This is a genomic window from Paenibacillus sp. IHBB 10380, assembly GCF_000949425.1.
GTDB lineage: Bacteria > Bacillota > Bacilli > Paenibacillales > Paenibacillaceae > Paenibacillus_AQ.
Window position 1 is genome coordinate 519,044 of sequence record NZ_CP010976.1, and the last position, 57,671, is coordinate 576,714.

The 57,671-nt window shown below is 42.7% G+C and carries 49 protein-coding genes, 11 tRNA genes, 3 rRNA genes, 1 pseudogene and 2 other annotated features (2 of these 66 running past the window's edge); of the genes and pseudogenes, 62 read left to right on the plus strand and 2 right to left on the minus strand.

What is annotated here, in order from left to right; translation table 11 throughout:
- Positions 1–362 carry the final stretch of a flavodoxin-dependent (E)-4-hydroxy-3-methylbut-2-enyl-diphosphate synthase gene (gene ispG / locus UB51_RS02145; RefSeq protein ID WP_044879842.1) on the plus strand. Its footprint begins 742 nt before the window's first position, so 362 of the gene's 1,104 nt are visible here — the last part of the coding sequence; its start codon lies off the left edge, out of view; the stop codon is at positions 360–362.
- 104 nt (positions 363–466) lie between these two features.
- On the opposite strand, the pseudogene UB51_RS28655 reads toward ispG, so the two are convergent.
- Positions 467–619, minus strand: a pseudogene (locus tag UB51_RS28655) (transposase); the annotation flags it as partial.
- 512 nt (positions 620–1,131) lie between these two features.
- Between UB51_RS28655 and lonB the strand changes: the two are divergent.
- The 57 genes from lonB (at position 1,132) to UB51_RS02435 (ending at position 52,671) form a co-directional block, all read left to right on the plus strand.
- A complete protein-coding gene (gene lonB / locus UB51_RS02155; RefSeq protein ID WP_044875872.1) occupies positions 1,132–2,862 on the plus strand; it encodes an ATP-dependent protease LonB in 1,731 nt (576 codons plus the stop codon).
- Positions 2,863–2,948: 86 nt separating this feature from the next.
- On the plus strand, positions 2,949–5,285 hold the full coding sequence (gene lon / locus UB51_RS02160) for an endopeptidase La (RefSeq protein ID WP_044875873.1): 2,337 nt from the start codon (positions 2,949–2,951) through the stop codon (positions 5,283–5,285).
- Positions 5,286–5,300: 15 nt separating this feature from the next.
- Positions 5,301–5,924, plus strand: a complete 624-nt coding sequence (gene yihA / locus UB51_RS02165) for a ribosome biogenesis GTP-binding protein YihA/YsxC (RefSeq protein ID WP_044875874.1) — start codon at positions 5,301–5,303, stop codon at positions 5,922–5,924.
- A 217-nt stretch (positions 5,925–6,141) separates the two neighbouring features.
- Complete coding sequence (locus UB51_RS02170) at positions 6,142–6,729, plus strand: hypothetical protein (RefSeq protein ID WP_044875875.1); 588 nt, start codon at positions 6,142–6,144, stop codon at positions 6,727–6,729.
- Between the two features lie 341 nt (positions 6,730–7,070).
- Complete coding sequence (speD, locus tag UB51_RS02175) at positions 7,071–7,472, plus strand: adenosylmethionine decarboxylase (protein ID WP_044875876.1); 402 nt, start codon at positions 7,071–7,073, stop codon at positions 7,470–7,472.
- A gap of 169 nt (positions 7,473–7,641) precedes the next feature.
- Positions 7,642–8,166, plus strand: a complete 525-nt coding sequence (locus UB51_RS02180) for a hypothetical protein (protein ID WP_044875877.1) — start codon at positions 7,642–7,644, stop codon at positions 8,164–8,166.
- A 271-nt stretch (positions 8,167–8,437) separates the two neighbouring features.
- Positions 8,438–9,841: a glutamyl-tRNA reductase gene (gene hemA / locus UB51_RS02185; RefSeq protein ID WP_044875878.1), complete on the plus strand. Its 1,404-nt coding sequence runs from the start codon at positions 8,438–8,440 to the stop codon at positions 9,839–9,841.
- A gap of 14 nt (positions 9,842–9,855) precedes the next feature.
- Positions 9,856–10,665 (plus strand): cytochrome c biogenesis protein CcsA, encoded by an 810-nt coding sequence (ccsA, locus tag UB51_RS02190; RefSeq protein ID WP_044875879.1) that lies wholly within the window; start codon positions 9,856–9,858, stop codon positions 10,663–10,665.
- Positions 10,666–10,777: 112 nt separating this feature from the next.
- Positions 10,778–11,425: a precorrin-2 dehydrogenase/sirohydrochlorin ferrochelatase family protein gene (locus UB51_RS02195; protein ID WP_044875880.1), complete on the plus strand. Its 648-nt coding sequence runs from the start codon at positions 10,778–10,780 to the stop codon at positions 11,423–11,425.
- Positions 11,426–11,429: 4 nt separating this feature from the next.
- Entirely contained in the window at positions 11,430–12,386 is a 957-nt protein-coding gene (hemC, locus tag UB51_RS02200) for a hydroxymethylbilane synthase (RefSeq protein ID WP_044875881.1), read from the plus strand.
- A 5-nt stretch (positions 12,387–12,391) separates the two neighbouring features.
- Entirely contained in the window at positions 12,392–13,948 is a 1,557-nt protein-coding gene (gene cobA, locus UB51_RS02205) for a uroporphyrinogen-III C-methyltransferase (protein ID WP_044875882.1), read from the plus strand.
- 101 nt (positions 13,949–14,049) lie between these two features.
- Positions 14,050–15,051: a porphobilinogen synthase gene (gene hemB, locus UB51_RS02210; RefSeq protein WP_044875883.1), complete on the plus strand. Its 1,002-nt coding sequence runs from the start codon at positions 14,050–14,052 to the stop codon at positions 15,049–15,051.
- A gap of 30 nt (positions 15,052–15,081) precedes the next feature.
- A complete protein-coding gene (gene hemL / locus UB51_RS02215; RefSeq protein ID WP_044875884.1) occupies positions 15,082–16,383 on the plus strand; it encodes a glutamate-1-semialdehyde 2,1-aminomutase in 1,302 nt (433 codons plus the stop codon).
- Positions 16,380–17,279: an RluA family pseudouridine synthase gene (locus UB51_RS02220; RefSeq protein WP_044875885.1), complete on the plus strand. Its 900-nt coding sequence runs from the start codon at positions 16,380–16,382 to the stop codon at positions 17,277–17,279. Before hemL ends, UB51_RS02220 begins: the two co-directional genes overlap by 4 nt.
- A 128-nt stretch (positions 17,280–17,407) precedes the next feature.
- Entirely contained in the window at positions 17,408–18,616 is a 1,209-nt protein-coding gene (locus UB51_RS02225; RefSeq protein ID WP_052675733.1) for a LysM peptidoglycan-binding domain-containing protein, read from the plus strand.
- Positions 18,617–18,737: 121 nt separating this feature from the next.
- Positions 18,738–19,002: a binding site (T-box leader), on the plus strand.
- Between the two features lie 60 nt (positions 19,003–19,062).
- Entirely contained in the window at positions 19,063–21,729 is a 2,667-nt protein-coding gene (locus UB51_RS02230; RefSeq protein WP_044875887.1) for a valine--tRNA ligase, read from the plus strand.
- Between the two features lie 36 nt (positions 21,730–21,765).
- Positions 21,766–23,142 (plus strand): bifunctional folylpolyglutamate synthase/dihydrofolate synthase, encoded by a 1,377-nt coding sequence (locus UB51_RS02235; RefSeq protein WP_044875888.1) that lies wholly within the window; start codon positions 21,766–21,768, stop codon positions 23,140–23,142.
- 7 nt (positions 23,143–23,149) lie between these two features.
- Positions 23,150–24,514 carry a UDP-N-acetylmuramate--L-alanine ligase gene (gene murC / locus UB51_RS02240; protein ID WP_044875889.1) on the plus strand — a complete coding sequence of 455 codons (1,365 nt, stop codon included), beginning with the start codon at positions 23,150–23,152 and terminating at the stop codon, positions 24,512–24,514.
- Positions 24,515–24,650: 136 nt separating this feature from the next.
- Positions 24,651–25,841 carry an SPOR domain-containing protein gene (locus UB51_RS02245; RefSeq protein ID WP_052675734.1) on the plus strand — a complete coding sequence of 397 codons (1,191 nt, stop codon included), beginning with the start codon at positions 24,651–24,653 and terminating at the stop codon, positions 25,839–25,841.
- Between the two features lie 165 nt (positions 25,842–26,006).
- Complete coding sequence (locus tag UB51_RS02250; RefSeq protein WP_044875890.1) at positions 26,007–26,249, plus strand: DUF4321 domain-containing protein; 243 nt, start codon at positions 26,007–26,009, stop codon at positions 26,247–26,249.
- A gap of 23 nt (positions 26,250–26,272) precedes the next feature.
- Positions 26,273–26,875, plus strand: coding sequence for a Maf family protein (locus UB51_RS02255; protein WP_044875891.1), 603 nt, complete (start codon positions 26,273–26,275; stop codon positions 26,873–26,875).
- Positions 26,876–26,935: 60 nt separating this feature from the next.
- On the plus strand, positions 26,936–27,610 hold the full coding sequence (radC, locus tag UB51_RS02260) for a RadC family protein (protein WP_199924978.1): 675 nt from the start codon (positions 26,936–26,938) through the stop codon (positions 27,608–27,610).
- A 37-nt stretch (positions 27,611–27,647) separates the two neighbouring features.
- On the plus strand, positions 27,648–28,670 hold the full coding sequence (locus tag UB51_RS02265; RefSeq protein WP_044875893.1) for a rod shape-determining protein: 1,023 nt from the start codon (positions 27,648–27,650) through the stop codon (positions 28,668–28,670).
- A gap of 77 nt (positions 28,671–28,747) precedes the next feature.
- Positions 28,748–29,605 (plus strand): rod shape-determining protein MreC, encoded by an 858-nt coding sequence (gene mreC, locus UB51_RS02270; protein WP_044879845.1) that lies wholly within the window; start codon positions 28,748–28,750, stop codon positions 29,603–29,605.
- Positions 29,605–30,135, plus strand: coding sequence for a rod shape-determining protein MreD (gene mreD / locus UB51_RS02275; protein WP_044875894.1), 531 nt, complete (start codon positions 29,605–29,607; stop codon positions 30,133–30,135). Before mreC ends, mreD begins: the two co-directional genes overlap by 1 nt.
- A gap of 82 nt (positions 30,136–30,217) precedes the next feature.
- Positions 30,218–30,880: a septum site-determining protein MinC gene (locus tag UB51_RS02280; RefSeq protein ID WP_044875895.1), complete on the plus strand. Its 663-nt coding sequence runs from the start codon at positions 30,218–30,220 to the stop codon at positions 30,878–30,880.
- 3 nt (positions 30,881–30,883) lie between these two features.
- Positions 30,884–31,675 (plus strand): septum site-determining protein MinD, encoded by a 792-nt coding sequence (minD, locus tag UB51_RS02285; protein ID WP_044875896.1) that lies wholly within the window; start codon positions 30,884–30,886, stop codon positions 31,673–31,675.
- A 148-nt stretch (positions 31,676–31,823) separates the two neighbouring features.
- Positions 31,824–32,339 carry a DUF2179 domain-containing protein gene (locus tag UB51_RS02290; RefSeq protein WP_044875897.1) on the plus strand — a complete coding sequence of 172 codons (516 nt, stop codon included), beginning with the start codon at positions 31,824–31,826 and terminating at the stop codon, positions 32,337–32,339.
- Between the two features lie 164 nt (positions 32,340–32,503).
- Positions 32,504–33,361 (plus strand): M23 family metallopeptidase, encoded by an 858-nt coding sequence (locus UB51_RS02295; protein WP_044875898.1) that lies wholly within the window; start codon positions 32,504–32,506, stop codon positions 33,359–33,361.
- Complete coding sequence (locus UB51_RS02300; RefSeq protein ID WP_044875899.1) at positions 33,354–34,214, plus strand: M50 family metallopeptidase; 861 nt, start codon at positions 33,354–33,356, stop codon at positions 34,212–34,214. Before UB51_RS02295 ends, UB51_RS02300 begins: the two co-directional genes overlap by 8 nt.
- A gap of 84 nt (positions 34,215–34,298) precedes the next feature.
- Positions 34,299–35,549 (plus strand): Rne/Rng family ribonuclease, encoded by a 1,251-nt coding sequence (locus UB51_RS02305; protein WP_044875900.1) that lies wholly within the window; start codon positions 34,299–34,301, stop codon positions 35,547–35,549.
- 58 nt (positions 35,550–35,607) lie between these two features.
- Positions 35,608–35,694: a sequence feature (ribosomal protein L21 leader region), on the plus strand.
- A gap of 14 nt (positions 35,695–35,708) precedes the next feature.
- On the plus strand, positions 35,709–36,020 hold the full coding sequence (rplU, locus tag UB51_RS02310) for a 50S ribosomal protein L21 (RefSeq protein WP_044875901.1): 312 nt from the start codon (positions 35,709–35,711) through the stop codon (positions 36,018–36,020).
- 14 nt (positions 36,021–36,034) lie between these two features.
- On the plus strand, positions 36,035–36,367 hold the full coding sequence (locus tag UB51_RS02315; protein ID WP_044875902.1) for a ribosomal-processing cysteine protease Prp: 333 nt from the start codon (positions 36,035–36,037) through the stop codon (positions 36,365–36,367).
- A 17-nt stretch (positions 36,368–36,384) separates the two neighbouring features.
- Entirely contained in the window at positions 36,385–36,696 is a 312-nt protein-coding gene (gene rpmA / locus UB51_RS02320; protein WP_044875903.1) for a 50S ribosomal protein L27, read from the plus strand.
- A gap of 157 nt (positions 36,697–36,853) precedes the next feature.
- Positions 36,854–37,594: a Spo0B domain-containing protein gene (locus UB51_RS26775; protein WP_044875904.1), complete on the plus strand. Its 741-nt coding sequence runs from the start codon at positions 36,854–36,856 to the stop codon at positions 37,592–37,594.
- Between the two features lie 13 nt (positions 37,595–37,607).
- Positions 37,608–38,918 carry a GTPase ObgE gene (gene obgE, locus UB51_RS02330; protein WP_044875905.1) on the plus strand — a complete coding sequence of 437 codons (1,311 nt, stop codon included), beginning with the start codon at positions 37,608–37,610 and terminating at the stop codon, positions 38,916–38,918.
- Positions 38,919–39,062: 144 nt separating this feature from the next.
- Positions 39,063–39,500, plus strand: a complete 438-nt coding sequence (locus UB51_RS02335; protein ID WP_044875906.1) for an ACT domain-containing protein — start codon at positions 39,063–39,065, stop codon at positions 39,498–39,500.
- A gap of 60 nt (positions 39,501–39,560) precedes the next feature.
- Positions 39,561–40,847 (plus strand): homoserine dehydrogenase, encoded by a 1,287-nt coding sequence (locus tag UB51_RS02340; protein ID WP_044875907.1) that lies wholly within the window; start codon positions 39,561–39,563, stop codon positions 40,845–40,847.
- A 35-nt stretch (positions 40,848–40,882) separates the two neighbouring features.
- On the plus strand, positions 40,883–41,851 hold the full coding sequence (gene thrB / locus UB51_RS02345; RefSeq protein ID WP_044875908.1) for a homoserine kinase: 969 nt from the start codon (positions 40,883–40,885) through the stop codon (positions 41,849–41,851).
- Positions 41,848–42,717: a prephenate dehydratase gene (pheA, locus tag UB51_RS02350; protein ID WP_044875909.1), complete on the plus strand. Its 870-nt coding sequence runs from the start codon at positions 41,848–41,850 to the stop codon at positions 42,715–42,717. Before thrB ends, pheA begins: the two co-directional genes overlap by 4 nt.
- A gap of 21 nt (positions 42,718–42,738) precedes the next feature.
- Complete coding sequence (gene ilvE, locus UB51_RS02355) at positions 42,739–43,623, plus strand: branched-chain-amino-acid transaminase (protein ID WP_044875910.1); 885 nt, start codon at positions 42,739–42,741, stop codon at positions 43,621–43,623.
- Between the two features lie 170 nt (positions 43,624–43,793).
- Complete coding sequence (locus UB51_RS26165; RefSeq protein WP_052675735.1) at positions 43,794–45,248, plus strand: LysM peptidoglycan-binding domain-containing protein; 1,455 nt, start codon at positions 43,794–43,796, stop codon at positions 45,246–45,248.
- A gap of 457 nt (positions 45,249–45,705) precedes the next feature.
- Positions 45,706–47,261, plus strand: a 16S ribosomal RNA gene (locus tag UB51_RS02365).
- 368 nt (positions 47,262–47,629) lie between these two features.
- A 23S ribosomal RNA gene (locus UB51_RS02370) occupies positions 47,630–50,560 on the plus strand.
- A gap of 176 nt (positions 50,561–50,736) precedes the next feature.
- Positions 50,737–50,853, plus strand: a 5S ribosomal RNA gene (rrf, locus tag UB51_RS02375).
- Together the 16S, 23S and 5S rRNA genes with 11 tRNA genes alongside form the textbook arrangement of a ribosomal RNA operon.
- Positions 50,854–50,859: 6 nt before the next feature.
- Positions 50,860–50,935, plus strand: a tRNA-Asn gene (locus UB51_RS02380).
- A 7-nt stretch (positions 50,936–50,942) separates the two neighbouring features.
- Positions 50,943–51,014: transfer RNA gene (locus tag UB51_RS02385), tRNA-Glu, on the plus strand.
- 7 nt (positions 51,015–51,021) lie between these two features.
- Positions 51,022–51,097: transfer RNA gene (locus tag UB51_RS02390), tRNA-Val, on the plus strand.
- Positions 51,098–51,147: 50 nt separating this feature from the next.
- A tRNA-Met gene (locus UB51_RS02395) sits at positions 51,148–51,224 on the plus strand.
- 30 nt (positions 51,225–51,254) lie between these two features.
- A tRNA-Asp gene (locus UB51_RS02400) sits at positions 51,255–51,332 on the plus strand.
- Between the two features lie 12 nt (positions 51,333–51,344).
- Positions 51,345–51,420 (plus strand) — tRNA-Lys (locus UB51_RS02405).
- Between the two features lie 16 nt (positions 51,421–51,436).
- Positions 51,437–51,520, plus strand: a tRNA-Leu gene (locus UB51_RS02410).
- 6 nt (positions 51,521–51,526) lie between these two features.
- Positions 51,527–51,601 (plus strand) — tRNA-Gly (locus tag UB51_RS02415).
- 12 nt (positions 51,602–51,613) lie between these two features.
- Positions 51,614–51,690 (plus strand) — tRNA-Arg (locus tag UB51_RS02420).
- A gap of 25 nt (positions 51,691–51,715) precedes the next feature.
- Positions 51,716–51,795, plus strand: a tRNA-Leu gene (locus UB51_RS02425).
- Positions 51,796–51,801: 6 nt separating this feature from the next.
- Positions 51,802–51,875 (plus strand) — tRNA-Pro (locus UB51_RS02430).
- A 148-nt stretch (positions 51,876–52,023) separates the two neighbouring features.
- Positions 52,024–52,671, plus strand: coding sequence for a BofC C-terminal domain-containing protein (locus tag UB51_RS02435; protein WP_144406937.1), 648 nt, complete (start codon positions 52,024–52,026; stop codon positions 52,669–52,671).
- 82 nt (positions 52,672–52,753) lie between these two features.
- Here the strand turns inward: UB51_RS02435 and UB51_RS02440 are convergent, their stop codons facing one another.
- Complete coding sequence (locus tag UB51_RS02440) at positions 52,754–53,818, minus strand: branched-chain amino acid aminotransferase (RefSeq protein ID WP_044875912.1); 1,065 nt, start codon at positions 53,816–53,818, stop codon at positions 52,754–52,756.
- Between the two features lie 191 nt (positions 53,819–54,009).
- On the opposite strand from UB51_RS02440, the gene ruvC reads away from it, so the two are divergent.
- The 4 genes in view from ruvC to UB51_RS02460 are tightly spaced (at most 52 nt apart) and all read left to right on the plus strand, a layout consistent with a single transcriptional unit that may run on beyond the window.
- Positions 54,010–54,513 carry a crossover junction endodeoxyribonuclease RuvC gene (gene ruvC / locus UB51_RS02445; protein ID WP_044875913.1) on the plus strand — a complete coding sequence of 168 codons (504 nt, stop codon included), beginning with the start codon at positions 54,010–54,012 and terminating at the stop codon, positions 54,511–54,513.
- Positions 54,510–55,124 carry a Holliday junction branch migration protein RuvA gene (gene ruvA, locus UB51_RS02450; RefSeq protein WP_044875914.1) on the plus strand — a complete coding sequence of 205 codons (615 nt, stop codon included), beginning with the start codon at positions 54,510–54,512 and terminating at the stop codon, positions 55,122–55,124. Before ruvC ends, ruvA begins: the two co-directional genes overlap by 4 nt.
- A gap of 20 nt (positions 55,125–55,144) precedes the next feature.
- The gene (ruvB, locus tag UB51_RS02455; protein ID WP_044875915.1) at positions 55,145–56,152 is read left to right on the plus strand and encodes a Holliday junction branch migration DNA helicase RuvB; all 1,008 of its coding nucleotides are present in this window, start codon (positions 55,145–55,147) and stop codon (positions 56,150–56,152) included.
- 52 nt (positions 56,153–56,204) lie between these two features.
- Positions 56,205–57,671 carry the 5' portion of a SpoIID/LytB domain-containing protein gene (locus UB51_RS02460; RefSeq protein WP_044875916.1) on the plus strand. The gene runs 633 nt beyond the window's last position, so only the first 1,467 of its 2,100 coding nucleotides appear in the window; the start codon lies at positions 56,205–56,207; its stop codon lies off the right edge, out of view.

A 57,671-nucleotide genomic window follows, 5' to 3' on the forward strand; every position in this document is an offset into this window, starting at 1 on the left:
AGATTTTGAAGACTTATGGACTTATTTCTAATGCTCCAACACTTATCTCTTGTCCGACATGTGGGCGACTTGATATTGATTTATTCTCCATTGCCAATGAAGTTGAAGAATATATTTCTAATTTGAAAGTTCCTATTAAGGTTTCTGTGCTTGGGTGTGCTGTGAATGGCCCCGGAGAAGCACGTGAAGCAGACATCGGAATTGCTGGGGCGCGCGGAGAAGGAATGCTTTTCCGTTACGGAGAAATGATACGTAAAGTTCCAGAAGCGGATCTGGTAAGTGAATTAAAGAAAGAAATTGATCATATTGTCGAAGTGTATGAAGCGACCGGAGAAATCCCAGGACGTAAAGAACATCATTAAACGATGCACAAAAAGGGGCTGTCCCATAAGTAGATTAATCTTCTGACGAGACACTCACTTTTCTAAAAAAAGAGACTTATGTCCAAAAAAGCAGGTCAAGGTGGTTATCCTTGGCCTGCTTTTTTGTATTTCTGTTCCATTGCGGCTTGCTTCAATAGATTATGGGCGAGCGAAAGCCACCCGACCTCAAGGCTAACTTTGTGCAAGTCTCGAAGCAGAAAACGCCGGAATCCCCGGTTGTTCTTTATTTGTCCAAATCCATTGGCAGATAAAGTTGGGCCATGGTAATTGAAGGTACAAAGAAATCGCTCCTTTTGAAACGGTTGGTGGTACTTCCATTTCAACAAAAAGAGCGATTTCTTTTTGTTGTTTTGGCGAAAAAAGGTTGACAATTTATGCTCAAAGTAGCGTAGAGGACGGAACGATTTCGGAAAAGCGGTAGCGGTCGCCTAAAAGCTTTCCGAAGGAAAGCTACTTCGTAAGCATATGCCTTGGTCTCTGAATTTCAACCGCTGGGCAGTTTTAAACTAGAAATTTGGAGACCACAGCGATTGGAGAAACGATCCGTTCGCGGAGCGTCTCTCAGAACATCTAACTTTCGCCTACAAAAAAAACAAATGGGGTGCCCTATAAAGGACCGAGCCATTTTTTCTTGTTTCTAGTGAACCTCTTACCGAAATTCGTGAGAACTGCGTTTATGGGATACGGAAAAGGCAATACTATGAAGTATTAGCCAAAAAGAGGCAATGAATAAAAGGGAGGGTTTACGATGAATTTAAGTATGATTTTTATGTTAATTCAATTGTTTTTTGGTGTCGTTATCGGCATTTATTTCTGGAATTTACTTCGTGGCCAGAAGACGAACCGTACCGCTGTTGATCGAGAGTCTCGTAAGGAGTTAGATAAGCTCCGTAAGCTCCGTTCTATATCATTAACCAAGCCACTGGCGGAGATGACTCGTCCACAAACATTACAAGATATTGTAGGACAAAAGGATGGTCTGAGGGCTTTAAAGGCAGCACTATGCAGTGCTAATCCTCAGCATGTGATTATATACGGCCCTCCAGGTGTAGGGAAAACAGCGGCCGCACGTGTTGTGTTGCAGGAAGCAAAGAAGAATGCCAACTCTCCTTTTAAGAGCGAGGCTAAATTTACAGAGATAGATGCTACGACAGCAAGGTTCGATGAACGAGGGATCGCGGATCCTTTAATTGGTTCAGTGCATGATCCTATATATCAAGGAGCAGGCTCGATGGGAGTTGCGGGTATCCCTCAGCCTAAACCCGGTGCAGTTACCAAAGCACATGGTGGAATTCTGTTCATTGATGAGATTGGTGAATTACATTCTATTCAAATGAATAAACTGTTAAAGGTTCTAGAAGATCGCAAAGTTTTATTGGAAAGTGCGTATTACAACTCGGAGGACAGTAACACACCTGCGTATATTCATGATATTTTTCAAAATGGACTACCTGCTGACTTTCGGCTTGTTGGAGCGACTACACGTTCTCCACAAGAAATATCACCCGCTCTCCGTTCGCGTTGTATGGAAATATTCTTTCGTCCGCTGCTCCCAGAGGAGATAGGCAGGATCACAGAGGATGCTATTCTGAAGATTGGATTAGAGCCTTGTCCTGGAGCGGTTGAGGTGGTAAAACAATATGCGACGAATGGAAGAGAAGCCGTTAACATTATTCAACTTGCTGCGGGTATGGCATTAACGGAGAATAGAAATACGCTGATGGCGGCTGATGTAGAGTGGGTGGCTAACAGCAGTCAGCTACAGCCTCGACCAGAGCGGACCATTCATCCACATCCACAGATTGGTGTCGTTAATGGATTAGCCGTGTATGGTCCTAATATGGGTACACTACTTGAGATTGAAGTATCAGCGATACCTGCTTCTGTCAAAGGACAAGGTAAATTTAATATAACAGGTGTGGTTGAAGAAGAAGAGATAGGTTCTGGAGCTAGAACGATTCGTCGTAAGAGCATGGCTAGAGGATCTATAGAAAATGTTCTAACGGTTCTGCGATTAATGGGTCTTGATACGGCAGACTACGAGCTTCATATTAATTTTCCAGGAGGCACCCCTATTGATGGACCTTCTGCAGGTATTGCTATGGCGACAGCTATCGTATCGGCAGTTAAGGGGATCCCTGTGGATAATAGGATTGCTATGACAGGTGAGATTAGTATTCACAGTAAAGTAAAGCCTATTGGTGGTGTCATTGCTAAAGTAGAGGCAGCGTTTCAGGCTGGAGCAACGACGGTCATCATCCCTAAGGAGAATTGGCAATCTATTTTTGCGGACTTAGAGGGTTTATGTGTCATTCCAGTGGAATCCGTACAAGAAGTATTTCATCACGTATTCGGCAAGGACCTCGCAAACAATTTGCAGGAAACACTTGTATCCGATGTCTATACGGATATGCCTTCTGCTTTCTTGCACGCTAAACCGGTTCGACCCGGTCAAGTTACGGATGCAGGGAATTACTGAGCGCCGTAGTGCATTGGTGTTTTATAGTTTCTTTTGTTAAAATAAAACAATGTCATAACCTGAGAGCAACTGGAGGTGCGAAAGCGATGGGGGCTAGTAAACCTAAAGGTCGTCGTTTTCCTTTACTGCCTTTGAGAGGACTTCTTGTTTACCCAAGTATGGTGTTACACCTGGATGTGGGTCGCGAGAAATCAGTCAAGGCTTTGGAAAAAGCAATGGTGGAAGATAGTTTGATTCTCCTTTGTTCTCAATCTGAAGTGAACATTGAAGAACCAACACAAGAAGATATATTTAGGATAGGTACAGTAGCAAATGTAAGACAGATGTTGAAACTGCCGAATGGGACGATTCGAGTACTTGTGGAAGGAATGGAACGGGCTGAAATTCTTCATTATACAGACAATGAGGAATATTACGAAGTAGTGGCCATGGAACTTCCTGAGCAGGAGACAGATGATCCTGAGGTAGACGCATTAATGCGCACAGTACTTACCCAATTCGAACATTATATTAATTTGTCTAAGAAAGTTACACCAGAGACATTGGCGGCGGTATCAGATATTGAGGAACCGGGTCGCTTATCTGATGTTATTACGAGCCATCTGGCTTTGAAGATTAAGGAAAAACAAGAGATTCTAGAGACAGTTGATGTCCGTAAACGACTGGAGAAGCTACTAGATATTCTTAATAATGAACGTGAAGTGCTGGAATTAGAACGTAAAATAAGCCAACGGGTTAAGAAGCAGATGGAGAAGACCCAGAAGGAATATTATCTACGGGAGCAAATGAAGGCTATTCAGAAAGAACTTGGTGAAAAGGAAGGCAGAGCTGGTGAAGTAGATGAACTTCGAGAGCAAATGGATAGTCAAGAGCTACCGGAGAAAGTCAAAGAAAAGCTCGAGAAGGAAATTGATCGTCTGGAAAAAATGCCAACAAGTTCAGCCGAAGGTGGCGTGATCCGCAATTATGTGGATTGGTTATTAAGTTTACCTTGGTCGAACAAGACAGAGGATGATCTTGATATTAAGAAGGCAGAAGACGTGTTGGACGAAGATCATTACGGCCTTGAGAAACCTAAGGAACGAGTGCTTGAATACTTAGCAGTACAGAAACTTGTTAAGAAAATGAAGGGCCCTATTCTATGCTTGGTCGGTCCTCCAGGAGTCGGAAAAACGTCACTGGCTAGATCTATAGCAAGATCATTAGATCGTAAGTTTGTGCGAATTTCGCTTGGTGGTGTACGTGATGAAGCGGAGATTCGTGGGCATCGTAGAACCTACGTAGGAGCAATGCCAGGGCGTATTATTCAAGGAATGAAATCGGCAGGGACACTAAATCCTGTGTTTTTACTGGATGAAATTGATAAAATGGCGTCTGATTTCCGAGGTGACCCTTCTTCAGCATTGCTTGAAGTGCTTGATCCAGAACAGAACAACACATTTAGTGATCATTTCATTGAAACGCCTTTTGACTTATCTCAAGTCATGTTTATTACCACTGCAAATGCCATCCATAATATTCCACGTCCTTTATTGGACCGGATGGAAATTCTTAATATTGCTGGTTATACGGAGCTCGAGAAGTTGCAAATTGCGAAGCGATATTTACTACCTAAGCAACTAAGCGGTCATGGACTTGAGCCTGAGCAATTACAAGTAAATGAAGAGGCTCTACTTGTAGTTATACGTGAATACACACGGGAGTCTGGAGTTCGGAATTTGGAACAACAGATTGCTGCACTGTGCCGTAAAGCGGCTAAGAAAATTGTTTCCAATGAACAATTGAACATTATGATCGAACCTGATATGATAAAGGATTATTTGGGGATCGCTAGATTCCGTCATGGTATTGCAGATTTGGAAGATCAGATTGGTACAGTGACTGGCCTTGCTTGGACAGAGGTGGGTGGAGAAACACTCATGATTGAAGTGACAGTTGTCCCAGGTACAGGCAAACTAATTTTGACAGGACAATTGGGTGATGTCATGAAGGAGTCTGCACAGGCAGCATTTAGTTACATACGTACTAAAGCTGATGATTTGGGTATTGCTACTGATTTCCATGAGAAGAATGATATTCATATCCATATTCCTGAAGGGGCCATACCTAAGGATGGTCCGTCCGCTGGAATTACGATTGCGACAGCGTTAGTTTCTGCTTTGACGAAGAGAGCTGTATCTAAAGACGTGGCCATGACAGGTGAAATAACATTGCGCGGACGTGTATTGCCTATTGGCGGACTGAAGGAAAAGTCTCTTGCTGCTCACCGAGCAGGTTACAAGAAGATACTCCTTCCTAAGGATAATGAACGGGATTTACGTGATATTCCTGATAGCATAAAGAATGAAGTGGAATTTGTTCCTGTAGCTCATATGGATCAAGTATTGCAACATGCGCTTGTGGAACAAACGAAAGTGCAATAGAGAGGAAATATAACTATGAAAGTAACTAAATCCGAGTTTGTGATTAGTGCGGTTAGCCCTGATCAATACCCGGAGGACGCCTTGCCAGAGATTGCTCTGGCAGGGCGTTCCAATGTGGGTAAGTCATCCTTAATCAACAAAATGATTAATCGTAAAAATCTAGCGCGTACAAGCTCTACACCAGGTAAAACGCAACAATTAAACTATTATCGTATTAATGATGAAGTATATTTCGTGGATTTCCCGGGTTATGGATTCGCTAAAGTATCCAAAGTGCAGAGACTAGCTTGGGGTGCAATGATTGAAAAGTATCTACTAGAGCGCGAACCGTTAAAGCTACTCTTATTAGTTGTGGATTTGCGTCACCCGCCCTCTAAGGATGACGTTATCATGTATGACTGGGTATCGCATTATGATCTTCCCATATGTGTCGTAGCTACCAAAGCGGATAAAATTCCACGAAGTCGTTGGGCGAAGCAAATTAAGCAGATGAAAGAATGTTTAAGTCTGCGTGTGGATCATCCTCTAGTATTGTTTTCATCTGACACAGGATTGGGTAAAGATGAATTGTGGAGCATTATTCTATCGCACACAAATAGCAAAGATGAAGATGAAGAGGAATTGGATGCTGAAGTGTGAGCCATCTCTATTTTTTCGATGCATGATGTAGCATTTCAACGTTTTACAGGCAGGAAAGTGAGCATCCTATAAGAATTTTGCTATACAATCCAGATTAATCCGGTATTTTATGAAATATGGTGGAAAATCATCGGTTTGTTAACGAGAAATGATTTTGATTTGTGCTGTATAATAATACTTAAGATTAGGATTGTTAAAAAGAATTGGGGAGATTTTTATGGCTCAGCGGTTAGCCACAGAATATGTAAAAGCCACTGTACAGTTAACAGAACTTCAAATGAAACAATTTCTGCATTCTGCGGAAAGCTACCATGTACATTCTTTGGTGAAAGTGATAGGTAGTGGAGAACAAGAAATTGTACTCGAAGACGTGAATGGGGAGGAAGTTCATTTACCTATTGTATGTAAGGATGGCGTATACGTCTGTGAGTTATCATGCCGCTTGGTGAACCCTCGATTGACGAATGCGGTGCGTAAACTTTTCGTTACTTTCAAAGGGGACGGAATGGTGAACCGTATTTATCAAGGATTCACAATGATGTATTATTATGAACAAGGCTCAGTCAGAAGAATTTCTGAAATTACACCTAAGGGTTCTCGCTTGGTATATGAATATAAGAACACGGTAAGTGATTTGGAACAGTTATATCAATGCACTAAAGTAGAGAACGAGATATCGCTATTATACAGAGATATTAACTTTTGGCTAGACCAACGCAACAAAGCTGTGAGCAATGAAGATATGACTAACATAGACGAAATGCTACGATTGCATAGTAATAAGTTGTTTATTTTAGAAGCATAAGCTGTTCTAAATCAAAGGAACTCTTTTCTGTCATAGAGAAGGGTTCCTTTTTTATAGGCTCAATTGTAATCAGTGGAAATCCTTTCTGAAAGTATAAGTTTTGCCCCTGAATTTTTAGTATAAGCAGTATAAATTAATTAAATTTTAGAAATTCCAAAAAAAGTATTGCATTTCATATCGATAGATGTTATTTTTAATCTCGTTGAAAAGAATAAATAGGAACCAGGATTCACTCAGGACATTATGTTACGAGAGATTTATCCCTCGAGAAGTGAATGACGTAGGTCCTAGCGGATGAAATTTTTCAAACATTTTATTCCTAGGAAGGGGGAAACCGAGAGATGGAAGAATACTCAACTTTCGGAAGACACGTTGCTGTAGATACTTGGGGAGTCGATTTCCGACTACTGAACAATGCTGAATTTTTACAATCTCAAATGGTGGAAGCCGCGGAAGCATGCGGAGCAACGGTGATGTCCGTACAATCCAAGCAATTTGAACCACAAGGCGCTACTGTGCTAGTGTTGTTGTCAGAAAGTCACTTATCGATTCATACTTACCCTGAAAGAGGTTTTGCAGCAATTGATTGTTACACCTGCGGCGAAACAGTAGATCCACAATTAGCTGTTGATTATCTAGTATCAGTGCTTAAACCTGACAAAACTTATGCTAAGAAACTTGTTCGTGGCTTAGGAGAAATTACTGTAGAAACTCCAGTAATGAAACAAGCAGAACTCGTATAACAACGTAATTTTTTATATACAATAACCATGGAGAAGTCCATGGTTATTTGTTTTTTTACACTCCCATACACTGTTATAGATAGAATGAACTAAAGACGAGGTGTAAACTTTAATTCATTCTATATAGATAGCTGTACTAATGCTATGAATGTAACAGGGGGCGTGGAAATTGAGTAGAAGAAAAGGTAAAGATAGGTTGTTTTTATGTGTACTTATCGTGTTAGTCGCGTTTGTAGTATATGAGGGTTACCGAATGGTCAGACCCACTGCGACGCAAGAAGATGCAGGTAAGATGCTCTTTGAAGTCACTTATTTCCAAATGGAAGTGCTGAACACTTCACTAATGGATGCACTTCAGGTCAGTTATACTGAGGATCTCAACGCTTTAAAGCTTGCAGCGTATTCGGCTCATTATAGTCATGAACGGATGGTTAGGACTTACGGTAAGGGTCACTTACAATCCTTATCTGCGCTGGAACAATTGCTCGATAGGATCACGAAATGGCAGATCGGTGGTAATCGTCCACTTACAGACAGTGAACGTGATCTGCTAACGCAATACAGCACAAACTTCGCAGAACTGCTCCCAGTATATAGTTTACTTCTAGATCACAACGATAGAATAGCATCCTCTCAAGCAGATCATATAAAGCAGATAGATGAAAATTTAGATAGTCTTCTCTCAGGGTCATAACGTGGTATACTAATTGTAGTTCCAACCAAGACTAAGGGTATGTCTATTTGGGTTCATAAACATGTCATAAAATCGACAGGTTACGTTTAGTGATTGTGATATAGTTAACATATAGATTTTATGAATGATGATTTATTTGAAATGTTTGAAAGTATAAACTTTCATATTTCATCGGTAAACGATGGTTGCCCTTATAGGACGTCGAAGTCGTTTATCCTTGTCCAAACATCATACTCGGATATTTATCATAATTAAGGCAGGTGACATCGTAATGCACATCGTTGTTGTAGGGTTGAATTATCGCACGGCACCTGTTGAAGTGAGGGAACGATTTAGTTTCGCTGATAAGGACTTGCCGGAAGCACTGCACCAATTGAAGCTGACCAAGAGCGTGTTGGAAGGAGTCATTGTTGCAACCTGCAACCGTACAGAAATTTATGTGGTCGTAGATCGGCTTCACATGTGTGGCTATTTTATACGTAGCTTCATGGAGCAATGGTTTGGCATTCCGCGCGAAGAGTTTACTCAACATCTATATATTTATGAAGATAAACAAGCGATTTCCCATCTTTTTCGGGTAACTTGTAGCTTGGACTCCATGGTTATTGGAGAGACACAAATTTTGGGTCAGGTTCGTAATGCTTTTATAGAAGCTCAAGTCAACAAGGCCACGGCTTCTTGGTTTAATATGCTGTTCAAACAAGCGGTTACTTTAGGAAAACGAGCGCATTCCGAAACTTCTATTGGAGAGAGTGCTGTGTCAGTTAGTTATGCAGCGGTAGAATTAGGTAAGCGTATTTTTGGTATGTTCACGGATAAGAAAGTGCTTATTCTGGGAGCAGGGAAGATGAGTGAGCTTACGGTGAAGCATTTGTATGCTAATGGAGCAGACGAAGTCATCGTCGCGAATCGAACACTTTCACGGGCTAACGAGCTCGCGCAGAAATTTAATGGTACTCCGTGTACGATTGAGAAGGCTATCGAACGTTTGCATGAGGTTGATATTATCATAAGTTCCACCGGGGCCGAGGAATATGTTCTTAAGGCATCACAGGTTAGAGAGAGCATGAAGAGTCGTCAAGCTCGTCCACTTTTCCTTATTGATATTGCAGTACCTCGAGATATAGATCCAGCGATTGGGGATCAACCTAATGTATTTTTATATGATATTGATGATTTGGAAGGCATTGTAGAGAGCAATCTTGAAATGCGGCGTACCGAATCTGCCAAAATAGAAGTCATGATCAAGGAAGAAATGGACGTGTTCTATCATTGGTTGAAGACATTAGGCGTTAGACCCGCCATTCGCGCCTTGCAGGAAAAGTCTTCCATGATTCATGAAGAAACAATGGAGAGTTTGTTCAATAAGCTACCAGAACTGGATGACCATCAGCGTAAAGTGATTCGACGCTTAACGAAGAGTGTCGTGAATCAGATGATGCATGATCCGATTAACCGAATCAAGGAATTGACAGGCGGTAATCAAGGAAATGAAGCACTGGATTTCTTTACTCAAATATTTGCTCTTGAAGATCAGATGGGTGATGGGTCAGAAGGTCAGAATGACAAGGAACTCAAAGAATCTAAACGCGAAGTGTCAAGTATAGGGAGTAAGTATTCAGAGGTGATCTCTCCCCTCACCTACAATAAGTCGTTGACGCCAGCAGGTCTGTAAGGACGGTGAGAGGCATGATACTACTTAGTGGAATTTATGATGCAGGTATTTATATTTATGCCCTGAGCCTTCTGTTTTTTTTCTTAGATTGCATACGACGCAATCTGAGTGCCAAGCGGATGGGCACAGGGCTTCTTATCGTTGTATGGCTAATCCAATCGGTTACGCTTGGTATGAGTAGTTGGCAGGAAGGTAGGCTGCCGTTGTTTACTGTTTATGATTTTTTGTTTATATTTTCTTTTAGTTTAGTCACTTCATCACTTTGTATGAGCTTTTTTAGACGGGCAGAGTTTGCCGTATTATTACTTAGTGTTATTGGGTTTTGTGTGATGGTACTCAGTCAATGGTACCCTGTAAGTGATAGTCTGCTACCGAGTTGGGAAGCGGTACACGGATTATTAATATTTCACATTGTTCTTGCTAATCTAAGTTTTGCAGCATTTACGGTAGCAGCTGTATTCGCTACAATGTATTTATTTCTACACAGGAAGCTCAAATACAAAAAGTGGAATGATACGGTAAGACGCTTGCCGAGTCTTGAGATGATGGATAAATACTCCTATTATGGCATGCTAGCAGGGACGCCGATCCTGAGTGTCTCGCTCCTTGTAGCTGTGGTGTCCATTATTGCTGAAGGTCGATTTATTTTATTTCTTGATTTAAAAGTATTATCGACATTTGTAGGTTTAAGTATATTTATATATTATTTTATTAAGAGAAGTTCTAAACAGAACTCTGGGACAACGATGGCAAAATGGGCATTAATTGGGTACGCTTTTATTATGTTTAATTTTTTGTTTAACTTGGGGTCTAATTTTCACTGATGGATAGATTGAACTAAAGTTTGCGCCCACAAGTTCAATTATTTCTAAAGAAAATAAGAATATGAGGGTTTGTTTTTAGTTCAATCTATATGGATGGGAGCGTGACCCAATAATGGCTACTTATTTGCCTATTATGCTGGATTGTGAAGATCGGCTTTGTCTCATTGTGGGGGGAGGAACAGTCGCTGAACGCAAGGCGATCCGTCTCCTTGATGCTAAGGCCAAAGTGACGATTATCAGCTCTGAGCTCACAAAGAAATTGTTAGAGCTTTACGAGAGCGGGAAGATCCATTGGATACGTAGAAACTTTGAGTCTGATGACACAGATGGATATTCGCTAGTTCATGCTACTACACACAACGAAAGAGTAAACGTAGAGATCGCAAAGGAAGCTAGCGATAAAGGAATTCCAGTGAATGTAGCAAGTGATTCTGCTGCAAGCACATTCATGAATCCAGCCGTAATAAAGCGCGGGCGGCTTACAATTGCTGTATCAACGGAAGGAGCAGGGCCGGCAGCAGCCGTTCATATCTGTTCCCTTCTAGAGGAACAATTCGGAGAAGAATATGAAACCTATCTTGATTTCCTATATAGCCTACGTACAGAAATTAAACGAGCAGTAGCATCTCCTGCACAAAGACATAAGCTCTTAAAGAAATTGATTCAATGTCATATTCTTGATGATATACAGCATGGGAGATATGTGGAATGGAGTCAGGCAGATATACAAACATGGATTGAGAATAATGAGGAGGAATAGTGTCATGCGGACCATTGTAGTGGGTAGTAGACAAAGTGCGCTAGCGTTAACGCAAACAGGACAAGTCATTCATGATTTAGAGAAGCTGTGTGCTACGCATGGGTTTCATTTTGATTTTGAGGTTAAAAGAATAGTGACCAAAGGTGATCTTATTCTGGATGTGACACTTTCAAAAATTGGTGGTAAAGGGTTGTTCGTTAAGGAAATCGAGCAGGCGATGCTTGATCGAGAGATTGATATAGCCGTACATAGTATGAAGGATATGCCTTCAGAGTTGCCGGAAGGTTTAATCAACGGTGCTGTTCCCCGCCGTGCGGATAGTCGTGATTGCTTCATATCTCGTGAAGGTCTGAGTCTAGAAGATCTTCCACAAGGTGCAAAGGTGGGAACAAGTAGTTTGCGCAGGTCTAGCCAGCTTAAAGCATACCGCCCAGATCTACAGTTAGAGCCTATACGTGGAAATATTGATTCACGGCTACGAAAGCTAGAGAGTGGCGAATTCGATGCGATTATACTGGCAGCAGCGGGACTCTATCGTATGGGATGGGAAGATCGGATGACGTCTTACATTTCAGTAGAGGATTGTCTTCCAGCAGTAGGTCAAGGCGCGTTAGGCATTGAGTGCAGAGAAGACGATGTGGAGCTACGTAAGCTTCTTGCCCTATATAACGATGAGTTGACTTCACTGACAGTAGCGGCAGAACGTAAATTTCTAAGTGTGCTAAATGGCGGATGTCAAGTCCCTATTGGAGCTCATGCAACATGGGTTCAAAGTGTATCAGATCACTCACAAGGTGCAGCAAACACGATACAATTGACAGGGATGGTGGGATCGCCAGATGGAGACCTCATTCTGAAAGAAACACTACTTGGAGATGATCCTGAGAAATTGGGTCAAGCTGTAGCAGACAAGCTAATATCTCAGGGAGCAGAGAAGATATTGGCACAGGTGAGGGGCTGATTTAGATGGTAGGGAAAGTATATTTGGTAGGTGCGGGGCCTGGAGATGCAAGATTGATCACGGTCAAAGGATTGCAATGTATCAAGAAGGCAGATGTAGTTGTCTACGATCGTCTTGCTAATCCTCAATTGTTGAAGTCAATGAAATTAGGCGCAGAAAAAGTATATGTGGGTAAGCTTTCAGATCGTCATACCATGAAGCAAGAAGAGATTAATCAGTTGTTGGTTGACTTAGCATTAGAGGGAAAGATTGTTACTAGACTTAAGGGTGGAGATCCTACGATCTTCGGGCGTGTAGGTGAGGAAGCGGATCTACTTCGAAAGAATGGTATTTTTTATGAGATCATTCCTGGGATCACCTCAGCTATCAGTGTTCCGGCCTACGCAGGGATTCCAGTCACTCATCGAGACATGGCTTCTTCAGTATCTATTATCACAGGACATGAAAGTCAAGATAAGCTAGATCAGTCTATTCATTGGGATAAACTTACGAATGCAACGGGAACACTAATTTTTATGATGGGTGTGGCTAAGATTGGGTACATTAGTCAGCAATTGATCGCTCATGGTAGACCAGCTACGACACCGGTGGCACTCGTACGATGGGGTACACGTGCAGAGCAGGAGACACTTATAGGTACTCTTTCGGACATTGAAGAGAAGGTGTTAGCTGCTGATTTCAAGCCACCAGCTGTTATTGTTGTTGGAGATGTTGTATTGCAACGTGAGCAGCTCATGTGGGCAGAATTCCTTCCTCTGTTTGGTAAAAGAATTCTTGTTACTCGGTCCCGTTCTCAGGCGAGTGAACTCGTGAGTATGATTGAAGAACTGGGTGGGGAGCCGTACGAATTCCCTGTTATTGAGATCGTTAAATCTACAGATCCTCAAGATATATTAGGCATAGAGAATGCTTTCTCGCAATTGGATCAATACGATTGGATCTTCTTCACGAGCACCAACGGTGTAGATTTCTTCTTTCAACACTTGATGGAACAGCAATGTGATGTTCGTGCGTTACATCGAGCGAGAGTGGTTGCCGTTGGTCCTGCAACTGCTGAATCTCTTAAATCGAGAGGAATCATTCCAGAATCACTTCCTGAACGCTTTCAGGCTGAGGGGATGGTGGAGATGTTAACCCATCGATTAGAGGCTGGGCAGAGGGTGCTCCTACCTAGAGGAAATAGAGGGCGTACGTGGCTACCAGAGAAGCTCACAGAAATGGGGCTCGAAGTAACGGAAGCAGTGACCTACCAGACGGTTATCAGTGGTGAAGATGATGATGAGTTGCTGAGGATGTTTGAGGAACGCAGAATACATGCGGTAACCTTTACAAGTTCTTCTACAGTGACGTATTTGTTGGAGATTATGAAGAGGATGGGAATTGAAGATCCATTACAGCAACTCGAAGGTATCGAAACGGCATGTATTGGAGAAATTACAGCTCGGACGGCTAAGGAAGCAGGTCTCTCTGTTGGAATGATTGCAGAGGAAGCGACGCTTAGCAGTTTAGTTCAAGCTTTGTGCCGCTGGAACAACAATACGCATGCTTACGCTAACTTTTAATCATAAGTTAGCATTTTTGAGCTAGTTTTGAATTCATACAACAAGGAAATGAAGCAACAATAGATGTCTTTACAGGCATGAATATTTAGGAGGCTATAAATATGAGTTTTCCCATTATGCGTCACCGTCGTTTACGTCAATCCGTTGGCATACGTAATATGGTTCGCGAAACGGTTCTGAATGTGCAAGATTTAGTACAACCTATCTTTGTGACTTATGGAACAAATGTTAGAAATGAAATTTCCTCGATGCCTGGGGTATATCATTTCTCGTTGGATACTTTAAAGACTGAAGTTGACGAAATTGCAGCTTTAGGGATTCCAGCAGTGCTGTTATTCGGTATACCGGAAACAAAAGATAGTATCGGTTCTTCTGCGTTTGCTGAAGATGGTATTGTGCAAGAAGCAACAAGATTAATTAAATCATGGTACCCAGAGCTATTAGTGATTGCAGATACTTGCCTATGTGAATTTACGGACCACGGACACTGTGGGATGGTTCATACATTTGAACATGAAGGTCACATTCATGGAGATGTGCTGAATGATGAGTCCCTTACTTTACTTGTGCAGACGGCTGTATCTCAAGCAAGAGCAGGGGCAGATATTATTGCACCTTCTAACATGATGGATGGATTCGTACAAGCCATACGTAGTGGGTTGGATGAAGCGGGATTTCTAAATGTTCCCATTATGTCTTATTCGGTTAAATATGCTTCTGCGTTCTATGGTCCGTTTCGTGAAGCCGCAGACTCAGCTCCTCAATTTGGAGATCGCAAAACCTATCAAATGGACCCTGCGAATGTCAGAGAAGCGCTTAGAGAAGCGGAATCAGACGTACTTGAAGGTGCCGATATGTTAATGGTTAAGCCTGCGCTCGCTTATTTAGATGTCATGCGTATGATCAAAGATCAATTCGATCTGCCATTAGTTGCTTATAATGTTAGTGGTGAGTACTCCATGGTTAAGGCTGCGGCGCTACAGGGGTGGATTAACGAGAAAGCGATTGTGCAAGAAATGTTGACAGGAATGAAGCGTGCAGGAGCAGATATCATCATCACATATTTTGCTAAAGATTCAGCTCGCTGGTTACTTGAACGATAAATTTACTTAGAGATGATAGGAGTGTTGAGAATGAGCAATGGTTCTGGTATTCGTAAGGAAGAGGCTTCGCGAACAGCTTTTGAAGAAGCTAAACAATATATTCCAGGTGGAGTGAATAGCCCCGTACGTGCGTTTAAAAGTGTTGGGTTAACGCCCATCTATGTTGAGCGCGGTGAAGGCTCAACCATTTATGATATAGACGGAAATAGTTTCATAGATTACGTCTGCTCTTGGGGGCCCTTAATTATGGGACATGCTCATCCTGAGGTTATCTCAGCGATTCGTGAGACAGCCTTGAATGGCACAAGTTTCGGTGCACCTACCTTAATTGAGACGGAAATGGCGAAGCTAGTCTGTGAACGTGTTCCGTCCATTGATATTGTTAGAATGGTCAGTTCAGGTACTGAAGCGACAATGAGCGCGATCCGTTTATCACGTGGTTATACGGGAAGAAGTAAAATTTTGAAATTTGAAGGTTCTTATCATGGACATGCAGATAGTCTTCTTATCAAAGCAGGATCCGGCGTTGCAACGCTTGGATTGCCAGACAGTCCTGGTGTACCTGAAGGTGTGGCAACGAACACGATCACTGTTCCTTATAACGATCTAGAATCTGTTAAGGTGGCATTTGAACGCTTTGGAGAAGAGCTAGCTTGCGTTATCGTTGAACCTATAGCCGGAAATATGGGGGTTGTACCTCCTTTACCTGGGTTTTTACAAGGGTTACGTGATATCACTAGTCAGTACGGTTCCTTATTAATCTTTGATGAAGTGATGACGGGATTCCGTGTCGATATGAACTGTGCACAGGGACTGTTCGGAATTACGCCAGATTTGACTTGCCTTGGTAAGGTTATTGGCGGAGGTCTACCTGTAGGGGCTTATGGTGGCAAAAGAGAGATCATGGAGCAAATATCGCCAACGGGACCTATTTATCAAGCCGGGACACTTAGTGGTAATCCTTTGGCTATGATTGCAGGATATACGACGCTTAAGTTGCTTACACCAGAAGTGTATGAGCAATTAGAAGTGCGTGCTGCGCGCTTGCAGGCCGGATTAGAGAGCAATGCTCAGAAGATAGGAGTCCCGATCACCATTAACCGTGTAGGTTCGATGGTATGTCCATTCTTTACAGATAGCGACGTTATTAACTTCGATATAGCTAAGAATTGCAATACGGATCACTTCCGTCGTTATTTTGCCGCTATGGTCCAAAATGGTGTTAGTGTAGCGCCTTCTCAGTTCGAAGGAATGTTTGTGTCAGCTGCTCATAGTGTTGAGGATATTGATATGACGATTGCGGCCAATTATAAGGCTCTCGAAAGCCTTTGAGTCATCTAGCGAATGCGAACCGGCGAGGGGAATGGCTGGAGTTGATTCCAGGTAAAGCCATCTCAAGTGCAGAGAACGCTGACACGGCTGTATTGGAGTGGTTACTTCATACAGCAGAGATGCCTGAGAAGCTGCTAAATCGTCTTAAACATGAGAAGAAGATTCAATGGAAAGGCGACAGGATACAAATACATCTTTTTTCACCTCAGCTTCTAGGAGTTGAACCTGTTTGGCAGGACCTTGGGGTTCTGTATGAGGATGATTTTTGCTTAGTTGTACACAAGCCGGCAGGGATGTCTATTCACCCCGATGGTCGTGTAGGGTTGGTCACGCTTGATCATGTTGTGGCCGCACATTATCAGGCTACGGGTCAAGAAGTGACAGTAAAGCATATTCATCGATTGGATCAGGATACAACAGGTCCTGTGCTTTATGCTAAGAATGAATGGGCTCAATTAAAGCTGGATGAGAATATGCGAGATAAGAGAATCGACCGTAAATATGTTGCTTTCGTACAAGGAAACGTTAAACAGAATTTATCTTTGATAGATCTTGCCATTGGTAAAGATAGACATCATGCACAGCGTCGTCGTATTTCGCCCACAGGGCAGTCAGCGATTACACATGTTCAGCTAGAGGAACTATTCAAGGAAGCAAGTCTTGTTCGTCTTAGACTGGAGACAGGAAGAACGCATCAAATTCGTGTCCACTTAAGTCATGTGGGGCATCCGCTCATTGGGGATGTATTGTATGGTGGCAATACTACTTTAATGACAAGACAGTCGCTACATGGTGAAAGGTTAGCTTTTACCCATCCATTAACCAAAGAATATATCGAGATTGAGGATCCGTGGCCTGAAGATATGCGCAAATTACACAATCTTTTAAGAGCGTAAAAGGATAACGTTAAAAGAGTCATGCTCTCCTTTTTATAGCATATAAATAAAATGAGTTAACAATATTGGGCTCATGCCGTGAGTAGACTCATGGTTATAAGAATATGCCAAAAAGGAGGACGTTAACTGTGTTTGACCAGTCCTACGGTTTGCGCTTTGATATTTATGAACGTATACAACTATCGGACAATGTTGCAGGAATTGCAGAACTAGAGGAGATTGAATTACTTCCGCATATTCAGGTGATCAGTCAAGAAGACCAAGCTACGCTAAGGGGTCATTTACTTCTGAACGGTTTGTATAGGGGAGAAGGTGAAGAGGACGTGACTCAACGTTTGGAACACTTTATTCCTGTTGAAATTACTGTTCCTTTGAGCCGCGTTACTTCGATTGATGAAATCGCTGTAGAGATTGAGAATTTTGACATCGATCTTCTATCTACGCGGAGTCTTAACATTACAGGTGTTCTTTCATTACGCGGGATTGAGGCTCCACCTAATGATCGAGCAGCATGGGATGCCGAGGAGTTTACGGTTGTGCACGCTCCAGATTGGTCTGTAGAACAGGATGCAACTGCTCAATCTGCCTCACAAAACAACACCCTCTTAGAGCAGTCAGAAGAACTGAAATATGCTGATGAGGTAAAAGAGAGCGCGGTCTCTGTTCCTGAGCACTGGGCAAATGAGGACGTACCTGACACATCCGTATTACATACGGAGAATCAATTCATTGATGCTGATAGGTCTAAGCAAGTATCTAATGTGTGGCATTTCGAACCCGAAGATGAGACGGAATTGATATATCCTGAAATCGACATGAATTTAGTGGATGCAGAAGTGAGTGGAGAGAACCTTTATGGTGGCATATCCGTACATTCACTAGAGAACGATAACTCAGAAGAAAGTGATCATTCTTTTGCAAGCACGCCAGGAATCGCATCTACTGAGTCAAATGATGAGAAATCGGAGGTGCGGATCGCTGTAGGGAGTAAGCAACAGCTCACAGCGGAAGCGAAAGAGAACTTTGGGTTGTCGTCTATTCTGTCATCTAGTCGTTCTATGAGAGACTTAGAGCAGCAAGCTCAGGAAGTGCAACAATTAGCAGAAGAGATTGAACTGGATAAAGCGGCGGTTGAGGATGTCCAATGGAAAAGCCTTTTCTTGGGAAGCTCAGCAGAGAAAAGCCCATTTAGTAAGGTTCGGTTATGTATCGTACAAAAGGAAGAGACGATTGATATGATTGCAGATCGATATCAGATGAGCTCACGTGAGCTACTTCTGTACAACCGCTTGTCAGAGCAGACGATTGAAGAGGGGCAAGTACTTTATATTCCATGATTGTTGGATTGGCCTCTTATTTGGCGAAGAACCCCGTACATTATTGATGTACGGGGTTCTTCGTAATATTGAGAAGTTGACTAAGAACATCTAGCAAGTTATTATGGAGTAGAGTATTTAATAAGAAACTGTGAACGGGAAGAGTAGTTAGAATGCCCATCAGAGAGCGGAATTGCAGCGCTGAGAGATTCCGTTGGATGCAGACTAGTGAAAGTCACCCTGGAGTTGCCTATTTGAGCCTACGTGCATTTATGTGCATATTGATAGGGTAGAATAAGCCGGTTGCAGCCGTTATCTGTATGAGTGTCGCGTTTGATTAGGGAGAGTTTGCCTGATATTCGCGAAACAAAGGTGGTACCGCGAAAGAGTAACCTTTCGTCCTTTGAGGACGAAAGGTTTTTTTGTGTTTTGGATATGATGATTATATGTAATGGAGGTAAATAATAATGACTGATAATGAATCGAAGATGACTGCTGAGATGCCGACTACGTACGATCCTAAGGCAGCCGAGCAGAAATGGTACAAATACTGGATAGATAATAACTTCTTCCAAGCTGGACAACGTCCAGATGCGGAGAGCTATACGATTGTTATTCCACCACCAAATGTGACGGGAATGCTTCATATTGGTCACGCCTTAGACTTTACATTGCAGGACATTCTTGTCCGCACCAAGAGAATGCAAGGATATGACACACTATGGTTACCAGGTACGGATCATGCGGGGATTGCTACTCAGACCAAAGTAGAGCAAAAACTGCGTGAGCAGGGTATATCTCGTTATGATTTAGGCCGTGAAAAGTTTCTGGAACAAGTATGGGAATGGAAAGATCAGTATGCAAATACGATCCATGAACAATGGGCTAAGATGGGATTATCTTTAGACTATTCTAAAGAACGTTTCACCCTAGATAAAGGGTCATCTAAAGCAGTACGTGAAGTATTCGTTAAACTGTATAATAAAGGGTTGATTTACCGTGGTAAATATATTATTAACTGGGACCCTGTTGCTAGAACAGCGCTATCTGACATTGAAGTAGAATACAAAGAAGTACAAGGGCATCTCTACCACTTAACCTATCCACTCAAAGATGGAAGTGGCCACATCACTGTAGCTACTACACGCCCAGAGACGATGTTAGGAGACACTGCTGTTGCTGTCCATCCTGAGGATGAGCGTTACAGTCATCTGATCGGTCAGATGCTTGTGTTGCCCATTGTAGGCCGTGAAATTCCTATTATTGCAGATGAATATGTTGAGAAAGATTTCGGTAGCGGTGCTGTGAAGATAACCCCTGCACATGATCCGAATGATTTCGAAGTAGGACTTCGCCACAATTTACCTCAAATTACCGTTATGGATGAGAGCGGTAAGATGAATCAACAGGCTGGTCCATATCAAGGTCTAGATCGTACAGAATGTAGGAAACAGATTGTTAAAGATTTGCAAGAATCAGGCGTTCTTAATGAAATTGAGGACCATGTTCACCAAGTAGGACACAGTGAGCGTTCAGGAGCTGTAGTAGAGCCTTATTTGTCTACGCAATGGTTCGTTAAGATGAAACCACTGGCTGAGAAGGCTATTGAAGCTCAGAAATCAGGGAACGGCGTTAATTTCGTTCCAGATCGATTTGATAAGGTATATTTGCAATGGATTGAGAACATACGCGATTGGTGTATTTCAAGACAACTATGGTGGGGTCATCGTATTCCAGCTTGGTATTGTGAGTCATGTGGCGAGCTACATGTTGCTCATGAGGATGTATCGGTCTGTTCCAAATGTGGAAGTACTGAACTACAACAAGACAATGATGTGCTTGATACGTGGTTCAGCTCGGGATTGTGGCCTTTCTCTACATTAGGCTGGCCGGATACAACAGAAGACTTGAAGCGGTACTATCCAATCGATGTACTCGTAACGGGTTATGATATCATTTACTTCTGGGTAGCTCGGATGATATTTACAGCTCTGGAGTTCACTGGAGAAATTCCGTTTAAAGATGTGCTTATGCATGGACTTGTAAGGGACGCTGATGGACGTAAGATGTCCAAGTCACTCGGAAACGGAGTAGATCCGCTAGATGTGATCGATCAATATGGCGCTGACGCTATGCGCTACATGATTTCAACCAGTAGTACACCAGGGCAAGATTTACGTTTCCGCTTGGAGAAGGTTGAACAAGCTCGGAATTTTGCTAACAAAATATGGAACGCTTCTCGCTTCGCTCTCATGAACTTAGAAGGATTCACATATGATGATATTGATATCACGGGTGACTTAAAGACGGCAGATCGCTTCATATTGCATCGTTTGAACGAAACTTCGCGCGATATTACGCGTCTAATAGATGCTTACGAGTTTGGTGAGACAGGTCGATTGCTCTATAATTTCATTTGGGATGATCTTTGCGACTGGTATATTGAATTCGCCAAGCTCTCTTTATATGGAGAAGACGAAGTATCCAAGAAGAAAACCCAATCTGTTCTTAGCTTTGTATTAGATCGGACACTACGTCTGATTCATCCATTCATGCCGTTTATCTCCGAGGAAATATGGCAGCACCTTCCGCATTCAGGTGATACGATCACTTTGGCTGAGTGGCCTAAGTACGATGCATCCTTTGAGAATGATTTAGCGATTACCGAAATGAATACGCTGATGGATATCATTCGGACAGTTCGTAATGTACGAGCAGAAGTAAATGTACCTATGAGTAAAAAGGTAGAGCTGATCATTAAAGCAGGAGATACCAACGTACTCAACATTATTAGCCGGAATGAAGAATATGTGCAGCGTTTCTGTAACACATCGAGCTTTCAAGTAGGTGTAGATATTCCAGCACCAGATAAAGCGATGTCTGCTGTCGTAACAGGAGTTGAGATATATTTACCACTAGCAGGCTTGATTAATATCGATGAAGAAATTGTACGACTTGAGAAAGAAGTACAATTGTTGGATAGTGAAGTTGATCGTGTGGAGAAAAAACTGAGTAATCAGGGATTCGTGTCCAAAGCACCTGCTAAGGTGATTGAGGAAGAACGTGCCAAACAAGCGGATTATTCGGATAAACGTAGTAAAGTGTTAGCAAGAATTGAAGAATTAAAAGGCTAATGAAACATTAATTTATGGATCTGAAGGTGAGAATGCATGGGGGATCATCTTGGAGCTGAACTTCAGACTCCTTTGACAACATATAAAGAAGCGGTCGATTGGATTAATGGCTTAATTCCTTTTGGAATCAAGCCAGGATTGTCACGAATGGAAATGATGATGGACCTATTAGGTCATCCTGAACGTAGACTCAAATTTATACATGTTGCTGGAACCAATGGGAAAGGCTCAACATGTGCTTTTTTGACCTCTGCACTTTTACAAGCAGGGTATTCCGTGGGGACATTCACATCCCCATACATCACGAAGTTTACCAATCGTTTTCAGTACAATGGTGAAGATATTCCTGAAGAAACCTTGTTAGAGCTTGCAAATCGACTTCATCCAATAGTAGACAGACTTTCAAATACACCTGAGGGTTCGCCCACGTTTTTTGAAATATCTACAGCACTCGCTGTGCTTTATTATGCAGAGATATGTGTGCCCGATGTGGTCGTATGGGAGACGGGTCTTGGGGGAAGGCTGGATGTTACGAACATAGTGAATCCGGTAGTTTCTGTCATTACGAATGTGGGAATGGATCATACAGATATTCTCGGAGACACACTAACGCAGATTGCTTCTGAAAAGGCAGGGATTATTAAACCAGGTGTGCCGGTTGTTAGTTGTGCTGAGCAACCTGAGGTGATAGAAGTGCTGAGAGAAACAGCTGCTAGAAATAAGTCGACGTTATATCTTGCGGGCGAGCAATTTAAGGTTGAGCGTACTGACTATGAGGGAGGATTACAATCCTTTCAGTTTGACGGACCCTTTCGCGAACTCAAGATCGAAATCTCCATGAAGGGTGAGCATCAGGTCGCTAATGCTGCGGGGGCTATGATGGTGCTTGAGTTGCTACGTCAATATAGTGCCTATGTCATGGATGATGAAGATATACTCAAAGGTTTCAGAGATACATTCTGGGCAGGGCGTCTAGAAGAGCTTGGAAGTTCCCCAAGAATTGTTGTAGATGGTGCACACAATCCTGAAGGGGCAATGACTCTGGCGAAGAGTCTTCCGCAACATTATAAATATCGATCATTAAATTTGATGATGGGGATGCTTTCTAATAAGCATCATGAATCATACATGAAGCATATACTACCTATAGTGGATACCTTGATTCTAACTGAACCTAATTTCCGTAAAAAAATGGATGTACATTTATTATTGGATATTGTGGAACGGCTTAAGCTTGATTACGCTAAACCGAACTTGCAAATTATAGTTGAACCAGATTGGAAACAGGCATTAGAAATATTGAAGTTACGGACGGAAGAGGAGGATCTTGGGGTGATATCCGGTACACTGTACTTAATTGCCGACGTGCGGGGATCTCTCTTAAATCAATCCGATTCTGAAAAAGGTTGGTGAATAACTGTTGAATACTTCAGAACATGTTCATTTTATCGGTATTGGTGGCTACGGGATGAGCGCCATTGCACGAGTCATGTTAGAGATGGGTTGTACAGTCACGGGTTCTGACGTGGCTTCACAAGAATTAACAGAGAAATTGGCTGCCAAAGGAGCCAAAGTATATATTGGGCATAAAGCAGAGCAAGTACATGGTGCTGATCTGGTTGTATATTCAACTGCATTGTCTAAAGATAATGTAGAAATAGTGGAGGCAGAGAACCTTAGCATTCCAGTCTTGCATCGTTCTCAAATGCTTGCCAGACTACTAAATGAACGTAAAGGTGTCGCCGTTGCAGGAGCGCATGGAAAAACAACAACCTCTTCTATGATAGCGCTCGTAATGGAGAAGTGTGGTGTTGACCCGACCTACATTATTGGCGGGGAAATTATGAACATGGGTACAAACGCCAAGGCGGGTCAAGGAGAACATGTGGTAGCTGAAGCAGATGAGAGCGATGGTTCTTTCCTTCAATATCACCCATGGCTTGGTGTTGTAACGAACATTGAAGCAGATCACTTGGAGAATTATAACAGTGACTTTGAGCAGCTCAAAGGGGCATACGTCCAATTTTTGAATCAAATTAGGAAGGAAGGAACAGCTGTTCTATGTGGTGATGATCACATTATTCAGTCGATTCTTCCAAGTCTGGATTGCAACATAACGACGTATGGTATCAAGTCAGAAGCTGACTATATGGCGAGCGACATTGTTCTTGGAGACCGTTGTGCTTCTTTTACTATGAGTTATTCAGAGAATGTGCTGGGTAGGGTAGAATTATCCGTACCGGGTCTTTATAATATTTACAATGCTATGGCTGCTGTAGTTGTCTGTTTAAAGGCAGGAATTCCTTTCGCTTCTATTGTGGAAGCTATTTCTGAATTTCATGGAGCGAAGCGGCGTTTTCAAGTATTAGGTGAACAGAACGGTATTCTCATTATTGATGATTATGCGCATCACCCAACAGAAATCGAGGCCACGATTAGTGCTGCTAAGGCTACAGGTAAGCGAATTATAGCTGTATTTCAGCCTCAACGATATAGTCGAACTTTTTTCTTGCTTGATGCTTTCAGCCGGGCTTTTAGTGAAGCGGATGAAGTCATTATTACAGATATCTACTCACCAGCTGGTGAATTGCAAATCGAAGGTATACATTCAGCTAAATTAGTTGAGCTCATTGTACAGAATAGTAACGCAGGCGCTAGATACCTTCCTACTAAGGAAGAAGTACTAGAAGATCTGAAGAAACGGGTAACATCTGGAGACTTGGTCCTAACGATGGGAGCAGGCGATATCTGGAAAGTTGGCGCTGAGCTGGCTAAAGATATGTAATAATAAGTACAAAAAGGCAAGTCAAGGTTAACACCCTTGACTTGCCTTTTTGAATTTATAACAGTGAGTGAACATATCTTCTTGTAATCTATCATATATCTAATACTAGAAGATGAGACAAGGTGAGGTGTTCACGGTGAATAAAGCAAAAATGACATTTCGGTTTGATGAAGGAAAACGACTACCAGATCTTTATGAGGATAGGGAGTTAGAGCTGATACAGGGAAAGGAACAATTCTCAAATGAAGCTCCTAAGAAGCATACATCTTCCCATATCACAGTATTACCTGAATCGATGGAAGGTTGGGGAGATCCATTTAGTAAAAGGGATAATTGGGAAGAGATGTTGACGCACGGTAACCTTGAGCAACTAAATGATTCTAAAGAGGAAAAGTCGGATACCTTATACGAATCAAATTCTTTATATGAATCTAATTTTCAGCCGAGCGAGGTAGAGAAAGAAAGTTCCAATAAGGAGTATTACGGAATACATCGACCTCGCCGTCCTACTTCTTTATGGAAGGTATTTGGTACAGTAACGGCTGCAGTTGTGACAGGAGGTTTATTTGGATTTGTGGTGCTCTCATTTTTTGATATGGGAAATATAATGGAACAGGATGCACGGCCGGTGTCAACACAACAATCTGAAATCATCAGTAGTCCTGATCAAGCTGGAGAAGCAGAACAGATGATGGTGGTTAAGGCGGATGTCGAACCTCAGACTTACTATATGCTTCAGTATGGTGTCTTTAGTAGTGTTGACAGGGTAGAGCAGGCTAAGAAAGAACTACTGGGAATAGGACTTGCGGCAGGGAATGATCCAGATCAAGAGAATCGTGTCTATGCAGGGGTATCTCTTGATCGGGAGCAGGCCAAATTGTTAAGTAATCAATTGAAAACACAAGGTGTGGAGCTATATGTAAGAGAGATTCAATTACCTTCAGCTACTGAGCTTGCCTTCAGTGGAGACTCAGAAAGTGTAAGTCGATATTACAGTGTCAGTAGTGCATTGATTTCCTCATTAAGTCATATTTCTGCTACACGTCTTGGAATTGAACGGCCCACTGCCTTAAGTAGTGACGAGACGAATGAATTAACGAAATTACATCAGCAATGGATAGAGTCTATGAAAACTTTGCAAAGTGGAATTACACCAGAGGGTAACGTCATAGGTAAACAGATGGAACAATCCATGAACAGCGCACTATCATCGGTGACAGAGTATAATAAAAATTCATCTAAAGGGCATTTGTGGGAAATTCAATCCAATATGATGCAATACATTATGGGTCAGAAGCAATTGATAGATATGATAAAAACAAGTTAGAAAGAGATATAGAAAGGATATTTATTGCATTTCACTTGAAAATATATAGTGTTCAATCCGTTAGGGAATATGGAAATACTTCCCCCTATCGGATTTTTGTTTGTATTGAAGTTGAATTAACCGTATAATAATGTGAGTGTCAAAAAATGGCGAGGGAAGAGAAGAATGAAGAAAAACATAGGTTTACTATTATTGTTTCTTCTGCTTGGCTGGCTAGTAGGGGCATGGATTGCCAAAGCGCTTGAACCTGTCCAAAGTCTTTCTTTTCTTACTGCATCTACCATGATTAAATGGTCACCTCAAGCAAATTTAGACATTATTAGCTATGATTTTACCATCCAAATGAAACTCAGCCTGCTTAGTTTGATCGGCATCATTGTCTCCGTGTGGCTGTATCGCAGACTGTAACTAGGACAAAAAGGAGAACTCCATTGATATCACAACAATCACGTCGAATTATTCTAGCTTCAACATCACCGCGTAGGCAGGAGATTATTGCTTCCCTACGCATCCCATATGAAATACAGCCTAGTTATGTGAATGAAGATACTCCTGTAGACTGGACTCCTCGGCAAATCGTTGAGGGATTAGCTTTACGCAAAGCGGAAACGGTGTATAATAAGTTCTCACCCTATAAGGAACCTTGCATTATAGTAGGGAGCGATACGATTGTGCTATTGGACAATCAGGTCATGGGTAAACCTAGTGATGATAACGAAGCATATGAGATGTTGTTATTACTTCAGGGTCGAACTCATGAGGTATACTCCGGTGTAGCATGTATTGATGCAATGACTGGAAGAACAGTGGTGAATCACCGAGTAACCTCAGTGACAATGAAATCTTTGTCTACAGAGACCATTCAATCCTATGTAAACAGCGGGGAACCATCGGACAAGGCCGGTGCTTATGCCATTCAAGGTCTTGGTGCAACGCTGATCGATAGAATAGATGGCTGTTATTTCAATGTAGTGGGATTGTCGGTATCTCTTCTCTCAGATATGTTATCGGAATTAGGGCTAGACGTATTATAATTCAGCTTTGTGTTGTATGAGATCAATGGAAAAGAGGGAAAAGAAGTGGAGTCGCAATCTATGTTACTACGCGACATCCCCCATGAAGAACGACCTAGAGAGCGCATGATGCATTATGGGGTAGATGCGTTAAGCCATGCTGAATTGCTGGCTATATTGCTTCGGACCGGATCTTATCAAGAATCTGCTATTCACTTGGCTCAGCGTATATTGAATCAGGTGGGCAGTATTAGGAATCTAGTAGACCTCAGCATCGAAGAATTAACACAGATCAAAGGAATTGGAAATGCAAAGGCTGTCCAGATAAAGGCAGCTATTGAATTGGGACAGAGACTGGTCAAAGCACGTATGACCGATCCAGTGACCATTCGTAGTCCTCGTGATGCAGCAGATGTACTGAGAGAGCAATTGAGGTATTTGCAAAAGGAACATTTTATTTGTTTGTTTCTAAATACAAAAAATCACATCATTGCCCAAGAAACGCTTTCTATTGGGAGTCTAAATGCCTCCATTGTGCATCCACGTGAGGTGTTTCGGGCTGCTATCAAATGTAGCAGTGCATCCATTGTATGTGCACACAACCATCCGAGTGGAGATCCTACACCAAGTCCTGAAGATATTGCTCTGACTTCCAGATTAGTGGAGGCAGGAAATATTGTGGGGATTGACGTTTTGGATCATATTATTATTGGTGATGGGGAATATGTGAGTTTGAAGGAAAAGGGCATGATGTAATATAAAGTTAGAACGATGAGGAAAGGGAGATTACAACATGTTTGGTAGCTTCACGAAAGATTTAGGAATTGACTTGGGGACAGCGAATACACTCGTTTACGTCCGTGGTAAAGGCATTGTTGTGAGAGAACCCTCTGTGGTGGCTATTAGAATAGATACGAAGAGTATTGAGGCTGTAGGTGAATCAGCTAAAAAAATGATTGGGCGTACACCTGGTAACATTCAGGCTATCAGACCGATGAAAGATGGCGTTATTGCTGATTTCGATATTACAGCAACGATGATTAAATATTTTATCAAACAAGCTCAGAAGCAACGTTCGTTATTTCAACGTCATCCTAATGTTATGGTATGTGTACCTTCAGGTATTACAGCTGTGGAACAACGTGCTGTAGAGGATGCTACGAAACAGGCAGGAGCACGTGAAGCCTATATTATCGAAGAGCCATTCGCAGCAGCTATTGGCGCAGATCTTCCGGTATGGGAACCCACAGGAAGTATGGTGGTTGATATCGGTGGAGGAACGACTGAAGTAGCCGTGATCTCACTTGGAGGTATCGTAACAAGTCGTTCTGTTCGAGTAGCAGGCGATGAGATGGACGTGTCTATCATCCAGTACATTAAACGTCAGTATAATTTGATGATCGGGGAACGTACTTCTGAGCAACTGAAAATGGAAGTAGGTTCTGCGCTACCGCTAGAGCAAGTAGAGACGATGGAAATTCGCGGTCGTGATCTTGTGTCAGGTTTACCTAAGACGATTACAATTACTTCGGATGAAATCAGTGAAGCACTTGGAGATACAGTAAATGCCATTATTGAGGCTGTTAAAGTAACGCTTGAGAAATGCCCTCCTGAACTTGCGGCAGATATTATGGACCGAGGTATTGTATTAACAGGTGGCGGTGCACTCTTACGTAATTTGGATAAATTGTTAGCTGAAGAAACAGGAATGCCAGTTATTGTAGCGGAGAACCCATTGGATTGTGTAGCGATTGGTACGGGTAAGGCGCTGGAGAACATTCATTTGTTTAAGCCATCTGCTAGATCAAGACGGTAGAATGAATGTATGTATGTGTCAACCCCTAATATGGGAGAGAAATCAGTAATGTTAGAGGGTGCTGAAACTTGTTTAAGATGCTTGGAAACAAGAGATTGTTTGTCATATTAATTAGTCTAGTAATGTTTATTGCCTTAATGGGATTCACCATTGGACCTAGAGTATCGTTGACTTGGCCCGAGAAGTTTGTCAGGGATACGGTAGGATTCGTACAAAATATCTTTTATAAGCCCGCTGGCTATATAGCGGGCTTGTTTGAAGATGTTGGTAATATGAGAGATATTTACACGGAAAATGAGAAGCTAAAAATAGCGCTAGCACAGTATGCACGTGAGAAAACGCACTTCAACATTTTGGAAACAGAGAATGAACAACTTAAAGAGGATCTTAAATTCACTACTGCACAGAGTACCAAAAATAATTATGAATGGAATATTGCACAAGTTATAAGTGTGAATTCTGATCCTAATAACCGATCTTTAGTGATTGATATTGGTTCTCGTGAGGGTGTGAAACCCAATATGTTTGTTACTTCTGTAGAGGGTCTTGTCGGTGTAATTAGTCAGGTGAGTAACTTTTCTTCAACGGTTAAGCTAATCACAACTATGGATGCGAATGATCCTAACTCCAATTCTATTTCTGTTACAGCACTTGATAATAAGAACAAAACTTTTGGAATTATTGAGAGCTACAATGAGGAAACGAAGAAGTTATTAATGACAAGTATCAAAGCCGATGACCCATTGAAAAAAGGAGATACCATTGTGTCATCAGGAAGTGGCGGTCTTTTTCCGAAGGGGATTGTGGTTGGAACTGTCGATAGCGTTCAAGTAGGTGCGATGGGATTGTTGAGAACAGCAACGATTACTCCATCTGCAAGCTTCGTGGACTGGAAGCAATTATTTGTGGTGTTTACACCAGAGGTTGAAGAGTAGTGATGATGCGTAGACCGATTCTTATCCTTTTGTTATTTGTCCTGTTCATCTTAGAAGGTGCTGTTGTTCCTTGGCTTGTACCTGATTCTTGGCAAACTAGAATTGTGCCTAATTTCGTCTATATCGTCATTTTATTTGTTACTGTATATAACCATCGGCATACAGCATTGGTTCTAGGGCTGTCCTTTGGAATGTTGCACGACATCGTTTATTACGGCCAAATTATGGGTACATATTCTTTTGCTATGGGTTTTTCTGCGTACTTAATGGGATTCATATTTCAAGCTCCGCGGGCTCCTATGCCGATTATGATGACTGTTATTGTTCTGGGAAGTTTGGTTTTAGATAGTACTTTGTATGGTATTTATACTATATTTCAGTTGAGTCACATGACGTACGATTGGGCTTTAGTAAATCATATACTCCCCAATTTATTTCTTCATTTTGTATTTGGATTAGTCATCTATGTTCCTCTACGGTCACAGTTGGAAAAGGTATATAAACGCAGCAGCAATGAGAAGACAGCTTAGACCAATTTCGACATTTTAGAGGTCAAAGCAGGAACTTGGGACTCCATGCACGAAATGAAAGAAGTATGGGAGGGACAGGCCTATGACTGTAAAATCCAATCACGTTACGATTAAGGGCATCAAAGATGGCCTGGTTTTCTTACTTAATGATGAGTGTGAATTCGAGAAAGTGTTGATTGAGCTTCGTTATAAGTTAGAGCATAGCCACCAAAATATTTTGACGGGCCCCATTATTCACGTGGATGTGAAGCTTGGGTTACGGCAAATAACGGAAGATCAAAGACAGAGTATATTAGATATTCTGAAGCAAAAAGGTAATCTACTGGTACGCTCCGTTGAATCAGCGGAATTACTCCCCCCTCAAAAAAGTGAGAGTGGTATCACTGTTATGAGTGGTATGGTGCGCTCAGGACAAATTTTACATCATGATGGCCAACTTCTTTTTCTAGGGGATGTAAATCCGGGTGGTACAATAACTTGTACAGGAGATATTTATATTTTGGGTGCTCTGCGTGGTATGGCACATGCGGGTATAGAAGGTAACAATGAGTCCATTATTGCAGCATCTCATTTCGCACCAACACAGCTCAGAATTTCCGAAATCATTAGCCGCCCGCCTGATGAGTGGGAGACCAGAGAGACGAGTATGGAATTTGCGTACTTGCAGGATGGTATGATGCAGATTGACAAGATGAATAATATTATTCGGTTAAGGCGGGATTTTAACATGTTTAAGGGGGTGTAGCACATGGGAGAGGCAATCGTCATCACTTCAGGTAAAGGTGGTGTTGGCAAAACAACGACTTCAGCTAATATTGGAACAGCACTTGCGCTGCTTGGCAAAAAGGTCTGTTTGGTGGATACCGATATTGGATTGCGTAATTTGGATGTTGTCATGGGATTGGAGAATCGCATTATATATGATTTATGTGATGTTGCCGAAGGAAGATGTCGCCTGAATCAAGCGCTTGTGAAAGATAAGCGATTCGACGAATTATATATGCTGCCTGCAGCGCAGACTAAAGACAAGAATTCCATTTCCCCAGAACAGGTTAGGGATATTATTCTTGAATTGAAGAAAGAGTATGAATATGTCATTATTGACTGCCCAGCAGGGATCGAGCAAGGTTTCAAGAATGCCATTGCAGGAGCCGATAAAGCCATCGTAGTTACGACACCTGAGAATGCGGCTGTAAGAGACGCTGATCGAATTATTGGATTGCTCGAAAGCTCTAATATAGAGTCGCCGAAGCTAGTTGTGAATCGAATACGTCCTAATATGGTGAAATCAGGAGACATGTTAGATATTGAGGATATTCTTCAAGTGCTAAATATTGATCTCATTGGAATTGTTCCTGATGATGAATATGTCATTAAAGCAGCTAATAATGGAGAACCGACGGTCATGAATCCAGACTCAAAAGCTGCTATTGCTTACCGTAACATTGCGCGGCGTATACTGGGAGATACGGTACCTTTGATGCAGTTAGACAATAAAAAGGGTGCATTCAAACGATTTAAGAAGTTATTTGGAATGTGATAATACAAGCTATATGATGTTAAACCAGTGCCTACGCACTGGTCTTTCTTTATTTCTACGAGAAACGGTTACCGTCTCCTTAAAGATGGCGAAGCCGTTTCTTCTTGTGGATAGCTTAAGCATTTGAACACCTAAGGAGTTGACTTACATGCTAACCACATTAGCGACCATATTAATTATACAAATTATTTATGTGTCTTTTTTTACTTTACGTATGATATTCACATTAAAGGGCCAACGATATCTAGCAGCTGCTCTTAGTACTGTTGAAATTACTGTATATGTTCTTGGATTAAATATGGTACTGAAGTATGTGAACCAACCATTGAGTCTTGCTGTGTATGCCATAGGTTATGGACTTGGTGTACTTACAGGTTCATGGCTTGAGGGGAAAATTGCTCTTGGTTATATTACGATGAAAGTCATTCTGAATGATCCAGAGAGCAATATGGCTAACCGTCTTCGTGACTTAGGCTATGGTGTAACTGCGTGGGTAGGAAGTGGTAGAGACGGTCATAGGTTGGTGTTCGAGGTGTTAGCTAAACGTAAAAATCAAAAGAAACTATATCGTTCAATTCTAGAGATGGACCCTAAGGCGTTTATAGTTATTACTGAACCTATTCAATTACATGGTGGGTTCTGGGCCAAAGGTTCTAAAAGATAAATTTGTAAACCTTAAATCTTCACTCATATACAAGCGATAAGAATACGCCTCCTAGCTGCGTGTTCTTATCGCTTGTTATGTTTATAGGGAATAGCTTGTTCTAAATAACCGGATAACCTACATAAAATGAGAGTAAAATGAGCCTCCAAAGAGGGAGTGACGAGATGATAAAAAATTCATCGATGAAGCAACGCAGACAGGAACGCATACAAGAACTTCTCGATGTTAGCCCACAATTCATGAAACTGCCAGTCTCACCTGCTCCTACAGCTAGACTGCATGATCATCAAGATCAGTTGCCACCAACCTATCCTGAACAGCCTGAATATCTAGAAAGGGACCCTGAAACATTATGGAAAAAGGAACGTGGACGATGGGGAGAGTTAGAAGGAGGGCGTAATAAACATTCATTTGTGTCAGGCTTTGTTTGGCGTTTGATGGTTAGTACTCTGTTGTTCGGAATGATTTGGGGCGTATTTCGTATTCAACAGTCGTGGACATTGCCCATTCGACATTATGTTAGCCAATCATTGAATCGAGAAATGAATTTTCAGGCAATGGAAGCTTGGTATGTGGCTCATTTTGGTGAGGCGCCCTCATTCATACCCATTTTTAATAGTCAAGATGAAGAGCCTCAGAAAATGAACGCGTCACTTTCATTCATACGGCCTATTGAAGGGAATGTTATTCAATCTTATGCGCTAAGTTTAAAAGGAATAGAAATTGCTCCATCAGGAGATTCAAATATGGCGCTTCAGGTTAAAAGCGTAGCAATGGGTCATGTACTTGAGGTATCAGACGATTCCTTAACGGGGAAGACCGTTACTATTCGGCATGGTGGAGGGATGGTGGCAATTTACGGCCATTTATCCAACACGGAGCTCCAAGTAAACGACTGGTTACAGGCAGGAGATATTGTGGGACAGTTGACCAATACTCCAACTGGGTTGTCTAACCTATATTTTGCGATGAAGCAGGACAATACGTATATTGATCCAGCGGAAGTGATTCATTTTGATTAATATTAGGGGGATAACATGTTCCTTACATCCTTTTTTTGTGATCGTGATGCTAACCTCCGTATTGACGGGTCACTTCATAGAATTAATTACGTTGTTTGCGATCGTATTGATACATGAAATGGGACATATGAGTGCAGCTATGATATTTGGTATTCGTGTACGTTCAGTTCAACTGTTACCTTTTGGTGGAGTCGTTACGATTGAAGATGGGGGAAAGATGACGGTCTGGAAGGAAATTGGTATTGCTCTAGCAGGCCCATTACAGAACGGAATCATGATTGCTATCGCAATGGCCTTCAAGGAGATAGGTTCAGGAGATGAAGCATTTCTATCTTATGTGATTCATGGTAACGCAGTTATTGCTTTATTTAATTTATTGCCTATTCTTCCACTTGATGGGGGTAAAATTACGCAAGCCTTTGTTAGTCGTTATATGGCCTACCACTCCACATTACTGTGGTCATCTAGAATTAGCATTGTTGCAAGCAGTTTTGTCATTCTGTATTCTTTGTTGCCGTTGGTTCAAGGTGAAAAATCTATTCAACTCAATCTCCTAATGATAGGCACGTTTTTATTCTATTCCAATTTCGTAGACTATAAAAATTTGCCCTACCGTTTTATGAGGTTTTTAATGAATCGCGAACCATTATATATAAAATATTCTATTAATGGAAATTATGGGCATCCAATTATCGCTGATTCAGCGAAACATTTAGGTAGTATTCTACGTCTATTTAAAAGAGATAAGTATCATTTGATCTATGTTATGAATAAAAAAGGTATAATTGAAGGTGTATTGCCAGAGCAAAGTATTATTTCAGCTTATTTTGCCCAAGACCGTCGTCTACCCTGACGTTTAACATGGAATAGAATAATATTAATATTTGAGATCTCATATCGAATATGAGATTTCTTCTAGCAGAGGTGAATCCATGAAATGAAACAGATGATTGTTCACTGTGAACCGAAGTTCACACAGATGGCTCTCATGGAGGAAGGGAAGCTTGTGGAGTTCGCAGCTGAGCGTAGCCAAAGCCAGAGTCAAAGTCTGGTAGGCAGTTTTTACAAAGGCCGTGTCGTCAATGTACTACCGGGGATGCAGGCAGCTTTTGTTGATATCGGCCATAAGAAGAATGCCTTTCTGTATGTTGATGACGTGTTACACCCCCATCTTGAGAAGCAGCCGAAGGATAAACCTTCGATAGAAGAATTACTGAAAATTGGACAAGAGGTTGTTGTTCAAGTGATGAAAGAGCCATTACGAGGTAAAGGCCCTCGTGTAACGACTCATTATTCTCTTCCAGGACGTTGGATTGTCTATATGCCCATTGCGGATTATGTAGCCGTATCCAAAAAAATTCAAAGAGAAAGTGAACGGACTCGTCTCAAAATGTTAAGTGAACAAATGAGAGTGAGTGGTGAAGGGATTATTATAAGAACCGTTTCTCAGGACGAAAATCCGGATGCCATTCATGGTGATCTGGATTTCTTACGCTCACAATGGAAATTGATACAAGAGCGTGCAGAGGTATCATCAGCACCTTGTTTGCTACATAAAGACCTTAGTATTGTTCAGCGTCTTATTCGTGATGTGTTGGATCCGTTTCAGGATGAACTTATCATTAATAGCGAGCGAGAAGCACGAGATGCGGAAACCTTCTTAGAGGAAATTGCAGGTGTTGGATATAATCCTGTGAGGGTATACCGCGACTCTGAATGGATATTTAATGCTTATGGTGTGCAAGAACAATTGGAAAAAGATATTGCCCGTAAGGTCACACTTTCAAGTGGCGGAAGTATTGTGTGGGACCATACGGAGGCTTTGACCGTAGTTGATGTTAATACTGGCAAATACACGGGTGGAGACAGTCTAGAGGATACAGTAACGTTAACGAATCTACAGGCAGCTGAGGAAATTGCTAGATTGATTAGATTACGTGATGTAGGCGGTATTATAGTGATCGATTTCATTGATATGGAGCAAGAAGAGAATCGTCAGAGTGTAGTTGAAGTTCTTGAAGCGGGGATGAAGGATGATCGAACCAAGAGTCAGGTTGTTGGTTGGACAAAGTTAGGCTTGCTTGAGCTCACACGTAAAAAGGTTAGGGATGATACAGCCATGATGTTCTATTGCCCATGTGATACTTGTGGTGGAACAGGTAGGATAAACCTTTTACATATTTATTGACTCATAGATTTGATTGTGCTATCATCTATTAGTATGTGTTTGGTGAAGATTTCTCCTACACATGCTGTAACCGCTCCGATCGGGTTGTGAAGTGCAGTGTTGTATATAGTGCTGCCACCTTGACTAGGCGAGTCTGAGACATGAAGGAGGTGCAAGAATATGTACGCAATTATTGAAACAGGCGGTAAACAATACAAAGTGCAAGAGGGCGATGTATTGTTCATTGAGAAATTGAGCGTAGAAGACGGAGAAGATATAACTTTCAACCGTGTACTAGCAGTTTCTGGTGACAATGGTTTGGTAGTAGGTACACCATTACTTTCTGGTGCAACTGTAACTGCTAAAGCTGAGAAGCATGGTAAAGGTCATAAGGTTGTTGTATACAAATACAAACCTAAGAAGAACTATCATGTGAAACAAGGTCATCGTCAACCATACACTAAAGTAACAATTGGGAAAATCCAGGCATAAGAAGGTGCGATGAATTGATAATCGTACGTATTTTTAGAAATAGTCACGGAGCTATCCAAAGCTTTAAGGTGAAGGGACATGCTGGTTACGCGAAGGCTGGAGAAGACATTGTGTGTGCTGGAGTATCGGTAGTCACAGTTGGAACGGTTAACTCGATCGAGTCATTAACGGGTATCTTATTGGATGCTACAATGCATGATGGTTTTTTGAGTGGAGTAGTACCTCATATTGAGGATGAGTTCACGTCAAGCAAAGTGCAGCTATTACTGGAGTCAATGGTAGTTATGTTGAATGATGTTGCTGAATCATACGGTGAGTATATTCAAATAGAGGACGTTATTATTTAAAGAAGGAGGTAGAAACCATGTTAAAGTTGAATCTTCAGTTATTCGCTTCGAAAAAGGGTGTAGGTTCCACAAAGAACGGTCGCGACAGTAAGTCGAAACGTCTTGGTGTGAAACGTGCAGACGGTCAAGTGGTTACTGGTGGAAGTATCTTGGTTCGCCAACGCGGAACAAAAATTCATCCAGGAACAAATGTTGGCATCGGTAAAGACGATACTTTGTTTGCTAAAGTGGAAGGCGTTGTGAAATTCGAACGTTGGGGCCGCGATCGCAAGAAAGTGAGCGTCTACCCGGTAGATATCGCTCCTGTAGCGGCAGCAATGGAAGCTTAAATTGCTATCGTAACGGTAGAGTTAGAACAAGAAGCCTCCGGCCAATAAGTGCCGAGGGCTTTTTTTGTAGGTTTTAGGATGATTTGGAGAGAGGGACTGTGGTATACTTGGAATTGGTTAAATCAACCAATTGTATAAAGAAGAACGGGGAGAAGACGTGAAATCCAGGAAAAGTTTATTGGCTTTAGCTGTCATATCCATATGGTTTCCTTTGTTTTTCTTACTGAGGTACGAGTCCCTACTGTGGGGTATTCTGCTAACTCTGTGGGTGGCTGCAGTGCTCTGGATCGGAATGAGATTTATTCAAAGAGATAGTGAAATGAGGCAGCGTGCGGTGATTCGAAGTATTGAAAGGACAGCTATTAAGACTTTGAATCACCACCGACATGACTGGATGAATGATCTACAAATTTTGTATGGTTACATTCAGCTCGGAAAGCATGATAAAACGGTAGGATGTGTGGGTAGAATAAAGGAGAGGATGGAAGTTGAGAGTAAGATTGCAACGCTCGGAATTCCTTCCTTGGTATTTTACTTACAGTCCTTTCGCACAATAGGAAGCAACATTGAGCTTGAGGTTGTTGTTATGAATGACCTTCAACTGGCAGATAGAATGAGACAAGAGGACAGTGAAACTTGGGTCTCTGCTATTATGCAGACCATACGAGCGTATCAATATAGTAACCTTGCACCCTCGGGGGAGAGTCGGAAGCTCATCCTTACTTTGTATGAGGAGCATGGTGAAGTTGTTGCTCATTTTGAAGGTGAAGGATCTCAGGTCGATTCTGAAATGTTGCAGAAACAAATTCATAATGTGGTACAGAGCGATAGAATAACAACGAAGCAGCTTCAATCTTCACAAGCTTCGATTCAACTGCGAGTACCGTGTGATACATGAGGAAGGTGAAGTTATGTTTGTAGACAAAGCAAAGGTGTATGTGAAGGGTGGCGACGGTGGCGACGGTCTTGTTGCTTTCCGACGTGAAAAGTATGTGCCAGAAGGTGGACCAGCTGGAGGTGACGGGGGTAAAGGTGGCGATGTAATCTTTAGAGTAGACGAAGGTCTTCGTACGCTCATGGATTTTCGTTATCAACGTCATTTCAAGGCAAAACCCGGTATAAAAGGTCGCAATAAAAGTCAACATGGTGCCAATGCGGAGCATATGGTTGTTCGCATTCCACCAGGGACTACATTGATAGATGATGATACAGGTGAGGTTATTGCGGATTTAACTCGGCACGGCCAACAAATTGTAATTGCTAAAGGTGGTCGAGGCGGAAGAGGGAATACACGATTCGCTACCATAAGTAATACAGCACCTGAAATTGCTGAGAACGGTGAGGAAGGCCAAGAACGTTATGTCGTATTGGAAATGAAAGTGATGGCTGATGTTGGATTGGTCGGATTCCCTAGTGTAGGTAAATCTACCCTCTTGTCTGTGGTTTCTGGAGCTACTCCTAAAATTGGTGCATACCATTTCACAACCATAACACCTAATCTCGGAGTGGTAGATGTTGGAGATAGTCGTAGCTTCGTTATGGCAGATCTACCAGGACTCATTGAAGGTGCCCATGAGGGAATAGGACTTGGACATGAGTTTTTGCGTCATGTAGAGCGTACAAGAGTTATTATCCATGTTGTGGATATGTCAGGTTCTGAAGGACGAGATCCTTTTGAAGACTGGATCAAGATTAATGAAGAACTTGAACTATATAATCCGGGTCTGATGAAGCGTCCGCAGATTGTAGCAGCTAACAAAATGGACATGCCAGAATCGGAAGAAAATTTGGCGTCGTTCCGTGAGAAGGTACAGAAACTCAGACCGGAAATGATGATTATGCCAATTTCATCAGTCACACGTCAAGGCGTTCAGGAATTGTTGTATCGTGCCACAGATATCCTTGATCAGATTTCCGAGGAGCCTGTGATTGAGGAAGTTTCAGAAGTGACAGAAAGAAAAGTATACAAGTTAGACAAGAAAGAAGAAGATTCATTCACTATTGTTCGTGAGAATGAGGCCTTTATTGTTCATAGCGCCAAGATCGAGCATATGATGAAAAGAATGCAGCTGAATTCCCATGAAGCGATCCTGAAGCTAGCTCGTATTCTCCGTAGTATGGGTGTCGATCACGAGCTTCGTGAACGTGGAGCTGTTGATGGAACGATCGTTCGTATTGCTGATTTCGAGTTCGAATTTGTCGAAGGAAGCAGTTATTATTAAGCGAGATAGCCGTATGTGGTACTTTCAAAGTACTGTATGCGGCTTTTTTTTATGTAAAAAGATTGGAGTCTATTGACCTCTAAAGGTAATATCTATTATAATGTCCACAATACGCAAACAGCAGTCTTTGAGGAGAGGACGTTCGTGAAAGAACGCTATTACCTAGTTCGGGAAGATATTTTGCCGGAAGCTGTCATCAAGACGATGCAAGTGAAGCAATTGCTTGCTACCGGAGAAGTGAAGACAGTACATGAAGCCGTCGAACAAGTTGGTTTAAGTCGCAGTGCCTTTTATAAATATAAAGATGGGATTCATCTCATTCACCAATTAGAACGTGAAAGGATTGTTACCATATCGATAGATCTAGAACATCGCTCAGGAATGTTATCCAAGGTGCTGAGTCTTGTAGCTGGTTTTGGAGGTAACGTTCTAACGATGCATCAGAGCATTCCATTACAAGGTATGGCGAATGTGGTCATATCGGTGGAAATTTCACGAATGAGTGAAGAACTTGGTGATATGATTATAGGTATGAAGGCAGTCCCTGGAGTTAAACGTGTTCATATGATCGGTCAAGGTTAGAAATGTACTATTGTAGAAATATAGGCTGTTAAGGATGAGTAGCATAGGAGGGTATGTTAAATGAAACCAGTAAAAGTAGGTTTGTTAGGTTTAGGAACAGTAGGTACAGGTGTTGTTCGAATTGTAGAAGGTAACCAAGAGGATTTAAGTAGTCAAGTGGGATCACCCATCATTATTGAGAGAATAGCAGTGAGAAGTAGCGATAAAATTCGAGATATTCCGATTGATTCAAATAAACTTACTGAAGATCCATGGGATGTTATTCGTGATCCTGAGATTGATGTCATTGTAGAAGTCATGGGAGGTATTGAGCAGACTAAGGCTTATATTTTAGAAGCTCTAGAACGTGGCAAGCACATTATTACAGCTAATAAAGACCTTATGGCACTCCATGGTTCTGAAATCCTAGCCAAGGCTCAAGAGAAACAATGTGATGTATTCTATGAAGCTAGTGTTGCAGGTGGGATACCGATTATTCGTACATTAATTGAAGGATTCTCTTCAGATCGAATATTGAAAGTGATGGGCATTGTGAATGGAACAACGAATTTTATTCTGACCAAAATGAGTCAAGAAGGTGCCTCTTATGATGATGTACTACAAGAAGCTCAACAGCTTGGTTATGCCGAGTCAGACCCTACATCTGATGTTGAAGGCTTAGACGCTGCACGTAAAATGGCAATTCTAGGAACGCTTAGTTTCCGAACAAATGTCGAACTTCAGGATGTAAGTGTGCGGGGGATTTCTCAGGTTACTAAAGAGGATATTGCCTATGCTAAGCGTCTTGGTTATGAAATGAAGCTTCTGGGTATTGCAGAACGCGAAGATGAAGAGTTCAGCATTAGTGTACAACCAACGATGGTGCGCCAAAGTCATCCGATAGCTTCTGTAAATGGCGTTTTTAATGCGGTATATGTATACGGAGAAGCTGTTGGAGAAACGATGTTCTATGGGGCTGGTGCAGGCGCGATGCCTACAGCAACATCAGTAGTAGCGGATCTCGTGTCCGTGATTAAGAATTTGAAGCTTGGTGTGAACGGTCTCAAGGCAATCGTCCCTTATAAACAGAAAAAGCTGAAGAGTGATGAACAAATTAAATGCAAGAATTTCATTCTGTTACATGTAGATGATAAAGCAGGTGTACTTGCACAAATTACACAGGTATTTGCTGACTTTGATGTTAGTCTTGAATCCGTAGTACAGCAGCCTAATGCACATAATCCTGAAGCCGAGATTATTATTGTCACACATGATGCGAGTAAGGCGAGTATGAACAAAGTGTTACATCATTTTGAAGGACTTGAAGTTATTCGAAGAATCAAAAGTGTGTATCGTGTTGAAGGCTAACCGTATATTCTAAATTTCCAGAAAGAGGTACGAGTATGATTAGGTCGGAAGGTGTTCGGATCAGGCTTCCAGCGAGTACAGCCAATTTGGGGCCAGGGTTTGATACGTTAGGCATGGCATTATCGCTGTATGCATGGATCGAAATGAAAGTCTCTGAACAGACGAAATTCCATTTCTATGGAGATGAAATGAAGGATATCCCTGAGGATAAAAGTAATCTCGTATATCAAGTAGCTCAAATGGTGTTTGATGAAGCGGGTGTGCAGATACCGGAGATTGAAATTTCTATGTATTCTGAAATACCGCTAACCAGAGGACTAGGAAGCAGTGCATCGGCAATTGTAGGTGGGATGGCAGCTGCTAATGCTCTCATTGGATCCCCTTTAAGTAATGATAAACTCTTTGATATGGCGGCAGGTCTTGAGAAGCACCCTGATAATGTAGGGGCGTCATTGTTCGGCGGTATTATTACAGCTATTTGGGACGGTACACATGCAGATTATATAAGAATAGAACCACATGAGGAATTAGAAGTACTTGTTGTTATTCCCGAATTCCAGCTGTCTACATCTGCAGCTCGGGAGGTGCTTCCTGAACAGATAAGCAGGGAGGATGCCGTATATAATATTAGTCGATCATCCTTACTAGTAGCGGCGCTCTCGAACGGTAGGTTTGATCTTCTAGGACCCTCTATGAGTGATCGGTTGCATCAACCTTATCGAGCTAGTCTAGTCCCAGGAATGTCAATGATTTTAAGGGACGCATACAATTATGGGGCATTGGGTATTGCACTGAGTGGTGCAGGACCAACTTTGCTCGCTTTAGTGGATCGAAGAAGTCAGCAGAAGCAAGAGCTAGAAACCTATTTGCTTCATACGATGAATGAACATGGTATTCAAGCAACTGTAAGATGGCTTGAGCCATCCAAAGACGGAGTCGTTATCTATTCAGATGTTCAGTCAGAACCGTTCATAGATATGATAAAAGGGGAAATTAAGGCGTGAAACGAATAGCGTTACTGCCAGAAGGCTCGGTCTCTCATGAGGCTGTGGTTCACTTATTTGGAAATGAACCCGTGGAATTTGTTCACTATAAGCTAATTTCAGATGTGTTCCTTTCAACAGTTCAAGGAAAGAGTGATTATAGTGTAATTCCGATTGAGAACACCATTGAAGGATCGGTAAGTTTGCATATGGATTGGCTCGTGAACGAGGTAGATATCCCTATGCAACTAGAGTGGGTATATCCTTCAATACAGAATTTAATTGGTAATCAGAAAGAATTTCTGTCCGATAAGGATGAGGTAGATCTAGGAAAGATTACTAAAATTCTATCTCACCCGGTAGCGACTTCACAATGTCAGCAGTTTATACGTAAGTATGCTCCACAAGCTATATTGGAGAACGTTGGGAGTACTTCAGAGGCAGTGGAGATCGTCAAGTCTCATTCAGGACAAGGGTGGGCTGCTATCGGAACGTTACTTGGCGCGACAACTCATGGTTTGGATGTCATAGCACCACGTGTAACAGATCATGATAACAACTTCACGAGATTTGTACTTATTGGAGCGGATTCTGTTGAGCTTCAGCGTCCAAGCAGCCAAATGAAGACAAGTATTACGGTAACACTTCCAGAAGATTATCCAGGAGCGCTTCATCAGGTATTGTCAGCCTTTTCATGGAGGAGATTGAATTTATCGCGTATTGAATCGCGTCCTACGAAGAAGAGGCTTGGAAGTTATTATTTTTATATTGATATACTCGAAGATATGAATGCGGTATTGCTACAGGCTTCTATCGCAGAGATTGAAGCGTTGGGATGTCAGGTACGTATTTTAGGTGTTTACCCTATTTATACTTATGATAAATAAAAATTGGAGGTACTATAATTCATGTCAGAACAATGGATTTATTTAGATGGTCAATATGTAACGAAGGAAAATGCAAAGGTGTCTGTGTTTGATCATGGTTTTTTGTATGGGGACGGTATTTTTGAAGGGATTCGAATTTACGACGGTAACATATTTAAATGTGCAGAGCATTTGAGTCGACTTTATGATTCAGCCAAATCCATTGGACTTGTTATTCCTCTCTCCCAAGACGAAATACGTGAAGCTATGGCTGAAACGATTCGCCGTAATGATATGCGTAATGGTTATATTCGTTTGGTCGTATCTCGTGGTGTTGGTAATCTAGGTCTAGATCCACGTCGTTGTGCGAACCCAACGGTACTTATTATCGTAGAGCAACTTGCCATTTATTCTGAGGAAGCTTATATTAACGGGCTTAGAGCTGTATCCGTATCACAACGTCGAAATATTCCGGACGCGCTTAATCCTAAGATTAAGTCGTTGAACTATTTGAATAATATTTTAGTGAAAATGCAATCTAACTTTGCAGATGCTGACGAGGCAATCATGATGAATGCTCAAGGCTATGTGACAGAAGGATCGGGCGATAATATTTTTATAGTGAAGAACAATGTCATCTTTACCCCTCCTTGTTATCTAGGAGCGCTTGAAGGTATTACCAGATTGGCGATTATCGAATTGTGTGAACAATTAGGCTATAAGCTTAAAGAGGAACCTTTTACAATGCATGATGTGTATATTGCTGATGAAGTCTTTTTCACAGGAACAGCTGCTGAAGTTATTGCGGCTAGAGAAATTGATGGAAGAGTAATTGGATCGGGTCAAGCTGGACCTATTACCTTGAAGCTACTCGAAGAGTTCCGTAACATAGTCAGTTTAGATGGATATAAGGTGTGGGAAGCGTAGATAAAGTAGGTAAGCTATTTAAAAATCCAAGGGAAATCTTTTCGTGCTTAAGCGCGGAAGGATTTTTTTTTTTGTGATCAATGATGTCATCCGCCCAATACCTGCATAAGATGAAAGTAACGAAGGCGGGCTATATTCTGCCTATAAGAAGTTTAGGAGGTTTTTGTCGCGTGAAAATACACATGGTAAAGAAAGGTGAAACCTTATACGAATTATCTAAGAAGTATGGGGTTTCTTTGGAAGAGTTAATCGAGGCCAACCCTCAACTTTCTAATCCAAATGAACTGAGCGTGGGGGATAAGGTTAAAATCCCATCGCAAGCTACTCCAGTTCCAGCACCTGAACAGATTATCCATAAACATGCTGTGAAGCAGGGGGATAGTCTGTGGAAGCTATCGAAGGCTTGGGGCATTTCTCTAAAAGAAATGATTGATGCTAATCCGCAACTGAAAAACCCTAATGCTCTTCTCTTGGGCGAAATTGTGAATATCCCCAAATCAGGAATGACAGAACAGCCTCAGAATAATAATCAGATGCCGGATAAGACAATCCCAGGTAGTAAAACTCACACAGGACCTAAGGAGAATATGACTGCGCCTATGGAGAATGTGACTGCTCCTAAGGAGAATGTGATTGCTCCTAAACCTACTCAACCCGTTATACCTCAATTGCCCCAACTCCCAGAAATGCCACTACCTCAACCTGAGAAAGTATCTACTCAACCTTTACCTAATCCTAATCCGCCCATACCAGTTCCATTGCCAGTAGTACCAGTACCAGTCTATGAGAAGCCGGTAGAGCCAGTCCAACCTATGCCTATTCCAGAGGTTGAGCATATAGAGCTCGAACAGCACTTATACATTCAATTTCCGGTTCCAACTGAAGAAGTTGTATATAAGAAGCCGGTAGAAGCGAATCCTATGCCTTATGGAGAAATGAACTCTCCAGGTTTTGAGAATACTTCATATTATCCAGGTTTAGCAGACAATAGCTCATTTACTCAACCTACACAGTACAACTGTCCGCCGTATTACGAACAACCGAACATTTGGGCTCATGCTCAGGTTGAACAGCTTTGTTGCCCTGAAGTATACCCAATGAGCTATGCAATACCAGATTGCTACACACCATATAACATGCCGACATATATACCCCAATCAGTAGGAGGAGAGAATTCTCAATATCTGAACTGTGCTCCTACCCCTATGCCCGTGGCACCGGTAGCCGTAAATTTTGCCCCTTATTATTCATGCACATCGCCTTATGAATGGACTTTCCCACAGACCGAGGTACAAGGGGCATATCAAACACTTCCTAATGCCCCATTTGGAGGTTATGAATCAGGTCATTTAATGTCAGAGAATAATGCTCCTAAAGACTGTGGTTGCCGACAACCTGACGAGTTACTGCAAGGTGGAGCATCTGAGTCTGATATAGCAGAGGAAGTTATTGCGAAATCTGATGAGTTGCTGGTTTCAAGAGAAGAAGTGAAAAGTAAAGAAACAGTTGATGACAACAAAGCGACAATTAAATCTGTCAAAAAAAATAATGCAGCACCGCGTAAAAAACAAGTCAAGTCTAAAAGTTCCAGACATAGACGTTATAATCCTTGGATTAATGGATAAGTGAAGGATAGGTAACGATAAAGGCGAATTCTAAGGCTTCAATTTTAGAGAAACCTCCAGATTCACTAGTATAGTGTTTTTGGAGGTTTTTTTGTTCTTTTGAGGTCAAACATGGATGTAAAATTAATAGTTGCAATGTCAGTTCATTCTGTGTTATATTATTTATCCAGTCGTTATTCAGAGTAATGACTGAGCAGATTGTTTTAATAGAATAATATAATTTCTTTTAAAACTTCAGAAAAAAAGTTCTTGCATTAAACAATATAACATGATATGATATAAAAGTTGTCAGAGAGAAACACTGAAGACAACGAAAGAGAAATTGATCTTTGAAAACTGAACAACGAGTGAGTAAAGATTTCACGAAAGTGAAGTCAAAACAAATGAGAAATCATTTGGTAGAGAATGCAAATTCTCGCCAGTTTGTTTCAAAATGAGCATATCGCTCTTTTCAATTCTATTGGAGAGTTTGATCCTGGCTCAGGACGAACGCTGGCGGCGTGCCTAATACATGCAAGTCGAGCGGAGTTGATGGAGTGCTTGCACTCCTAATACTCAGCGGCGGACGGGTGAGTAACACGTAGGTAACCTGCCTGTGAGACTGGGATAACTACCGGAAACGGTAGCTAATACCGGATAATACATTTTCTCTCCTGAGGAGATGTTGAAAGGCGGAGCAATCTGTCACTTACAGATGGACCTGCGGCGCATTAGCTTGTTGGTGAGGTAACGGCTCACCAAGGCGACGATGCGTAGCCGACCTGAGAGGGTGAACGGCCACACTGGGACTGAGACACGGCCCAGACTCCTACGGGAGGCAGCAGTAGGGAATCTTCCGCAATGGACGAAAGTCTGACGGAGCAACGCCGCGTGAGTGATGAAGGTTTTCGGATCGTAAAGCTCTGTTGCCAGGGAAGAAGATTCAGGAGAGTAACTGCTCCTGGAGTGACGGTACCTGAGAAGAAAGCCCCGGCTAACTACGTGCCAGCAGCCGCGGTAATACGTAGGGGGCAAGCGTTGTCCGGAATTATTGGGCGTAAAGCGCGCGCAGGCGGTCATTTAAGTCTGGTGTTTAATCCCGGGGCTCAACCCCGGGTCGCACTGGAAACTGGGTGACTTGAGTACAGAAGAGGAGAGTGGAATTCCACGTGTAGCGGTGAAATGCGTAGATATGTGGAGGAACACCAGTGGCGAAGGCGACTCTCTGGGCTGTAACTGACGCTGAGGCGCGAAAGCGTGGGGAGCAAACAGGATTAGATACCCTGGTAGTCCACGCCGTAAACGATGAGTGCTAGGTGTTAGGGGTTTCGATACCCTTGGTGCCGAAGTTAACACATTAAGCACTCCGCCTGGGGAGTACGGTCGCAAGACTGAAACTCAAAGGAATTGACGGGGACCCGCACAAGCAGTGGAGTATGTGGTTTAATTCGAAGCAACGCGAAGAACCTTACCAGGTCTTGACATCCCTCTGAATCCATTAGAGATAGTGGCGGCCTTCGGGACAGAGGAGACAGGTGGTGCATGGTTGTCGTCAGCTCGTGTCGTGAGATGTTGGGTTAAGTCCCGCAACGAGCGCAACCCTTATGCTTAGTTGCCAGCACATTATGGTGGGCACTCTAAACAGACTGCCGGTGACAAACCGGAGGAAGGTGGGGATGACGTCAAATCATCATGCCCCTTATGACCTGGGCTACACACGTACTACAATGGCCGGTACAACGGGCTGCGAAATCGCGAGATGGAGCCAATCCCACCAAAGCCGGTCTCAGTTCGGATTGCAGGCTGCAACCCGCCTGCATGAAGTCGGAATTGCTAGTAATCGCGGATCAGCATGCCGCGGTGAATACGTTCCCGGGTCTTGTACACACCGCCCGTCACACCACGAGAGTTTACAACACCCGAAGTCGGTGGGGTAACCCGCAAGGGAGCCAGCCGCCGAAGGTGGGGTAGATGATTGGGGTGAAGTCGTAACAAGGTAGCCGTATCGGAAGGTGCGGCTGGATCACCTCCTTTCTATGGAGAATCGTTTCCTGCAACGGAAACATTCATATAAGAGTCAAGATAAGACTTATGGAACAATAGATTCCATGAATATTTCCTCACTCGTTGTCAGTTTTGAAAGAGCAATCTTTCAAACATGTTATTTCTCTTGTAGAAATGACTTTGATCCTTGAAAACTAGATAACGAAACGAATTTGCGATTTAGAACATTCTTTTATATTTAACATTCAACTCATTATGAATTGAATGTAGTGTAAAGGTAGCTAGCGAATTTGATGTGATGATCGATCCTTTGGGAGTTCATTTCAACCTCTAATGGGTTCACTCAATAGATGAAATGAACGGACAAGAGAGCGGACAGCGCAACAAATGAGCGAAATGGTTAAGCTACTAAGAGCACACGGAGGATGCCTAGGCGCTAGGAGCCGATGAAGGACGTGGCGAACAACGAAACTGCCTCGGGGAGCTGTAAGCAAGCTTTGATCCGGGGGTGTCCGAATGGGGAAACCCAGCTGTGGTAATTCGCAGTTACTCATTCCTGAATACATAGGGAATGTAGAGGCAGACCAGGGGAACTGAAACATCTAAGTACCCTGAGGAAGAGAAAACAATAGTGATTCCGTCAGTAGCGGCGAGCGAACGCGGAACAGCCCAAACCAAGGAGCTTGCTCTTTGGGGTTGTGGGACGTCTCACATGGAGTTACAAAGGATTAGGTTAGGTGAAGAGGTCTGGAAAGGCCCGGCATAGAAGGTAAAAGCCCTGTAACCAAAAGTCTAATCCCTCCGAGACGGATCCCGAGTAGTGCGGGGCACGTGAAACCCCGTATGAATCTAGCAGGACCATCTGCTAAGGCTAAATACTACCTAGCGACCGATAGTGAAACAGTACCGTGAGGGAAAGGTGAAAAGCACCCCGGAAGGGGAGTGAAATAGAACCTGAAACCGTGTGCTTACAAAAAGTCAGAGCCCTATTAATGGGTGATGGCGTGCCTTTTGTAGAATGAACCGGCGAGTTACGTTCCCGTGCAAGGTTAAGGTGAGAAGCCGGAGCCGCAGCGAAAGCGAGTCTGAATAGGGCGAATTTTAGTACGTGGACGTAGACCCGAAACCGAGTGATCTACCCCTGTCCAGGGTGAAGGTGCGGTAACACGCACTGGAGGCCCGAACCCACGCATGTTGAAAAATGCGGGGATGAGGTGGGGGTAGCGGAGAAATTCCAATCGAACTCGGAGATAGCTGGTTCTCCCCGAAATAGCTTTAGGGCTAGCCTCGGAAATAAGTCGTGGAGGTAGAGCACTGATTGGGTGCGGGGCCCGCAAGGGTTACCAAACTCAGTCAAACTCCGAATGCCATAGACTCGAATTCCGGGAGTCAGACAGTGAGTGCTAAGATCCATTGTCGAAAGGGAAACAGCCCAGACCATCAGCTAAGGTCCCCAAGTGTGTGTTAAGTGGGAAAGGATGTGGAGTTGCACAGACAACCAGGATGTTGGCTTAGAAGCAGCCACCATTGAAAGAGTGCGTAATAGCTCACTGGTCGAGTGACTCTGCGCCGAAAATGTAACGGGGCTAAACACGCCACCGAAGCTATGGCTTGATACATTAGTATCAGGGGTAGGGGAGCGTTGTATGCAGGTTGAAGGTGTACCGTAAGGAGCGCTGGACAGCATACAAGTGAGAATGCCGGTATAAGTAACGAAAAGATCAGTGAGAATCTGATCCGCCGAAAGCCCAAGGTTTCCTGAGGAAGGCTCGTCCTCTCAGGGTAAGTCGGGACCTAACGCGAGGCCGAAAGGCGTAGTGGATGGACAACAGGTTGAAATTCCTGTACCACCGTAATCCGTTATGAGTAATGGGGTGACGCAGCAGGGTAGTGACGCGGACTGATGGAAGTGTCCGTCTAAGCAGTGAGGCTGATGTGTAGGCAAATCCGCACATCATGAAGGCTAGGCTGTGATGGGGAGCGAAAATTATAGTAGCGAAGGTCATGATCTCACACTGCCAAGAAAAGCCTCTAACCAGGAGAAGGTGCCCGTACCGCAAACCGACACAGGTAGGCGAGAAGAGTATTCTAAGGCGCGCGGAAGAACTCTCGTTAAGGAACTCGGCAAAATGACCCCGTAACTTCGGGAGAAGGGGTGCCCCGGTAGTGTGAATAGCACGAGGGGGCCGCAGTGAAAAGGCCCAAGCGACTGTTTAGCAAAAACACAGGTCTGTGCGAAGCCGCAAGGCGAAGTATACGGGCTGACGCCTGCCCGGTGCTGGAAGGTTAAGGGGAGTGGTTAGGGGTAACCCGAAGCTATGAACCGAAGCCCCAGTAAACGGCGGCCGTAACTATAACGGTCCTAAGGTAGCGAAATTCCTTGTCAGGTAAATTCTGACCCGCACGAATGGCGTAACGACTTGGGCGCTGTCTCAACGAGAGATCCGGTGAAATTTTAATACCTGTGAAGATGCAGGTTACCCGCGACAAGACGGAAAGACCCCATGGAGCTTTACTGCAGCTTGATATTGGATTTGGGTACGATCTGTACAGGATAGGTGGGAGCCTGAGAAGTAGGAGCGCAAGCTTCTACGGAGGCGCCGTTGGGATACCACCCTGATCGTATCTAGGTTCTAACCTAGGACCGTAAACCGGTTCGGGGACAGTGTCAGGTGGGCAGTTTGACTGGGGCGGTCGCCTCCTAAAGAGTAACGGAGGCGCCCCAAGGTTCCCTCAGAATGGTTGGAAATCATTCGAAGAGTGCAAAGGCAGAAGGGAGCTTGACTGCGAGACCTACAAGTCGAGCAGGGACGAAAGTCGGGCTTAGTGATCCGGTGGTACCGCATGGAAGGGCCATCGCTCAACGGATAAAAGCTACCCTGGGGATAACAGGCTTATCTCCCCCAAGAGTCCACATCGACGGGGAGGTTTGGCACCTCGATGTCGGCTCATCGCATCCTGGGGCTGAAGTAGGTCCCAAGGGTTGGGCTGTTCGCCCATTAAAGCGGTACGCGAGCTGGGTTCAGAACGTCGTGAGACAGTTCGGTCCCTATCTGTCGTGGGCGCAGGAAATTTGAGAGGAGCTGTCCTTAGTACGAGAGGACCGGGATGGACGCACCTCTGGTGTACCAGTTGTTCCGCCAGGAGCATAGCTGGGTAGCTACGTGCGGACGGGATAAACGCTGAAAGCATCTAAGCGTGAAGCCCCCCTCAAGATGAGATTTCCCAATTAGTAAGACCCCTTGAAGACGACGAGGTAGATAGGTTGGAGGTGGAAGTGCAGTAATGCATGGAGCTGACCAATACTAATCGGTCGAGGGCTTATCCTAAAAGTTTCATGAAGTGAAACTACTTCGGAAGCATATGCTGTTTTAACATTGCAAATTCGTTTCGTATCTAGTTTTCAAGGATTAAACCTTGTACTGATTTTATGTTGCATGCCCTTTATAGGGTTGGATATTTTGTTGAAGTATTAACAAAGTAGATAAGCAGCACAAAAATCCTGTTTGGTGGCGATAGCGGAGGGGTTCCACACGTACCCATCCCGAACACGACCGTTAAGCCCTCCAGCGCCGATGGTACTTGGACCGCAGGGTCCTGGGAGAGTAGGACGTCGCCAAGCGGATTTTCCCTGATAGCTCAGTTGGTAGAGCACTCGACTGTTAATCGAGTTGTCACAGGTTCGAGCCCTGTTCGGGGAGCCATTTTTAAGGCCCGTTGGTCAAGGGGTTAAGACACCTCCCTTTCACGGAGGTAACATGGGTTCGAATCCCATACGGGTCATACATATGGAGGCTTAGCTCAGCTGGGAGAGCATCTGCCTTACAAGCAGAGGGTCGGGGGTTCGATCCCCTCAGCCTCCACCATAAGATCCTTTGCTGGATATATGGATGTAACATAAATATTTTGTTGATGACGCGGGGTGGAGCAGCCCGGTAGCTCGTCGGGCTCATAACCCGAAGGTCGCAGGTTCAAATCCTGCCCCCGCAACCAATTATTCCTTTGCTAAGGAATAGAATATGTGGAACCGTGGTGTAGTCGGTCTAACATGCCTGCCTGTCACGCAGGAGATCGCGGGTTCGAATCCCGTCGGTTCCGCCATTTTTATAGTAAGAGCCATTAGCTCAGTTGGTAGAGCACCTGACTTTTAATCAGGGTGTCGAAGGTTCGAATCCTTCATGGCTCACCATTTTTTTTGTCAGTGTGCGCGTGTGGCGGAATTGGCAGACGCACTAGACTTAGGATCTAGCGTCTATGACGTGGGGGTTCAAGTCCCTCCACGCGCACCATTTTATGCGGACGTGGCTCAGCGGTAGAGCATCGCCTTGCCAAGGCGAGGGTCGCGGGTTCGATTCCCGTCGTCCGCTCCATTTTTAATATTTGCGCCCTTAGCTCAGCTGGATAGAGCGTTTGACTACGAATCAAAAGGCCAGGAGTTCGAATCTCTTAGGGCGCACCATTTTTGCAATTATATATAACTATGCGCCGGTGTGGCGGAACTGGCAGACGCGCGCGACTCAAAATCGCGAGGGAAACCGTGGGGGTTCGAGTCCCTCCACCGGCATAGTATCGGGACGTAGCTCAGCTTGGTAGAGCACCTGGTTTGGGTCCAGGGGGTCGCATGTTCAAATCGTGTCGTCCCGATTAAAAAAACCATCGAATATTATTCGATGGTTTTTTGTTGTATATTCCTTCAACTCTTCGGTCACAATAAAGAAAAGACAGTAGATAGAAGGGGATTAAAGTGAATTCTTCTCGTCTCAAAAAACATATAAAGAGGCATTGGAAACAATTGAAGCGAAAAATTGGAGCAGTAGCGACCTGTGCTGTAGTCATTGGGCTCGTATGGTGGGGTACTCACTTACCTAATAAAGTAGAGTCTTTACTAAGCTTAAAGCCTCAGCTAGCTGTTGAAACGTTACGTTATCTTCAGAGTACTTCCTCAGAGGAAGAATATTTAGAAGATATAGATTTTTTGAAGAAACTTAGAAGTAGTAATGACATTCATCAAGTCACATTGCTTAAAAAATATATTTGTGGTCAAGAAAAACAGAATCTTGGAAATTTGAACTCAAATCAAATAGGTGCATTACTCGAAAATCACCCTACATGGAAAGCTGATGTTGATGATCATGGAGAAGTTGTATTTATAGAATCTATATCTGATCTGTCTCCTATGTGTAAGCAGAAAGCTTATATCAGCATGGATATAGAGGGGAATTTAACGATGTATGAGGATTCTCCTAAAAAAGAAAAGGTTCTGAAGACGTTTTTTCAATTGGACATTAACTCAATGGAATCTTCACTCCCCGAAGGTGTACTTGAACAACTACAAAGTGGTATTCGAATTAAGGATATAGACGAGTATAATAGTGTGATCTCAACATTCAGTGATTATGCCCGCGAGCATTCAGAGAATGTGATGAAACGAACGAAATAATATCGAGTTAAAAAACCTCTAAGCCCACCGTTATAGTGGATTTAGAGGTTTTTTGTACATATTTTGGGTAAGCCCTACAAGCTTATACTTCTAAAGTCCAATCAAAAGTGTCGGGTAATACTCCGGTTTGAATACCAGTGATCGTATCATATAGCTTTTGCGATAGAACACCGATCTGTCCATCATTGATGGTCATCTTCGTCTTCATCCAGAATAATTCACCTACAGGAGAAATAACAGCGGCTGTTCCTGTTCCAAAAGCTTCTTCTAGGGTATTATCGCATGAAGCTTGATATACTTCTTCCATTGAAATCTGTCTTTCCTCTACCAGTACATTCCAACTCTTCAATAAGTTTATAATGGAATCTCGAGTGACCCCAGAAAGGATACTACCATTTAGCTTAGGCGTAATCACTTTACCGTCTATTTTGAAAAATATATTCATGCTTCCGACTTCTTCAATATATTTTTTCTCAATAGCATCAAGCCATAACACCTGAGAGTATCCTTCCTCTTGGGCTTCAATCTGTGCTTTGAGACTAGCCGCATAATTAGCTGCAGCTTTGGCTGTCCCGAGTCCACCGCGCACAGCGCGTGTGTAGGAGCTCTCAACATTGATTTTGATAGGCTGAAGGCCTTCTGAGTAATAAGCACCAACAGGAGAGAGAATTACGATTAATTTATAGGTGCGAGAAATTTTGACACCTAGACATGCTTCAGTAGCTATAATAAACGGTCTAATATAAAGAGATGTTCCTTCACCTGTAGGAATCCATTCTTGGTCTATTCCAATTAAGGTTTGAATGGCATGAATAATAAAATTCCCATCGATATTAGGGATACCTAGTCGTTCATTGGAATGATTGAGACGCTCCATATTTTTTTCAGGACGAAATAAAAGAATTTTATCGCTCTCAGTACGATATGCCTTTAAACCTTCGAAGACAGCTTGTCCATAGTGAAAGACGAGAGCCGCTGGATCGAGCACTAAAGGGGCATACGGTACAATGCGAGGATCATGCCAACCTTGACCAGAAGTGTAATCAAGGAGGAACATATGATCTGTGAAGTGCTGACCGAACCCTAAATGTTGTTCATCTGGTTTATCTTTGAGTGCTTCGCTAAAGTGGATCTGTATTTCTTCCATGACTCTGTCTCCCCCTGGTTTTCAATCAGATATAATGTAGTCCCATTATAAGAAAGAAGAAAAGCATTGGTCAAATCAAATATTGCCAATAGAAAGCACGTTTTTTCGGAATGATAGACTTAGTAGATCATTTTTCATATAATAAGAGAACGAATACATATGTTCGCTTTATGATAAGGGAGAGATTTAAGTTGCGGATTTTAGGGATTGACCCGGGTATCGCTATAGTAGGCTTTGGTTTTGTAGACAAGGTCGGAAGCAAAGTTACTCCGGTTCAGTACGGGTGTATTCAGACAGAAGCTCATACACCAGAAGAAGACCGATTATTGCATGTGTATGAAGGCATTGTGCAATTAATAGATAAATATCAACCGGAAGCGGTTGCGTTTGAGAAGCTGTTCTTCAACAGGAATGTCACGACTGCGATGATTGTAAGTCAAGCACGAGGTGTGATGATATTAGCAGCGAAACAGAAAGGGCTTCCCGTATCAGAGTATACACCTATGCAGGTTAAACAAGCGATTGTTGGTTATGGAAAAGCAGAGAAGAAACAGGTCCAGGAAATGGTGAGAATGTACCTTCGCTTACAAGAGGTTCCTAAGCCAGATGATGTTGCCGATGCCTTAGCCGTTGCGATCTGTCATGCACATTCATATACTTTAAATTCGAAATTAAATGAGGTATTGCGGAAATGATTGATTTCTTAAGAGGACCTGTAGCCCATTTAGAGAATGAATATGTCGTTCTCGATGTAAATGGAGTAGGATATCGTGTGTTCTGTCCTAATCCTTATGCTTTTGCGAAAGCTGAAGGGGATGTTATAGCTTATATTCACCATAGTGTACGTGAAGATGCGATTCTATTATTCGGATTTCCTACACGAGCAGAACAGAAATTGTTCCGTAAATTGATAGAAGTATCGGGAATAGGGCCTAAAGTTGCTCTTGGTATTCTTAGTGGTGGTGATCCTGATCTTGTGGTAACAGCTATATATCAAGAGAATATAACGTATTTGACGAAGATGCCGGGTATTGGTAAGAAGACGGCACAACGCATGATTCTTGATTTGAAGGACAAGCTGGATGATTTCAGTGCAGCAGTATATTCAGAAGGGCTATTCGCTGTTCAGGTACCGCAAGAAGGAGATCACTCTTCTTGGTCAGAGGCTAGGGAAGCTTTGAAGACTCTTGGTTATACAGATGCAGAGCTCGATGGTGTGTGGCTCAAAATTAAGGATGATGTCAGCTATGAAGATACGGTTGATGTTATGATGAAGAAGTCGCTCAAACTGCTCTATGCGGGCTGAGAAAGAGGTGCGGTTAATTAATGGAAGATCGGATTATATCAGCAAATTTAATGATGGAAGATCAGGCGGTGGAGCTTAGTCTCCGTCCTCGCTATTTAGCGGAATATATCGGACAGAATCAAGTGAAAGAAAATATGAAGATTTACATTGAAGCTGCAAAAATGCGTAGCGAAGCGTTAGATCACGTACTACTCTATGGTCCCCCTGGACTCGGCAAAACAACGCTAGCTAACATTATTGCAAATGAGTTAGGCGTGAATCTGCGTACGACATCTGGACCCGCTATTGTTCGTCCTGGAGATTTAGCAGCATTGCTCACGAATCTTCAAGAGGGAGATGTTCTCTTTATAGATGAGATTCATCGTTTACATCGTACTGTAGAAGAAGTGTTATATCCGGCCATGGAAGATTTCGCTCTGGATATTATGATTGGTAAAGGACCCAGTGCTCGTTCTGTGAGATTGGACCTGCCGCCCTTTACATTGATAGGAGCTACGACCCGTGCTGGGCTTCTTTCCGCACCGTTGAGGGACCGTTTCGGTGTAGTTAGTCGGCTAGAGTACTATAGTGTAGATGAATTGAGTTATATCGTATCTAGAGGCGCTGATATTTTTGGCATAGAGATTGTGGGGAATGCAGCAGATGAAATCGCACTCAGGTCTCGGGGGACTCCTCGGATAGCCAACAGACTTCTGAGACGGGTACGTGATTACGCTCAAGTACGTGGCGATGGGATGATCACACAAGATATTGCAGAACAGGCGCTCAAAATGCTTCAAGTCGATCCTAGAGGGCTTGACCAGATTGACTATAAGATTCTCCATTCCATGATCACGAGCTTTCGTGGTGGGCCTGTAGGGCTGGATACGATTGCTGCAACGATTGGTGAAGAGAGCCAAACGATTGAGGATGTATATGAGCCCTATTTATTACAGATTGGTTTCTTACAACGAACTCCAAGAGGAAGAATGGTGTCGCCTACGGGTTATCAACATCTAGGTCTTCCACTACCTCCAGAACATCATTGATGTTAAGCGGGGAAGAATTTTATGCTTAATCACTAGAAAGGGAGAGAAATAGATGATAAAAAAATTCAGCAGAAGAAGTAAGAATTGGCTCAGTAAAGGAATTTTGGCTATCGTCATTACAGCGGCATGTTTTCAAGTGCCTAGTGAAGCTCTAGCAATTTCTAATGATACGGTAAGAGTTGCACTTTTTCTAAATTTAGGTAGCACGTATAAGTCAACGGTTCCCGCCGTGACGCTTCAATCGGAGAATAATTGGAGCATTGGTGAGAATGGGGCAGATGGATATCAAGCTTGGATTTCCTTTGCAGCTAATACCCAAGCACGTTTCAGTGTAGATCAATATCGAGTTAAAGTATTAGAGACAACCGATTGGAAAACAGCAACAGATGCATCACAGAAACTTTCAGGAACAAGTGATAAGCCGATGCTATTTAGTATTTCCCAAAATGGAAAGTCAGTATACCAACTTTATTCTGGTATATATGCGAGTGAGCAAGAGGCTGCAGCGGCTATATCTCGTGTATCTAAGACGGTAGTTGCTCAATTGAATGGTCAGACTCCTACGGTGAAGGGAAATAACTATTTATCCGCAGGCATGTATAGAACTGAGGCTCAGGCTGAATTACAGAGAGCCAAGTTTAACGATGCAGGTATGGATGCAGCAGTGGTTATTTTACCTACAGAGAGTTATTCATATGCTGTGTGGGTAGGAGAAGCAGCGAATAGCAATGAACTGACAGCTATCAAGAGTCAGGCAAATAAGTTATTACCGAAGATAACGCTAGGTGACGTTGAGCTGAATATTCCTGCACTCATAAAAAGACAGGATGTTGGATTGAATCTGAAGACAGCACAATCCGTCGATCATTATCAAATCGTTGATCCTTTGACTAAGTTATGGATTCCAGCAAACGCAGAGGGAACGAAAGTAATAGAAAGATCCCAACGAAGCTATCGTGGTGCTTTCGAGATCAGCTCCTATAATGGACAATTGTCTCTTGTAAATGAGGTACCAATTGACCAGTATTTATATTCAGTAGTAGGTGGAGAAGTTCCTTCTTCTTGGGCAGAAGAGGCATTGAAAACGCAAGCCGTAGCTGCTAGAAGTTATGCTAAATTCCAAAATAACAAATTTAAAATTGCAGACGTAGTGGATACGACACTAAGCCAAGTATATCAAGGAATAAGTTCCGAAGCTCCGAGCATCACAAATGCTGTTGATGCTACGCAGGGTGAAGTTCTTATGAAGGATGGTAAGGTGGTAGAAGCTATATTCTCCTCGAATAGTGGAGGCGTGACAGCCGATTCCAGCGAAGTATGGAATAATGTGAATGATACGTTTGCAAGTGTAGCAAGTGAAGAAGATATATCCGCGCAAAAAAACTTGAAAATGTGGTATTATGTACTTTTGAATAATGGCGTTACAGGATTTATCCGTGAAGATAATGTAAAAGAGCTAGCAGGCACAATAAATGCAGGTCTTGGACAGTTAACGGTAACTGCTAAAGATACCAATGTA

Excerpts from the sequence above, each read along its gene's own strand:
- mreC (WP_044879845.1), top strand. The coding sequence starts at position 28,748 with ATGCTTGGAAACAAGAGATTGTTTGTCATATTAATTAGTCTAGTAATG.
- speD (WP_044875876.1), top strand. The coding sequence starts at position 7,071 with ATGGAAGAATACTCAACTTTCGGAAGACACGTTGCTGTAGATACTTGG.
- rpmA (WP_044875903.1), top strand. The coding sequence starts at position 36,385 with ATGTTAAAGTTGAATCTTCAGTTATTCGCTTCGAAAAAGGGTGTAGGT.
- UB51_RS02170 (WP_044875875.1), top strand. The coding sequence starts at position 6,142 with ATGGCTCAGCGGTTAGCCACAGAATATGTAAAAGCCACTGTACAGTTA.
- UB51_RS02250 (WP_044875890.1), top strand. The coding sequence starts at position 26,007 with ATGAAGAAAAACATAGGTTTACTATTATTGTTTCTTCTGCTTGGCTGG.
- UB51_RS02195 (WP_044875880.1), top strand. The coding sequence starts at position 10,778 with ATGGCTACTTATTTGCCTATTATGCTGGATTGTGAAGATCGGCTTTGT.
- lon (WP_044875873.1), top strand. The coding sequence starts at position 2,949 with ATGGGGGCTAGTAAACCTAAAGGTCGTCGTTTTCCTTTACTGCCTTTG.
- yihA (WP_044875874.1), top strand. The coding sequence starts at position 5,301 with ATGAAAGTAACTAAATCCGAGTTTGTGATTAGTGCGGTTAGCCCTGAT.
- hemB (WP_044875883.1), top strand. The coding sequence starts at position 14,050 with ATGAGTTTTCCCATTATGCGTCACCGTCGTTTACGTCAATCCGTTGGC.
- UB51_RS02290 (WP_044875897.1), top strand. The coding sequence starts at position 31,824 with ATGCTAACCACATTAGCGACCATATTAATTATACAAATTATTTATGTG.
- hemC (WP_044875881.1), top strand. The coding sequence starts at position 11,430 with ATGCGGACCATTGTAGTGGGTAGTAGACAAAGTGCGCTAGCGTTAACG.
- ruvB (WP_044875915.1), top strand. The coding sequence starts at position 55,145 with ATGGAAGATCGGATTATATCAGCAAATTTAATGATGGAAGATCAGGCG.
- UB51_RS02295 (WP_044875898.1), top strand. The coding sequence starts at position 32,504 with ATGATAAAAAATTCATCGATGAAGCAACGCAGACAGGAACGCATACAA.
- hemA (WP_044875878.1), top strand. The coding sequence starts at position 8,438 with ATGCACATCGTTGTTGTAGGGTTGAATTATCGCACGGCACCTGTTGAA.
- UB51_RS02235 (WP_044875888.1), top strand. The coding sequence starts at position 21,766 with ATGGGGGATCATCTTGGAGCTGAACTTCAGACTCCTTTGACAACATAT.
- hemL (WP_044875884.1), top strand. The coding sequence starts at position 15,082 with ATGAGCAATGGTTCTGGTATTCGTAAGGAAGAGGCTTCGCGAACAGCT.
- minD (WP_044875896.1), top strand. The coding sequence starts at position 30,884 with ATGGGAGAGGCAATCGTCATCACTTCAGGTAAAGGTGGTGTTGGCAAA.
- UB51_RS02265 (WP_044875893.1), top strand. The coding sequence starts at position 27,648 with ATGTTTGGTAGCTTCACGAAAGATTTAGGAATTGACTTGGGGACAGCG.
- UB51_RS02280 (WP_044875895.1), top strand. The coding sequence starts at position 30,218 with ATGACTGTAAAATCCAATCACGTTACGATTAAGGGCATCAAAGATGGC.
- ruvA (WP_044875914.1), top strand. The coding sequence starts at position 54,510 with ATGATTGATTTCTTAAGAGGACCTGTAGCCCATTTAGAGAATGAATAT.
- UB51_RS02230 (WP_044875887.1), top strand. The coding sequence starts at position 19,063 with ATGACTGATAATGAATCGAAGATGACTGCTGAGATGCCGACTACGTAC.
- rplU (WP_044875901.1), top strand. The coding sequence starts at position 35,709 with ATGTACGCAATTATTGAAACAGGCGGTAAACAATACAAAGTGCAAGAG.
- UB51_RS02305 (WP_044875900.1), top strand. The coding sequence starts at position 34,299 with ATGAAACAGATGATTGTTCACTGTGAACCGAAGTTCACACAGATGGCT.
- radC (WP_199924978.1), top strand. The coding sequence starts at position 26,936 with ATGTTACTACGCGACATCCCCCATGAAGAACGACCTAGAGAGCGCATG.
- obgE (WP_044875905.1), top strand. The coding sequence starts at position 37,608 with ATGTTTGTAGACAAAGCAAAGGTGTATGTGAAGGGTGGCGACGGTGGC.
- ccsA (WP_044875879.1), top strand. The coding sequence starts at position 9,856 with ATGATACTACTTAGTGGAATTTATGATGCAGGTATTTATATTTATGCC.
- ilvE (WP_044875910.1), top strand. The coding sequence starts at position 42,739 with ATGTCAGAACAATGGATTTATTTAGATGGTCAATATGTAACGAAGGAA.
- UB51_RS02440 (WP_044875912.1), bottom strand. The coding sequence starts at position 53,818 with ATGGAAGAAATACAGATCCACTTTAGCGAAGCACTCAAAGATAAACCA.
- UB51_RS02340 (WP_044875907.1), top strand. The coding sequence starts at position 39,561 with ATGAAACCAGTAAAAGTAGGTTTGTTAGGTTTAGGAACAGTAGGTACA.
- lonB (WP_044875872.1), top strand. The coding sequence starts at position 1,132 with ATGAATTTAAGTATGATTTTTATGTTAATTCAATTGTTTTTTGGTGTC.
- cobA (WP_044875882.1), top strand. The coding sequence starts at position 12,392 with ATGGTAGGGAAAGTATATTTGGTAGGTGCGGGGCCTGGAGATGCAAGA.
- thrB (WP_044875908.1), top strand. The coding sequence starts at position 40,883 with ATGATTAGGTCGGAAGGTGTTCGGATCAGGCTTCCAGCGAGTACAGCC.